The organism is Pseudarthrobacter oxydans (assembly GCF_013314975.1).
Taxonomy (GTDB): domain Bacteria; phylum Actinomycetota; class Actinomycetes; order Actinomycetales; family Micrococcaceae; genus Arthrobacter; species Arthrobacter oxydans.
The window spans coordinates 1-55,720 of record NZ_JABTYH010000031.1; the positions used below are offsets into that span (position 1 = coordinate 1).

Annotated in this window: 53 protein-coding genes (1 of these 53 cut by a window edge); 21 read left to right on the forward strand and 32 right to left on the reverse strand. The window is 66.6% G+C overall.

Going from position 1 to position 55,720, the window contains the following annotated elements:
• Positions 1-198: 198 nt before the first annotated feature.
• Positions 199-423, forward strand: coding sequence for a hypothetical protein (locus HTS88_RS17255; protein WP_174180513.1), 225 nt, complete (start codon positions 199-201; stop codon positions 421-423).
• A gap of 92 nt (positions 424-515) precedes the next feature.
• Here the strand turns inward: HTS88_RS17255 and HTS88_RS17260 are convergent, their stop codons facing one another.
• The 7 genes from HTS88_RS17260 to HTS88_RS17290 all read right to left on the reverse strand — a co-directional run bounded on the left by HTS88_RS17260 (position 516) and on the right by HTS88_RS17290 (position 5,124).
• Positions 516-764: a hypothetical protein gene (locus HTS88_RS17260; protein ID WP_174180511.1), complete on the reverse strand. Its 249-nt coding sequence runs from the start codon at positions 762-764 to the stop codon at positions 516-518.
• An 83-nt stretch (positions 765-847) separates the two neighbouring features.
• The gene (locus tag HTS88_RS17265; protein ID WP_174180515.1) at positions 848-1,105 is read right to left on the reverse strand and encodes a hypothetical protein; all 258 of its coding nucleotides are present in this window, start codon (positions 1,103-1,105) and stop codon (positions 848-850) included.
• A 123-nt stretch (positions 1,106-1,228) separates the two neighbouring features.
• Positions 1,229-1,540: an AzlD domain-containing protein gene (locus HTS88_RS17270; protein WP_174180517.1), complete on the reverse strand. Its 312-nt coding sequence runs from the start codon at positions 1,538-1,540 to the stop codon at positions 1,229-1,231.
• Complete coding sequence (locus tag HTS88_RS17275) at positions 1,537-2,295, reverse strand: AzlC family ABC transporter permease (RefSeq protein ID WP_174180519.1); 759 nt, start codon at positions 2,293-2,295, stop codon at positions 1,537-1,539. The genes HTS88_RS17270 and HTS88_RS17275 overlap by 4 nt, the downstream gene beginning before the upstream one ends.
• Positions 2,292-2,753, reverse strand: coding sequence for a DoxX family protein (locus HTS88_RS17280; protein ID WP_174180521.1), 462 nt, complete (start codon positions 2,751-2,753; stop codon positions 2,292-2,294). Before HTS88_RS17280 ends, HTS88_RS17275 begins: the two co-directional genes overlap by 4 nt.
• Positions 2,754-2,793: 40 nt before the next feature.
• Positions 2,794-4,218: a CoA transferase gene (locus HTS88_RS17285; protein WP_174180523.1), complete on the reverse strand. Its 1,425-nt coding sequence runs from the start codon at positions 4,216-4,218 to the stop codon at positions 2,794-2,796.
• Between the two features lie 6 nt (positions 4,219-4,224).
• Positions 4,225-5,124: a glycerophosphodiester phosphodiesterase gene (locus tag HTS88_RS17290; RefSeq protein ID WP_174180525.1), complete on the reverse strand. Its 900-nt coding sequence runs from the start codon at positions 5,122-5,124 to the stop codon at positions 4,225-4,227.
• A 49-nt stretch (positions 5,125-5,173) separates the two neighbouring features.
• Between HTS88_RS17290 and HTS88_RS17295 the strand changes: the two genes are divergently transcribed.
• Positions 5,174-6,532: a DUF445 domain-containing protein gene (locus HTS88_RS17295; protein ID WP_174180527.1), complete on the forward strand. Its 1,359-nt coding sequence runs from the start codon at positions 5,174-5,176 to the stop codon at positions 6,530-6,532.
• Here the strand turns inward: HTS88_RS17295 and HTS88_RS17300 are convergent.
• On the reverse strand, positions 6,529-7,278 hold the full coding sequence (locus tag HTS88_RS17300; RefSeq protein ID WP_174180529.1) for a LamB/YcsF family protein: 750 nt from the start codon (positions 7,276-7,278) through the stop codon (positions 6,529-6,531). The two genes, HTS88_RS17295 and HTS88_RS17300, sit on opposite strands and share 4 nt — an antisense overlap.
• On the reverse strand, positions 7,262-8,074 hold the full coding sequence (locus HTS88_RS17305) for a hypothetical protein (protein ID WP_174180531.1): 813 nt from the start codon (positions 8,072-8,074) through the stop codon (positions 7,262-7,264). Before HTS88_RS17305 ends, HTS88_RS17300 begins: the two co-directional genes overlap by 17 nt.
• Positions 8,075-8,237: 163 nt before the next feature.
• Here HTS88_RS17305 and HTS88_RS17310 point away from each other — a divergent pair, with 163 nt between their 5' ends.
• Positions 8,238-9,572 carry an MFS transporter gene (locus HTS88_RS17310; protein ID WP_174180533.1) on the forward strand — a complete coding sequence of 445 codons (1,335 nt, stop codon included), beginning with the start codon at positions 8,238-8,240 and terminating at the stop codon, positions 9,570-9,572.
• A 21-nt stretch (positions 9,573-9,593) separates the two neighbouring features.
• On the opposite strand, the gene HTS88_RS17315 is transcribed toward HTS88_RS17310, so the two are convergent.
• The 3 genes from HTS88_RS17315 to HTS88_RS17325 form a co-directional block, all read right to left on the reverse strand.
• Positions 9,594-11,936, reverse strand: a complete 2,343-nt coding sequence (locus HTS88_RS17315) for a glycoside hydrolase family 65 protein (RefSeq protein WP_174180535.1) — start codon at positions 11,934-11,936, stop codon at positions 9,594-9,596.
• Between the two features lie 131 nt (positions 11,937-12,067).
• Positions 12,068-12,820, reverse strand: a complete 753-nt coding sequence (locus tag HTS88_RS17320) for an HAD family hydrolase (protein WP_174180537.1) — start codon at positions 12,818-12,820, stop codon at positions 12,068-12,070.
• A gap of 395 nt (positions 12,821-13,215) precedes the next feature.
• Complete coding sequence (locus tag HTS88_RS17325; protein WP_174180539.1) at positions 13,216-13,860, reverse strand: alpha/beta hydrolase; 645 nt, start codon at positions 13,858-13,860, stop codon at positions 13,216-13,218.
• A 269-nt stretch (positions 13,861-14,129) separates the two neighbouring features.
• On the opposite strand from HTS88_RS17325, the gene HTS88_RS17330 reads away from it, so the two are divergent.
• The 5 genes from HTS88_RS17330 (at position 14,130) to HTS88_RS17350 (ending at position 18,891) form a co-directional block, all read left to right on the forward strand.
• A complete protein-coding gene (locus HTS88_RS17330; RefSeq protein WP_066273382.1) occupies positions 14,130-14,387 on the forward strand; it encodes a DUF6458 family protein in 258 nt (85 codons plus the stop codon).
• Positions 14,388-14,677: 290 nt separating this feature from the next.
• A complete protein-coding gene (locus HTS88_RS17335) occupies positions 14,678-15,484 on the forward strand; it encodes a DeoR/GlpR family DNA-binding transcription regulator (protein ID WP_174180541.1) in 807 nt (268 codons plus the stop codon).
• Positions 15,481-16,488 carry a 1-phosphofructokinase family hexose kinase gene (locus HTS88_RS17340; protein ID WP_174180543.1) on the forward strand — a complete coding sequence of 336 codons (1,008 nt, stop codon included), beginning with the start codon at positions 15,481-15,483 and terminating at the stop codon, positions 16,486-16,488. The genes HTS88_RS17335 and HTS88_RS17340 overlap by 4 nt, the downstream gene beginning before the upstream one ends.
• A gap of 2 nt (positions 16,489-16,490) precedes the next feature.
• Positions 16,491-18,551, forward strand: a complete 2,061-nt coding sequence (locus HTS88_RS17345; protein ID WP_174180545.1) for a fructose-specific PTS transporter subunit EIIC — start codon at positions 16,491-16,493, stop codon at positions 18,549-18,551.
• A 61-nt stretch (positions 18,552-18,612) separates the two neighbouring features.
• Complete coding sequence (locus HTS88_RS17350; RefSeq protein WP_056333115.1) at positions 18,613-18,891, forward strand: HPr family phosphocarrier protein; 279 nt, start codon at positions 18,613-18,615, stop codon at positions 18,889-18,891.
• A 154-nt stretch (positions 18,892-19,045) separates the two neighbouring features.
• Here the strand turns inward: HTS88_RS17350 and HTS88_RS17355 are convergent, their stop codons facing one another.
• Together HTS88_RS17355 and ku are read right to left on the reverse strand one after the other, a co-directional pair.
• A complete protein-coding gene (locus tag HTS88_RS17355) occupies positions 19,046-19,918 on the reverse strand; it encodes a class I SAM-dependent methyltransferase (protein WP_174180547.1) in 873 nt (290 codons plus the stop codon).
• A gap of 232 nt (positions 19,919-20,150) precedes the next feature.
• Complete coding sequence (gene ku, locus HTS88_RS17360; RefSeq protein ID WP_174180549.1) at positions 20,151-21,278, reverse strand: non-homologous end joining protein Ku; 1,128 nt, start codon at positions 21,276-21,278, stop codon at positions 20,151-20,153.
• 40 nt (positions 21,279-21,318) lie between these two features.
• On the opposite strand from ku, the gene HTS88_RS17365 reads away from it, so the two are divergent.
• On the forward strand, positions 21,319-23,769 hold the full coding sequence (locus HTS88_RS17365; protein ID WP_174180551.1) for an ATP-dependent DNA ligase: 2,451 nt from the start codon (positions 21,319-21,321) through the stop codon (positions 23,767-23,769).
• A 118-nt stretch (positions 23,770-23,887) separates the two neighbouring features.
• Here the strand turns inward: HTS88_RS17365 and HTS88_RS17370 are convergent, their stop codons facing one another.
• The gene (locus tag HTS88_RS17370; RefSeq protein ID WP_174180553.1) at positions 23,888-24,148 is read right to left on the reverse strand and encodes a hypothetical protein; all 261 of its coding nucleotides are present in this window, start codon (positions 24,146-24,148) and stop codon (positions 23,888-23,890) included.
• 523 nt (positions 24,149-24,671) lie between these two features.
• On the opposite strand from HTS88_RS17370, the gene HTS88_RS17375 reads away from it, so the two are divergent.
• Both HTS88_RS17375 and HTS88_RS17380 read left to right on the forward strand, forming a co-directional pair.
• Positions 24,672-26,288 (forward strand): MFS transporter, encoded by a 1,617-nt coding sequence (locus tag HTS88_RS17375; protein WP_174180555.1) that lies wholly within the window; start codon positions 24,672-24,674, stop codon positions 26,286-26,288.
• A 233-nt stretch (positions 26,289-26,521) separates the two neighbouring features.
• Positions 26,522-27,631 carry an FUSC family protein gene (locus HTS88_RS17380; RefSeq protein ID WP_174180557.1) on the forward strand — a complete coding sequence of 370 codons (1,110 nt, stop codon included), beginning with the start codon at positions 26,522-26,524 and terminating at the stop codon, positions 27,629-27,631.
• Here the strand turns inward: HTS88_RS17380 and HTS88_RS17385 are convergent.
• The 5 genes from HTS88_RS17385 to HTS88_RS17405 are packed head-to-tail and all read right to left on the reverse strand — an operon-like array spanning position 27,581 to position 33,889.
• A complete protein-coding gene (locus tag HTS88_RS17385) occupies positions 27,581-28,384 on the reverse strand; it encodes an SDR family NAD(P)-dependent oxidoreductase (protein ID WP_174180559.1) in 804 nt (267 codons plus the stop codon). The genes HTS88_RS17380 and HTS88_RS17385 overlap by 51 nt on opposite strands.
• Before the next feature lie 9 nt (positions 28,385-28,393).
• Positions 28,394-30,259 carry an IucA/IucC family protein gene (locus HTS88_RS17390; RefSeq protein ID WP_174180561.1) on the reverse strand — a complete coding sequence of 622 codons (1,866 nt, stop codon included), beginning with the start codon at positions 30,257-30,259 and terminating at the stop codon, positions 28,394-28,396.
• Positions 30,256-30,849, reverse strand: coding sequence for a GNAT family N-acetyltransferase (locus HTS88_RS17395; RefSeq protein WP_174180563.1), 594 nt, complete (start codon positions 30,847-30,849; stop codon positions 30,256-30,258). Before HTS88_RS17395 ends, HTS88_RS17390 begins: the two co-directional genes overlap by 4 nt.
• Entirely contained in the window at positions 30,846-32,291 is a 1,446-nt protein-coding gene (locus HTS88_RS17400; RefSeq protein ID WP_174180565.1) for a lysine N(6)-hydroxylase/L-ornithine N(5)-oxygenase family protein, read from the reverse strand. The genes HTS88_RS17395 and HTS88_RS17400 overlap by 4 nt, the downstream gene beginning before the upstream one ends.
• The gene (locus HTS88_RS17405) at positions 32,288-33,889 is read right to left on the reverse strand and encodes a pyridoxal phosphate-dependent decarboxylase family protein (protein ID WP_174180618.1); all 1,602 of its coding nucleotides are present in this window, start codon (positions 33,887-33,889) and stop codon (positions 32,288-32,290) included. Before HTS88_RS17405 ends, HTS88_RS17400 begins: the two co-directional genes overlap by 4 nt.
• A 281-nt stretch (positions 33,890-34,170) precedes the next feature.
• Here HTS88_RS17405 and HTS88_RS17410 point away from each other — a divergent pair, with 281 nt between their 5' ends.
• On the forward strand, positions 34,171-34,515 hold the full coding sequence (locus HTS88_RS17410) for a hypothetical protein (protein WP_174180566.1): 345 nt from the start codon (positions 34,171-34,173) through the stop codon (positions 34,513-34,515).
• A gap of 194 nt (positions 34,516-34,709) precedes the next feature.
• Positions 34,710-35,021, forward strand: coding sequence for a hypothetical protein (locus HTS88_RS17415; RefSeq protein WP_174180568.1), 312 nt, complete (start codon positions 34,710-34,712; stop codon positions 35,019-35,021).
• Between the two features lie 88 nt (positions 35,022-35,109).
• Here HTS88_RS17415 and HTS88_RS17420 read toward each other — a convergent pair whose 3' ends face one another.
• The 7 genes from HTS88_RS17420 to HTS88_RS17450 all read right to left on the reverse strand — a co-directional run bounded on the left by HTS88_RS17420 (position 35,110) and on the right by HTS88_RS17450 (position 42,212).
• Complete coding sequence (locus tag HTS88_RS17420) at positions 35,110-35,439, reverse strand: GNAT family N-acetyltransferase (protein WP_174180570.1); 330 nt, start codon at positions 35,437-35,439, stop codon at positions 35,110-35,112.
• Between the two features lie 20 nt (positions 35,440-35,459).
• Positions 35,460-36,791: an acyltransferase family protein gene (locus HTS88_RS17425; RefSeq protein ID WP_251425915.1), complete on the reverse strand. Its 1,332-nt coding sequence runs from the start codon at positions 36,789-36,791 to the stop codon at positions 35,460-35,462.
• A 92-nt stretch (positions 36,792-36,883) separates the two neighbouring features.
• Positions 36,884-37,288 (reverse strand): DUF1304 domain-containing protein, encoded by a 405-nt coding sequence (locus tag HTS88_RS17430; protein ID WP_174180572.1) that lies wholly within the window; start codon positions 37,286-37,288, stop codon positions 36,884-36,886.
• Between the two features lie 99 nt (positions 37,289-37,387).
• A complete protein-coding gene (locus HTS88_RS17435) occupies positions 37,388-38,239 on the reverse strand; it encodes a class II fructose-bisphosphate aldolase (protein ID WP_174180574.1) in 852 nt (283 codons plus the stop codon).
• Entirely contained in the window at positions 38,239-39,657 is a 1,419-nt protein-coding gene (locus HTS88_RS17440; RefSeq protein ID WP_174180576.1) for a GntP family transporter, read from the reverse strand. The genes HTS88_RS17435 and HTS88_RS17440 overlap by 1 nt, the downstream gene beginning before the upstream one ends.
• Positions 39,658-39,792: 135 nt before the next feature.
• Entirely contained in the window at positions 39,793-40,692 is a 900-nt protein-coding gene (locus HTS88_RS17445) for an NAD(P)-dependent oxidoreductase (RefSeq protein WP_174180578.1), read from the reverse strand.
• Between the two features lie 44 nt (positions 40,693-40,736).
• On the reverse strand, positions 40,737-42,212 hold the full coding sequence (locus HTS88_RS17450; RefSeq protein WP_174180580.1) for a four-carbon acid sugar kinase family protein: 1,476 nt from the start codon (positions 42,210-42,212) through the stop codon (positions 40,737-40,739).
• Positions 42,213-42,383: 171 nt separating this feature from the next.
• Between HTS88_RS17450 and HTS88_RS17455 the strand changes: the two genes are divergently transcribed.
• Entirely contained in the window at positions 42,384-43,088 is a 705-nt protein-coding gene (locus HTS88_RS17455; RefSeq protein ID WP_174180582.1) for a FadR/GntR family transcriptional regulator, read from the forward strand.
• 26 nt (positions 43,089-43,114) lie between these two features.
• On the opposite strand, the gene HTS88_RS17460 is transcribed toward HTS88_RS17455, so the two are convergent.
• From HTS88_RS17460 to HTS88_RS17470, 3 genes are read right to left on the reverse strand one after another with little or no spacing between them, the layout of a single operon-like run.
• Positions 43,115-44,131, reverse strand: a complete 1,017-nt coding sequence (locus tag HTS88_RS17460; RefSeq protein WP_343045005.1) for a LacI family DNA-binding transcriptional regulator — start codon at positions 44,129-44,131, stop codon at positions 43,115-43,117.
• 16 nt (positions 44,132-44,147) lie between these two features.
• The gene (locus HTS88_RS17465; RefSeq protein ID WP_174180586.1) at positions 44,148-45,725 is read right to left on the reverse strand and encodes a glycoside hydrolase family 43 protein; all 1,578 of its coding nucleotides are present in this window, start codon (positions 45,723-45,725) and stop codon (positions 44,148-44,150) included.
• Positions 45,722-46,621: a DUF6807 family protein gene (locus HTS88_RS17470; protein ID WP_174180588.1), complete on the reverse strand. Its 900-nt coding sequence runs from the start codon at positions 46,619-46,621 to the stop codon at positions 45,722-45,724. The genes HTS88_RS17465 and HTS88_RS17470 overlap by 4 nt, the downstream gene beginning before the upstream one ends.
• 303 nt (positions 46,622-46,924) lie before the next feature.
• Here HTS88_RS17470 and HTS88_RS17475 point away from each other — a divergent pair, with 303 nt between their 5' ends.
• The 6 genes from HTS88_RS17475 to HTS88_RS17500 all read left to right on the forward strand — a co-directional run bounded on the left by HTS88_RS17475 (position 46,925) and on the right by HTS88_RS17500 (position 53,959).
• Positions 46,925-48,235 (forward strand): ABC transporter substrate-binding protein, encoded by a 1,311-nt coding sequence (locus HTS88_RS17475; RefSeq protein ID WP_174180590.1) that lies wholly within the window; start codon positions 46,925-46,927, stop codon positions 48,233-48,235.
• A 46-nt stretch (positions 48,236-48,281) separates the two neighbouring features.
• Positions 48,282-49,232, forward strand: coding sequence for a carbohydrate ABC transporter permease (locus HTS88_RS17480; protein WP_174180593.1), 951 nt, complete (start codon positions 48,282-48,284; stop codon positions 49,230-49,232).
• A 9-nt stretch (positions 49,233-49,241) separates the two neighbouring features.
• On the forward strand, positions 49,242-50,141 hold the full coding sequence (locus tag HTS88_RS17485) for a carbohydrate ABC transporter permease (RefSeq protein ID WP_174180595.1): 900 nt from the start codon (positions 49,242-49,244) through the stop codon (positions 50,139-50,141).
• 110 nt (positions 50,142-50,251) lie between these two features.
• A complete protein-coding gene (locus HTS88_RS17490) occupies positions 50,252-52,270 on the forward strand; it encodes a pectinesterase family protein (RefSeq protein ID WP_174180597.1) in 2,019 nt (672 codons plus the stop codon).
• 36 nt (positions 52,271-52,306) lie between these two features.
• Positions 52,307-53,608: a pectate lyase family protein gene (locus HTS88_RS17495; RefSeq protein WP_174180599.1), complete on the forward strand. Its 1,302-nt coding sequence runs from the start codon at positions 52,307-52,309 to the stop codon at positions 53,606-53,608.
• 141 nt (positions 53,609-53,749) lie between these two features.
• Positions 53,750-53,959 (forward strand): dodecin, encoded by a 210-nt coding sequence (locus HTS88_RS17500; RefSeq protein WP_066273346.1) that lies wholly within the window; start codon positions 53,750-53,752, stop codon positions 53,957-53,959.
• Between the two features lie 82 nt (positions 53,960-54,041).
• Here HTS88_RS17500 and HTS88_RS17505 read toward each other — a convergent pair whose 3' ends face one another.
• Together HTS88_RS17505 and HTS88_RS17510 are read right to left on the reverse strand one after the other, a co-directional pair.
• Positions 54,042-54,257 carry a hypothetical protein gene (locus HTS88_RS17505; RefSeq protein ID WP_174180602.1) on the reverse strand — a complete coding sequence of 72 codons (216 nt, stop codon included), beginning with the start codon at positions 54,255-54,257 and terminating at the stop codon, positions 54,042-54,044.
• A 127-nt stretch (positions 54,258-54,384) separates the two neighbouring features.
• Positions 54,385-55,278, reverse strand: coding sequence for a helix-turn-helix domain-containing protein (locus tag HTS88_RS17510; protein ID WP_174180604.1), 894 nt, complete (start codon positions 55,276-55,278; stop codon positions 54,385-54,387).
• A gap of 198 nt (positions 55,279-55,476) precedes the next feature.
• Here HTS88_RS17510 and HTS88_RS17515 point away from each other — a divergent pair, with 198 nt between their 5' ends.
• A protein-coding gene (locus HTS88_RS17515) for an aldo/keto reductase (RefSeq protein ID WP_174180606.1) crosses the window boundary here: on the forward strand, positions 55,477-55,720 show its start. 578 nt of this gene lie beyond the right edge of the window; the window shows 244 of its 822 coding nt (coding positions 1-244); its start codon is at positions 55,477-55,479; its stop codon lies beyond the right edge, outside the window.

The following is a 55,720-nucleotide window of genomic DNA, read 5'->3' on the forward strand; positions in this document are numbered from 1 at the left end:
AACCGCGCCGCACGGGGCGCAGCCACGGCTCCGGAATGCGGGCGCGCGCGTTTTGCCTGGCGCGCGGACGGCACCATTGTGGGCGCCCTGCGGGTGCAATACACTTCAGGAGGGGTTACGCAGCCAGCCTCCCGACTTTGGGATGGAGTGACCCATGAAGCAATCCCGGCAGTTCCGGCGCATTCTGGCAGCGGCACAATGAAGAGTTCACAACTGAACCGTTACCTCAACGATCCCCGCGGCCCCGAGGAAGTCCTTCCCTCGCTGACCGCGGAAGAACTCGCAAACCTGCTGGACGCCCTGTACCAGAACCTGGACACGCCTGAACCCGAATTCGGGGCAGAGGCATGGTACGAGATGGCCGTCGAAGAGAGCTGCCGGCGGGCCGGTTCTCCCGGTGGCGCAGCCCACGGCGTGGCCTAGCCAACAGGCTCCAACTCCCGCCACCCGTTCCAGCAGGCTCCAACTCTTGCCACCCGCCCCAGCGGATGTGCCCGGCGCCCTGTCGTCCCAACCTAGCGGGACGGGACCTGCCCGCCGTCGCCGCCGCCGTCGGACTCCTTGTGCCCGGGCTGCCCTGGCTGGTCGTCGCGTTCATTGGGCACGTGGTCTTTGGCCTCGTTGAGGTGCTGCTGCAGTTTTTCCTCGGCATCCCGGCGGCGGCGGGCTGTATCCCGCATCTCCCGGGTGGATTCCGACCCCCTGGGGTCAAGATAGCCTGGCCGCGGCTTCCCCTGCTGCTCCGGACGTGACTGATCGTTCATCTCGGTTCCTCCTTCGTGGCCGCCGCAGTGGATTTGCGGCCCTGGTGCCAGTCCACCACAGATCGGTTCCGGGATGCCCTTTGCTACCTGCTGCCGGCCTCTCCCCTGCTGCGAAGTTCCTGGCGCACCAGGGCATGCAGTGCGGGAATGTGGGATGCCGGATCCAGGTCCAGCGACGTCCGCAGGCTCCGGGAGAGCAGTTCGAGGTCCTCCTCCGGAACGTCAGCAAGGCGGGCAAACCGGGTGAAGAAGCGCTTGGCTGGGAGTCCCGCCCGCCGTCCCGGATTCTTGCGGCGCAGACGTCCGGATCTTTCCCCGGCTGCATGCAGTTGATTTTCCATGGTCACCATTCATGCGAAATTCCACGGCCGACTGCATAGCCGCTTTTATAGTACAACCGGAAAAGAGCAATTAATGTGAGTTGCATCACATGAGGCAGCTGTGTTCCCGTCCCTGCTGGGCGCTCAGTTCCAGCCCAGCATCCTCAACAGCGCAGCCGTTCCAGCACCGGCGAGGACCACCACCAGGAACGGCGCGCGCAGCGCCAGGGCCACGGCGGCAGCCACCAGCGCGCCCAGCCTGGCGTCGACAGCGAGCGACTGTCCTGTGGCAAAGGTGTTCACCACAGTCAGGGAGGCGAGCAGCCCGATGGTCATGGTGCCCGCCACCCGCGACATGCGCGGGTCTTCAAGCAGCCGGGCCGGAACGAAGTAGCCCACCAGCTTCCACGCGTAGGCGAGTGCACAGGCAATCAGCAGCCAGATCCAGAGACTCATCCGGTGGCCCCCGGACCGGCGTCCCCGGCGCGGTGCGTGCCATGGTGGCGCTCCCGGAAGGGGTCCACGTCAGGCTCCAGGCCTTCGTCGCTCCGGCCGTGGCTGAACCAGCCGATCACCGCTGCCACCACGGCCGCCACCAGGATTGGCACGCCGGCGGGAACGAACGGCACGGCGATGACGGTGGCCACGGCACATACAGCGGCAATGGCCACCGGCTCGCGTCCCTTGAGCCGCGGCCAGAGCAGCCCAAGGAACGCGGCCACGGCTGCGCCGTCCAGCCCCCACTGCTTGGGGTCGCCCAGGCCGCTCCCGGCGAGTGCGCCGATGGCGGTGAACAGGTTCCACAGCACGTAGATGCCGATGCCGGCCGCCCAGAACCCTCGGCGCTGCTCTGCAGGGTCCGTCTGGCCGGAACTGGTTGCCGTGGACTCGTCGATGGTGAGCTGTGCTGCCACGTACTTGCGCCATCCGGTGGGGTGCAGCAGGGCGTTGAGCTGCATGCCGTAGATCCCGTTGCGCATGCCCAGCAGGGTGGCGGCGCTCATGGCAGCGATGCCGGACCCGCCGCCGGCCACCACGCCAATGAACGCGAACTGAGAGCCGCCGCTGAACAGGAGCAGGCTCAGTGCCATCGTCTGCCAGACGTTGAGTCCGGACGTCACGGAGAGCGCCCCGAAGGATACGCCGTACAGTCCGGTGGCAATGCTGATGGAGATCCCCATCCGCACCGCCGGGGAGGCCAGCAGGGTCACGGACGTGCTCCTGCGGCAGGCCGGCGCAGGCTCCACGCCCACGCTATGAGCGGCGCCTGCAGCGGAAGGCGGACGGTGTGCACCTTCCGCTGGGCCCGCGTTCCCCGTGGTCCGTACGCCCGCTGGAGCGCATCGGCGTGTCCGGCCAGGAACGCGGTGAACATCACGGCGGTGCCCGTGGCGGCCACCTTCCGCGTTCCGGGGACAAGGATTCCGACGGCGGCTGCCAGTTCCAGCAGCCCGCTCAGGGCGATCCATTCCTCCCGGGAGAGGAGGGCAAGCGGACGTGCGGGAGCGGCATCCCGGCCGGGGTCATCGTCACGGCAGAGGTAGCCCGGGACCACCTGGCGGTAGAAGGCGGGGTCGCGGAAGTGTTTCATGGCGCTGGCCAGCAGCAGCGCGCTCATGGCTGCAGCGGAGAGGGTCTGGGCGGCCCGGCCGGAGCGGGGAAAAGGCATGACTCCACTCAACCACAGGCGCGGCGGGCTCCTGTAACCCTCAGGCCCAGGCCAGCTCCGAGCTTCCGTAGGGGACGGGAGGGCGGTCATAGTCGAGGGGTTGCCCGTCCACCAGCAGTGGCGGCGCGGCGTAGCGAAGTCCGCCGTACGTGCTGGCCTGTGTCCGGAGTACAGGTGCGGGGGGCGGGCCTGCCGGGCATCCCGTTTCGCCGGACAGGGCAGGCAGGGCGGGGAGTGCGGGGAGGTTCAGGAGTTCCTCGGCGGTGCGGGCCAGGGACAGGCGCGCCCACCCGCCCAGGCCGCCGTGCTGACGGTGCGCGAGCAATGCGATGGCACCGGCAGCCAGGCCGTACCCGGTGGCGTGGTCCAGCGCCTGGACGGGAAGCGCTCCCGGCTGCCAGCCGCCGTCGTTGTTCTCCGCCCCGTAAAGGTCCGCGATCCCGGAGGCCGCCTGGACGATGCTGTCGAACCCGCGCCTCCCGCTCCACGGGCCGTCGCTGCCCCAGCTGTCCAGGGTGGCCAGCACCAGCTCCGGCCGGGCTTCCAGGAGGGCCTGCGGATCCAGGCCGAAGCGGTTGAGGGAGCCCGCGCGGTAGCCCGTGACCACAACGTCGGCGGTCCGCAGGAGGTGGCGCAGGCGGTCCAGGTTCCCGGGGATGGCCAGGTCCGCCTGGGCGCTTCTCTTGCAGAACCCGGTGTCAACGAACTGGCCGGTGAGTTCCGGAAGCTGCGGCGGGTCGATCCGCAGCACGTCCGCACCGAGCGCCCCCAGCAGGCGGGTGGACACGGGACCGGCGATGACGCGGGTCAGGTCCAGCACGCGCACGCCCTGAAGTGGCCGGCGTGGATCTTCAACGGGCCGGAGCACGGGCCGCCCGGTTCGTTTCGCCTTCCCGCCGGGAAGCGTCACGTCAATCCAGGGTCCCGTGCCGGCGGACCGGCCCATGGCGGAAGCAAGCCAGTCGGCCCGGGTCCTGACAGCCGCGGCCACCCCGCCGCGGGACTGGATGGCGGCTTCGGCTTCCAGCGACTCCATGCTGCGGAGTGCAGCAGCCACGCCGTCAGCGGTGGTGGCACCCAGCGCTTCCATCAGCCGCTGTTCGTGATGCGGATAGTTGGCGTGGAGCCGGATCCACCCGTCCAGGGTGCGCCGGAAGCCGGACAGCGGGGCGAACCCCTGGATGGGGTGCCCGGAGACGCGCAGGTGCCCTGAAGAGTCGAAGGCGCCGGCGGTCAGGGCTGAGGTGGTGGCGAACCGGCCCGGCGCGCCCGCCAGGAGGTTGAGGGCCGCCGCAGCAGCACCAACCGAACCCAGTCCGAGGCCTTCGACGTCCAGGGGCCCGGCCCACCAGCGGCGGGGACCGGACCAGGGCGCAGCCAGGAGCCCTGCGGAAGCATCCTGCTGGTGGAAAACCGGCCCAAGGCAGCGGAACAGCGGCGGCACGCCGGCCTGGTCTTCCTCCATCAGCCTCTACCTTCCTTGCGGCGAGGCAACCTGCAGCTGGCTCAGGACCCGGGCCGGCACATTGGTGGTGACCTCCTGGATTCCCAGTCCCGCACACAGCGCAACGTCCTGCTCCGAATCCACCGTCCACACCCGGAAGCGCCGGCCGGAGGCGAGCCAGCGCTGGACAGCAGCCGGGTGCCGGCGGACATACTCGATGCCGGGCCCGGCCAGGCCTACCTCACCGTTGTCCAGGATCCTCTCGCCCTCGGCCTGGGTGGCCCTCATCAGGTTGGCAATGGCGCCGCCGGTGATCATCCCGAATCCCAGCCCGCCGCGGATCGCCCGGATGTCCACGTCGTCCACCAACTGGCAGATGTACTCCGGCGGAACGGAGCTGAGCAGGTGCCGGACCGAGTCCGGGCTGAAACTCATGAAAGTCACCGCCACGTTGTCCACGGAAGAGCTTTTGGGGTCCCACCCCTCGCTGCGGAGCACCTCAAGGACCCGGTCCTCCAGCTTGAGCTGGTAAGGGCTGGGGTGCTTGAGCTCGATGGCCAGTTTCACCGGCCGGCCTGCACCGCGCAGGATGTCCAGGAGTTCGGGCAGCGTCAGGAGCTGCTCTGACCGGGCGCCGTAGGCCTCCGGGATGCGGGCGCCCTTCCATGACGAGACATCCAGGTGCCGCAGTTCCCGGAGGGTGCGCTCGGCAACGGGTCCCGTTCCGTCCGAGGTCCGGTCCAGGTTGGCGTCATGCAGGAGGACAACGTGCTGGTCACGCGTGAGGTGGACGTCGCACTCCACGCCGTCGGCGCCGTCGGCCAGGGCCTGCAGGTAGGCGGCCCGGGTGTGTTCGGCGAACGCGGCGCTGGAGCCGCGGTGGGCAAAGACCAACGGCCGTTGCGGCGCTGACTCATCAGTAGTCATGCAGACACGGTAGCCGACCGGCCCCGTGCTGCGGGACTAGGCTTGGCACATGCAGGTGAACTCTGAGCCAACTACCCGGGAATCACCCGGCGGGCCCACCCCTTCCACCCCACCGGCCTCGAGGGGCCCTGCGGAGGCGCGGGCCGCCGTCGGCCACCAGCTGAGTGCGGGCGACGCCGAAAAGGCGGCAGCGCTGCGGAAAATGAAGCTGGTGGCCCTGGGACTGCTGCTGGTGATGGCCGTGATCTTCGTCTTCGCGTTCGCGCTGCAGAAGGAATATCCGTGGCTCCAGTACGTGCGCGCGGCGGCCGAGGGCGGCATGGTGGGCGCGTTGGCTGACTGGTTCGCCGTCACGGCGCTGTTCAAATACCCCATGGGCATCAAGATCCCGCACACTGCCATCATTCCGCGCCGGAAAGACCAGATCGGCGCCTCTCTGGGCGAGTTCGTGGAGACCAACTTCCTCTCGGAGCAGGTGGTCCAGGACAAGCTCGCCAGCGTGAATATCGCCCGCCGGGCGGGCGAATGGCTTGCCACGCCCGCCGGTTCCGAACGGGTGGCCAAGGAAGGCGCCGCCGTCATCCGCGGCCTTTTCAAGGTGTTGAATGACGACGACGTCCAGGCGGTCATCGAGGGAATGGTCCGTAAGCACCTGCTGACTCCGCCGTGGGGGCCGCCGGTGGGCAAGATGGCCGAACGGATTTTCCGCGACGGGCACCACCACAACCTGGTGGACCTGCTGGTGGACCGCGCCGCCGACTGGGTGGATGACAACCACGCCACGGTCACCCACCTGGTGTCCGACCGCTCCCCCACCTGGGTGCCGCAGTTCGTGGACGGGCTGGTGGGCGACAAGGTCTACGTGGAGATCCTCAAGTTCGTCCGCGCGGTGCAGGCCGACCCGAACCACCAGGTCCGGCAGTCCATCGACAAGTACCTGAACGACCTTGCCCAGGACCTTCAGCATGATCCTGCGATGATCGCCCGCGCCGAGGACATCAAGGCCCAGGTGCTGGGCGACCCCGAGGTGCGCGAACTGGCCTCCCGCACGTGGGGCACCGTCAAGAATGCGCTGCTGGGCGCCGTGGACGATCCCGACAGCGAACTGACCGTGAAGTTCAAGGCGGCCGTGCGGGACTTCGGCTCCCGGCTGGTCAGCGAGCCCGAGCTGGCCGGCAAGGTCAACGCGTGGATCGGAGACGCAGCCGCGTACCTGGTGCGGACCTACCGTTCGGACATTGCCGGGGTCATCACGGACACCGTGGCCCGCTGGGATGCCGAGGAAACATCGCAAAAGATCGAACTCCAGGTGGGCAAGGACCTGCAGTTCATCCGGATCAACGGCACCGTGGTGGGCGCGCTGGCCGGGCTTGCCATCTTTACGGTGGCACACCTGGTTTTCGGCTAGGCGAAGGACTCCAGTTCAAGGCCGGCCGCTTCCAGTCCGGCCCGGACGGCGGCAGCCATCCCCACCGCGCCCGGCGTATCGCCGTGGATGCACAGGGAATCGGGTCTGACCTGGACCACTGTTCCGTCCACGGCCACCACTTCGCCCTTGGCAGCCAGCCGCACGGCCCGCTCAACGATCGCGTCGACGTCGTGCAGCACGGCACCCTCCTCCGAGCGGGGAACCAGCGTGCCGTCCGCCCGGTAGGCGCGGTCCACGAAGGCCTCGATGAACACCGGGTGCCCGGCGTCCTTGGCCTGCTTCAGGAGCTCGGAGCCAGGGAGCCCCAGGATGGGCAGGCCGGGATCGTACGCGTTCACCGCGGCCACCACGGCCGACGCCTGTTCGGCATCGTGGACCAGCCGGTTGTACAGGGCCCCGTGCGGCTTCACATAGTCCACGGAGGCACCCACGGCGTGGGCAACGCCGTCGAGCGCTCCCAGCTGGTACAGGACGTCACCGAAGAGCTCGTCGAAGCTCATGTCCAGCGAGCGGCGGCCGAAACCGGCCAGGTCCCGGTACCCCACGTGGGCGCCGACAGTCACATCGAGTTCGTAGGCGGCCCGGCAGCTGTCCAGCATGGTGACGGGGTCCCCGGCGTGGAAGCCGCATGCCACGTTGGCACTGGTGACCAGCTGGAACATGGCGGCGTCGTCCCCCATCCGCCAGGAGCCGAATGATTCGCCAAGGTCAGCGTTGAGATCCAAGAGTTTTGCCTTCCAGCGTCGGGGTGTCCTGGGCCGCCGCGGCGGCGGTGAGCTCTCCGGGGATGGTGTCCGGCATGGGTCCAAACGCCTCCTTGGCGTTGGACACCACCGCACGGCCCATCATGAGGTTACCGGCTCCGCCCACCACCGCGCCGATGCCGAACGGCAGCGCCCGGCCGAACAACGCGGAGCCCTGCCGTTTGAGGAGGTTCTTGAGGAAGGCCTTCTGGATCCTGTTCCGGATGCTGCCGAAGCCCGGCACGGCCATCGATTTGGACAGGGCATTGCCCCAGGCCTTGTTGGCGCTCATCTCCCTGCCGGCAGCCTGCCCGCTGAGTGTCCCCAGGAGCGCCGTCCCTTCCTCGCCCAGCATGATGGCCATGACCATGGTGCTGGCCTTCTCGGGGTTGGTCAGCCGGATCCCGTGCAGTTCGGCCAGCGAGGTGGAGTAGAGGGCTGTTGCTTCCAGGAACCCGACGGTTGCGGCGGCGGACAGTCCCAGGGACGCCACGGTGCCGACGCCGGGCACGACGGCGGTCGCGCCCACCAGCGCACCGCCGCCGGTGACCGCGCGGAGGTAGTCGCGTTCCAGGATGTCGGCGAGCTGGGCTGCCGTGGCCCGGGGGTGCTTCCTCTGCAGCCGGCGGATGTAGGCCACCACCAGCGGGCGCTGGATTTCCACCGCCTTCAGGAGCATGTTGTGGACGCCTGGTTTGGGCTTCCCGTCTGCGTCGAACACCGCGTTGTGGGCGGTTTCCTGTGCTATCCGTACTGCCGGATTGCTGCGCTTGGCCATGGTCACCTCTGCTTGTCTCGCCGGCACGCCTGTGCCGGAATTCCTCATACTAAGGTTGCTTAACATTAGGCCACCGCGGGAGCGGCCACCCACTTGCCCCATCCCCGTTCGGCGCCCTCCGGCCGGGCTCCTCCGGAGTGCCTCCAAAGCCTAGACTTAGCCTATGCCCACCCCTAAAGCCCTGCGGCCCTTTGCCCACCGCGAGTACAGGGTACTGATCGCAGCGCTGGCCATCTCAATCTTTGGTTCCGGCATGTGGGCCGTGGCCATGGTCTACCAGGTGATCCATCTGGGCGGCGGCCCGCTCGAACTGTCCCTGGTTGCCGCCGCGGGCAGCGTGGGCCTGGTGGCGTTCGTCCTGGCCGGCGGCATCGCCGCGGACCGGATCCCCCAGCGCCGGCTGATCATTGCCGTGGAGGGGGCCAACCTCGCGGTGATAGCGGCCGTCAGCGGACTCGCCATGACGGGCCTGCTCCAGCTGTGGCACGTCGCAGCGGGTTCCTTTGTCCTCGGCGTCGGCGCGGCGTTCTTCTTTCCCGCTTACTCCGCAATCCTGCCGCGCATCCTTCCCGCCCAGGACCTGCTGGCAGCGAACGGAATGGAAGGGTCCATGCGTCCCGTCCTCCAGCAGGCAGCCGGGCCGGCCGTGGCGGGCATCGTGGTGGCTGCCCTCTCGCCGTCGCACGCGGTCACGGCGGTGGCGGTGTGCCACCTCCTGGCGTTCATCGTCCTTAACTTCCTGGGCCAGCATGCACTGGCTGCTCCCGCCAACGGGGCCGTGGACGGTGCAGGCGGGCCGGCCGGCGCCGGTGCCGAGGACGCTGAGGGGCGCAGGCGGTCCTTCTTCCACGACCTGCGCGAGGGGGTCATCTACACGTTGGGCACCCCGTGGCTGTTGTGGACCCTGGTGTGGGCGTGCATCTCGGTCCTGTTCCTGATTGGCCCCATCGAGGTCCTTCTGCCGTTCGTGGTCCGCGACCAGCTGGCGGGCGATTCCCGCATGTTCGGCTTCCTGCTGGCCGTGATGGGGGTCGGCGCCGCGCTGGGCTCGCTGTTGACCGCGTCCTTCCGGCTGCCGCGCCGCTACCTCACGGTGATGATGGTGTCCTGGGGTGCTGGCAGCCTGCCGCTGGCCGCCGTCGGCGTCATGGACAGCTTCTGGGCAATCGCCGCGGCGCTGTTCATCTTCGGTGCCACCGGCAGCGTGGGCATGGTCATCTGGGGCACCCTGCTCCAGCGGCGGGTTCCCCCGCACCTCCTGGGCCGGGTTTCCAGCCTGGATTTCTTCGTCTCGCTGGCCCTGATGCCGGTGTCCATGGCGCTGGCCGGGCCGGCCGCAGAGGTGCTGCCCATCTGGCTGATCTTCCTGGTGGCCGGCGGCGTCTGCCCGGTGATGGCGGTCATCGCCATGGCTGTTGCACGGATGCCCGCCGACGAACTGGCCCACCCCCTGGACCAGGAACCTGCGCTGGAACGCACGACGGCGGCGGGAGACTAGGCTCCCGCCGCCGCCCCGCACTCAGCTGTTGGCGCGCACCACCGGGATGCTCGCCGTCGGATGTCCGCTGGGGAACACCGTGGGCTCCGGCTGCGGCACGGGATCCAGTGCCACCGTGGCGGGTTCCGCGCCCACCGTGAGCTGCCGGCCACGGACGTCCACCACCAGAGGCTCCCCTTCGGGGACGGTCAGCGTGATGGAGCCGGTCTCGAGTTCCACCAGCAGCAGGCGGCCCTGGATCTTGAGGTGGAAGGCCAGCCCGTCCCACTCCGCCGGGAGGCGCGGATCGAAGTACGGGACCGGACCTTGGTCCCGAAGCCCGGCAAACCCGCAGACCAGCGAGCTCCACACCCCGCCGGTGGAGGCAATGTGCACGCCGTCGATGGTGTTGCCGTGGGTGTCGTCAAGGTCGATGAACACGGCGTTGGTGAAGTGTTCCAGCGCCTCGCGGGAGTACCCCACCTCGGCGGCCATGATGCCCTGGACGCAGGCGGACAGGGTGGAGTCGCCGGTTGTCAGGGGGTCGTAGAAGTCGAAGGCGCGCTGTTTCTCCTCCACCGTAAAGTCCTGCCACTGCAGGAACATCGCCAGGACGGTATCCGCCTGCTTGAGGACCTGGTGGCGGTAGATCACCAGCGGGTGGAAGTGCAGCAGCAGGGGGTACTTGGACCGGGGCGTGGTCCAGTCCCACGGTTCGAGGTGCATGAAGTCGTTGTCCTGGGAATGCACCTGCATCCGCTCATCGAACGGCAGCTGCATGCGGTTCGCAGCCGCCTCCCACAGCTGCCGCTCCTCGTCGCTGATGCCTGCATGTTCCAGGGCCGCGGCGGCACGCAGATTAAACCGCGCCATCACGTTGGTGTAGAGGTTGTCGTTGACCACGGCGGTGTACTCGTCGGGGCCGGTGACGCCGTGGATGTGGAAGAGCCCGTCCTTGCCGAAGAAGCCCAGGGAGATCCACATGCGCGCTGTTTCAATCAGCAGTTCGGCACCCATCCCGTCGCGGAACCCGGCGTCCTTCGTGGCCCACACGTACCGGTTGGTGGCAAACGCGATCGCGGCCGCAATGTGGAACTGGGCCGTGCCGGCGGCGTAGTAGGCACTGGCCTCAAGACCGTTGATGGTGCGCCACGGGAACAGGGCGCCGTCCACGCTCAGTTCCTTGGCCCGGACCTTGGCTTCGGGAAGCATGCCGTGGCGGAACTCGAGGACCTTCCGGGCGCCGTCGGGGTTGGTGTAGGTGAGGTAGGGCAGGAGGTAGACCTCCTGGTCCCAGAAATAGTGGCCCTCATACCCCGAGCCCGTCACACCCTTCGCAGGAATTCCGGCGACGTCGGCGCGGGCCGTTGCCTGGGCGAGCTGGAACAGGTTCCACCGGATGGCCTGCTGCAGCACGGACTCGCTGGTCACCACGATGTCCGAGGTAGCCCAGTAGTCCCGGTAGTGCGCTTCGCTCTCGGCAAAGATGTCCCCCACCGGGCGCAGGCCCTCCTCGGCAACGGCCGCAGGGTCAACCGACGGGTCCTGGATGGCCCGGCCAGCGGCGTAGCTGACGCTCTTTTCCAGGCGGAACGGCTCGCCGGGGCTGACCGCCAGGACGTAGCGGACGCTGCTGTCGTCCTGGTCCACCAGGGTCTCGAACGGCTGATGGCCCGCGGAGGTCCAGTGGTCCACGGCCACGCCCACCCGCTGCTTCGATTCGGCAGCTTCCCAGGCCAGCCGGAGCGACCCGTCACCGCCGTCAAGGCGCAGGGGCAGCAGGACCCGTCCGGCGTGCCGGCCCGCACGGCGGGGATCGTGGACCGAGTGGTCCTCCACAGGCTGGTCCTGCCGGTTGATCAGGGAGGAGGTCACGTCCACCGAAACCTCGCGGTCAGTGTCCACCTCCAGCGAGATGCCAAGGCTTCCCCTGGACGCGAATCCGACGGCTCGCCGTTCGGTGGTGGTGACGACGGCGCCGGAACGGCACTGCCAGGTGACCCGGCATTCGTAGACGCCGGTGGAAAAGTCAACGGAGCGCCGGTAGTCCAGCACCTCGGACTCGGCAAGGCTGAGGGACTCCCCGTCCAGGACGACGCTGAAGTTGTTGGCGTCCGGGATGTAGAGGATGCGCTGGCCGGTGCGGGCGAAGCCGAAGGCGTTTTCGGCGTGCTTGATGTCCCAAATCTCGTGCAGCCCGTTGATGAAGCTGCCGGGAAGGTCGGAGTCGGCTGCCGCCCAGTGGGCGCCCCGTATTCCCAGGTGCCCGTTTCCCAGGGCAAAGAGGGTTTCCAGGGTCCCCTCATTGCCCTGTTCGTGGCGGGTTTCCACGAGCTGCCAGGGGTTGTTGGGGAATCTTTCGCGGTCCGCGGAGATCAGGGCCATGGTGTTGGGTCCTTCGAAGTGTGGCCGGGCAGCTGGTTTGCTGCCGGCCTGGGGATGATTTTTGGGGGGATGACGGGTACTGAAACAGGCTGCCGGGGCAGCGTGGCTGCCTCGGGGAAGGCTGCGGTTCCTTAGGGAAGCAGTTCCTTGAGGTCGTTGACCACAAGGGTGGCGCCGGCGTCGAGCAGGGTCTGCCGGCCGGCGCCCCGGTCCACGCCGATGACGGAGTGGAAGGATCCGGCCTCCCCGGCCTGGACACCGGAGACGGCGTCCTCCACCACCACGCATTCCTCACTGGGGAGATCCAGCAGGCGTGCGGCGTACTCGTAGGTGGCGGGGTTCGGCTTGCCGGGCAGGCCTTCGCTGGCAGCTACCACGCCGTCCACCACCACAGGGAAGCGGTCCGCGAGCCCGGCCGCCGCCAGGACTGCGGGTGCGTTGCGGGAGGAAGAGACGACGGCGACCTTCAGTCCGCGCTGCAGCACGGCGTCGAGGAAGCGTACGGACCCTTCGAAGGGCTCGACGCCGGTGCTGACGATGTCGTTGAAAATCCGGTTCTTCCGGTTACCCAGGCCCTGCACGGTGGTGTTGGCGGGGTCGTCGTCAGTGGGCCCCTCGGGGAGCACAATCCCACGCGAGGCCAGGAAGTCGCGTACGCCGTCGAACCGCGGTTTGCCGTCGATGTGGTCGAAGTAGTCACTTTCGCTGTAACCGGCCACCTGGGGCTGCGACGCGAGGAAGCCCTCGAATAGTTCCTGCCAGGCGCGCTCATGGACGGTTGCCGTGGGGGTCAGCACCCCGTCCAGGTCGAAGAGGATTGCCGATGCGCCGGCCCAGGCGGAGAGGCCGCCGGCTGCATGGCCTGTTGCCGAGGTGTCACTCATGGGTGGTGGGGTGTCCTTTCCGGACGGCGGGCAGCCTTATCGAGGGGTGCCGTGAAGTTTGGAGGCGACGATGCCCGGATGACCTGGAAGTGCGGCAGGTGCCCGCCCGCGGGGTAACGCGGTGGCTTTGACCCTGCCGATCGATGCAGCTCTACCATCATGGGCATGCCGGCGCCCCCAGACAAGCCGGCGGATCGGCCTGCCGTGCAGGCCAGGTAAAGAACATCAGGCCGTGGCCAGCTGCAGTACATCGTCCGCACCGCGCTGATCTCCTTGTTCGCCCAGTTCAGTGCCGCTATAACGGCCGAAGAAGAGTGTAAGCGCTTACAAATTTAGCTGGCAACTGTTTTTTCTTGCCCCGCCGACGTGACGCACTTCTCAGCGTCCCCACAGCGTCACCGCCGGTTACTGGTGGACCCCTCCGGTCGCAGCACGTAGTGGCGCAGGAAGGAGCTTACGTCCACCATTTCCGTCTTGGACATGGCGTGGCCCATCCCCGGGTATGTCCTGGCGGTGAGCAGCGTGTTCTCCTGGAGCCATTCCCCGGTATAGGCGATGGCGTCCTCATTGATGACCAGGTCCGCCTTGTCCCGCCCCCAGAAAAAGGGCGGCCGGGTATCGAAGGATTCAGTGAGGGACAGCAGCTCGTTCTGCAGCACGAAGCCGGACAGCCCCACCACCGCCTCGTAGTCCTTGGGGTGCAGGCGCAGCAGGGTGCTGGCCATCGCCATGCCCTGGGAATACCCGAGCAGGCTCACGCTGCTGTGCTGGCCCTTGACGCTGTTGATCCAGGCCTGGACGGCGGCGGCAGCCTTGATGACGTCGGCGAAGTCGTTGGCCAGGAAGTAGTCCAGCAGGAACCAGCCGTAGTGGTCTCCGATATCCATGGGGGCCCGCAGCGCCGCGCAGGTGAATTCCGCCGGCAGGTATTCAAACAGGCGCACCATGCGGGACTCGTCCGTACCGTAGCCATGCATCATGACCAGCAGCGGGGTATCCGCCCGCTGGTCTTCCGGTTTGGACCAAACAACTGTTTCCATCGGATCAGCCTAGCGAGGCAGGCGGCGAAGGAGCCCGACGCCGTGCCGGACCAGCGGCGGCCCCGTCCCCCGGCCTTGCCACGTGCGGGGAGCCGAGGCAGCTGCCGTCCCACCATTCACAGGGGCCACAGCACAACAAATGGGTTACACACCGCCCGGAAGCATTGAACACCACTACCCGGCGCTGTAGCGTGACGCTTAACGGTCAGCATGCTTAGCAACCGTCAGCGGGTGATGACCACGCCCGGCCCCCACCTAAGGAGCACGTCATGAGAATCGGATCCTCCATTTTCCTTATCGCCCTCGGCGCCATCCTCGCCTGGGCAGTCGCTCCAGGCCTTATTCCCTTCGTGGACCAGGTCCTCATCGGCTACATCCTCATCGCAGTGGGCGTTATTGGGCTCATTGCCTCCCTGATCCTCGCCTCGCCCGGCCGCAGCCGCCGCGTCAGCGAGACCCGCTCGGTAGTGGATCCCAACACCGGCGAACGCATCACCCGGAACGAAAGCCGCGACGGCGGGCTGTAGCCCCAGGGAAAGTCCCGGCTGGCTGCCTGGCTGGACATCGAGTGAACCCGACAAGCCGGGCCGGACCATTGCGGTCCGGCCCGGCTTTCGCGTCCCCCGGCGAGGGAGTTGCAGGGAGGAGCAGCGCGCGCATTTTGTTTCGTGTGGGTTTCCATTGACAAACCAACATAAGCAAAGATAAAGTCAAGTAACTCAACATCATGTGATGCCAGTCACGCAGACGTGCATACCCCAGGATGTGGGCACAGCAGGATCCACCGCACCAACTGAACTTACGCAACGGAGGGTACGTGTTCGCCGAGGAGCGCCAGCAAAAGATTGCCGAGCTTGTTGCCGGCAGCGGCCGGGTCAGCGTGACCCTCCTGGCCGAGCGCTTCCGCATCACCACCGAAACCGTCCGCCGCGACCTTGCCACCCTCGAAAGCGCCGGCACCGTCCGCCGGGTCCACGGCGGTGCCGTGGCAGCAGACCGCTTCAGCACCACCGAGGAAAGCGTCAACGAGCGCGCCATCCAGCGGCCGGACCAGAAGATCCGCATCGCCGAGGCCGCCCTGGCCCTGATACCGCGGAACGCTGCGGGAAGCGTCCTGATCGACGGCGGAACCACCACCGAAGTCCTGGCGGACATGCTCGCCCGCCGCGCCGCCGTCGAACCTTCCGACGCAACTGAACCGCGGGCGGAACTGGTGGCCATCACCCATGCCGTTCCGATCGCCGGCAAACTGTCCAGCGTCCCCGGGATCGCCCTGGACGTCCTGGGCGGCCGGGTGCGCGGCATCACCCAGGTTGCCGTGGGGCAGTCAACCGTGGAAGCCGCCGGCAGGCTCCGTCCGGACATCGCCTTTATCGGCACCAACGGAATCCACGCAAGCTTTGGCCTGAGCACTCCCGATCCTGAAGAGGCCGCCGTCAAGGCAGCCTTCGTCCGTTCGGCCCGCCGCATCGTGGTGCTGGCCGATTCCTCCAAGCTGGACACGGAAACCCTGGTCCAGTTCGCCTCCCTGAAAGATCTGGATACCTTGATTACAGACAGCGAACCAGGCCCGGAACTCGCAGCCGCCCTGGAAGAAGCCGGCGTTGACGTGGTGATCGCATGATTGTCACCTTCACCGCCAACCCAAGCCTGGACCGCACGGTTGCGCTTCCCGGCCCCCTGGAACGGGGCGAAGTGCAGCGTGCCGTCTCCGTCCGCCAGGAATCGGGAGGCAAGGGCGTCAATGTCTCCCGGGCACTGGTTGCCTCCGGCCTCGAATCCGTGGCGGTTCTTCCCGGTGCGGACAGTGATCCTGTCCTGGCCGGACTCCGCGAAACCGGCGTGCCGTTCGTATCGCTTCCCATCGATGAGCCGCTGCGCACCAACGTGGCCCTCACCGAACCCGGGGGCGTGACCACCAAGATCAATGAACCCGGGCCTGCCCTGGATGCGGACCAGCAGGAAGCCCTCATCAAGCTGCTGCTGGAAAGCTCGCGCGGCGCCAGCTGGGTTGTCCTGGCCGGTTCGCTCCCGCCGGGGTTCCCGGCTGACTTCTACGCCACGGTGGCCCGCCGGATCCGCGCAGCCGGAAACGGCAGCGCCCCGTATATTGCCGTGGACTCCTCCGGCGCCCCGCTGGCCGCGGCAATGTCCGGAGACGGTGCCGGCGCTGACGGTACCGCCACTGGTTCCGGGAAACCGGACCTCCTCAAACCCAACGCCGAAGAACTGGCGGAACTGGCTGCTGCAGCCGGCTTCGCCTCGGCCACCGCTGACGAACTGGAAGCGGATCCGGTGGCTGCCGCGGCAGCCGCTGCCGCCGTCGTGCGTTCCGGTGTGGGTGCTGTGCTGGCAACTCTCGGTTCCAAGGGAGCTGTCCTGGTAACGGCCGACGGCGCGTGGCTGGCCACGCATCCGCCGGTCGCCGCGGTCAGCACGGTAGGCGCGGGCGATTCCGCGCTTGCCGGCTACCTGCTCGCCCACGGCCGGGGCGCCGCCCCGGCCGACTGCCTTCGCCAGGCTGTGGCCCACGGTGCCGCAGCCGCCTCCCTGCCCGGTTCCACGGTTCCGGCAGTACACCAAACCACCCCGGACGCCGTAACCATCACGGCCCTTCGAAAGGATTGACAGTGACCCAGCTCATCACCACGGAACTGGTCGAGCTCGACCAGAACCTGGGCAACACGCCCGAGGCGGTGATCCGGCACCTGGCAAGCAAGGTCGCTGCCGCCGGACGCGCAACAGAAGTTGAAGGCCTCTTCGCCGACGCCTTCGCCCGCGAACAGAAAACCGCCACCGGCATCCCCGGCGGCATCGCCATCCCGCACTGCCGCTCGGCAGCCGTCACGGAACCCACCCTGGCCATGGCCCGCCTGAACCCCAAGGTGGACTTCGGCGCGAAGGACGGCCCGGCGGACCTGATTTTCTTCATCGCGGCCCCTGACGGAGCAGACCAGGCCCACCTGAAGCTCCTCTCCAAGCTCGCCCGGTCCCTGATCAAGAAGGACTTCACCGCAGCCCTGCGCAACGCCTCCTCCCGCGAGGAGATCGTGGAACTGGTGGACGGCGCACTGGCTGACAAGCCGGCCGCCCACGCAGCGGCAGTTCCTGCAGACGCTGCTGCCGTCGGTACCGCCAGTGGCGCTGCCGGGGCTTCCGCGGTGGCAGGCGCCGGCGCTCCGGCAGCCTCCTCCGGCCCCAAGCGCCTGGTGGCTGTCACGGCCTGCCCTACGGGCATCGCCCACACCTACATGGCCGCCGACTCGCTCGTCGCCGCGGCCCAGGAGGCCGGCGTCGACCTGCAGGTGGAAACCCAGGGTTCCTCCGGCGCCAAGCCGCTGGACCCCGCCGTGATCGCCGCTGCCGACGCCGTGATCTTCGCGGTGGACGTGGATGTGCGCGGCAAGGAACGCTTCGCCGGCAAGCCCGTCATCAACGCGCCCGTCAAGCGCGGCATCGACGAACCCGCCAAGATGGTCCAGGAAGCTCTCGCCGCAGCCTCGGACCCCAACGCCCGCCGCGTCCCGCACTACGGAGCTGAGGAACAGGCAGAGCAGGCTGCAGCCGAAAAGGGCGAGCACATCGGCCAGAAGCTCAAGAGGGCCCTGCTCACCGGCGTGAGCTACATGATCCCGTTCGTCGCCGGCGGCGGCCTCCTGATCGCCTTGGGCTTCCTGCTCGGTGGCTACGACATCACCGACGTCGCGGACACCGTGGTGGTGGAGAACAACTTCGGCAACCTGCCCGAAGGCGGACTCGCCATCTACCTCGGTGCCGTGCTGTTCAAGATCGGCGCCCTGTCCATGGGCTTCCTGGTCCCGGCGCTGGCCGGCTATATCGCCTACGCCATTGCCGACAGGCCAGGTATTGCGCCAGGCTTCGTTGCAGGTGCTGTCTCCGGCTTCATGGGTGCAGGCTTCCTGGGCGGCATCGTGGGCGGCCTGCTGGCCGGCTACATGGCCCACCTGATCGGAACCTGGTCCGTCCCCCGCTGGCTGCGCGGCCTGATGCCGGTTGTCATCATCCCGCTGCTCGCATCCATCTTCGCCTCCGGCCTGATGTTCCTGGTCCTCGGCGGACCCATCGCCGGCCTCACCGCAGCACTGAACAGCTGGCTGTCCGGCATGACCGGCGCCTCCGCAGTGGTCCTGGGGATCATCCTGGGCCTCATGATGTGCTTCGACCTCGGCGGTCCCGTGAACAAGGTGGCCTACGCTTTCGCCGTCGCCGGCCTGAGCGCCGGCGCGGCCGACAACCAGGCTCCGTGGCAGATCATGGCAACGGTCATGGCAGCGGGCATGGTTCCGCCGCTGGCGATGGCCCTGGCCACCGTCCTGGACAAGAAGCTCTTCAGCCTGGCTGAGCGCGAAAACGGCAAGGCTGCCTGGCTGCTGGGGGCATCCTTCATCTCCGAAGGTGCCATCCCGTTCGCTGCCGCCGATCCGCTGCGCGTTATTCCTGCCAGCATGCTGGGCGGCGCCCTCACGGGCGCGCTGACCATGGCCTTCGGCGTAACATCGCAGGCACCCCACGGCGGCATCTTCGTATTCTTCGCCATTGGCAACGTGCTGATGTTCGTCCTCTCGATCATTGCCGGTACCATCGTCACTGCCCTGGCCGTGGTGGCACTGAAGCGCTGGGCAGCCCCCAAGACCGCTGATACCGTGGAATCCGTTCCCGCAACGGTCTGACCCTAACCACCAAGCTATCCGGCACTGGACCTACAGCACGCCGCAAGACAAAGGAGCAACAATGCCAGAACGCACCGCAACCGTCGCCAGCCGAGTAGGCCTGCACGCCCGCCCCGCCGCCATCTTTGCCGAGGCCGCGGGAGAATACGACCTGGACATCACCATCGCCCGTGAAGGCGAGCCGGCGGACGAGGCCATGGATGCTGCCAGCATCCTGTCCCTCATGAGCCTGGGCGCCTCGCACGGCGACGTTGTAGTCCTCCGCGCAGAGGGCGCCGGCGCGGACGATGCGCTGAACCACCTGGTCCAGATCCTGGAAACGGACCACGACGCCGAGTAGCGCACAAACCCCAGCGGCCGCCGTCGGGCCTCCCCTTCCCGGGAAACGCCCGACGGCGGCCGCCGGCTTTTAAGCCCCTCCTTGCCCATGTAGGTAGCAGCAAGTGTCGTTATGGCCGTCCATAACGACACTTGCTGCTACCCAGTTGGGGGATCTACTTGGCCTTCTTCGCCGTGAACAGCAGGTACTCCCATTCCATCTGGAAGGGAGAGTCGCCGTGGGCATCACCGAAGGAATCAGCCAGCTCCGTCAGTGCCTGGTCCAGGGCTTTGACCTTGTCCCCGTCCTCCCCGATGTATTTGTAGACGGAGATAGTGGGGCCGTAGTGGGACTTGAAGTAGCGGACAAAGTCGCCGGGCTGGTGGAAGCTCCGCACGGCCAGGGTCTGCTTGCGCGCCGCGGTGTCCGTGATCCTGTCCCCCAGCAGTTCCCGGACGTGGTCCTCGGTGCCCCACAGCGGCGCCGGCTGGGCGCCGGGCGGAGGCGGCGGGGCGAAGGGCTTCATGGTGGCGAACATCCTGCCGATGAATCCTTCCGGGGTCCAGTGCAGCAGTCCAATGGTGCCGCCCGGTTTGCACACCCTCAGGAGTTCGTCAGCGGCCTGCTGGTGGTGGGGAGCAAACATGACGCCCAGGCAGGACATGACGACGTCGAACTCGGCGTCAGCGAAGGGCAGGGCCTCCGCGTCGGCCTCCTGCCAGTCCAGGCTGACTCCGCGGTTGGCAGCCTCGCGGCGGCCGGCCTCGAAAAGCTCAGGGGTGAGGTCGCTGGCCACCACCTTGGCACCCATCATTGCCGCGGGAATGGCCGCGTTGCCCGATCCCGCGGCGACGTCCAGCACGTTGTGGCGGGACGTGATGCCGCAGGCTTCCACCAGGATGGCGCCCAGTTCCAGGAGCATCTCGTCTGCGAGGGCCGGGTAATCGCCGGAGGCCCACATGGCCCGGTGCTTCTGCTTGAGCTCCCGGTCCGCCTTCGCTGCGTCCGTCTGGCCGTTCGCCTTGGCTGTGTCCGTCTGGTCGTTCATTTCCGCGCCCTCTCAGGTGGCAGGTCAGAGTGAGTGACAGCACGCTGTGAGGCCACAGCGGAGGCTGTGATGCGACTCATTGTGGACGCACCGGACGCCGCTGTAAAGGACCCGGAACAAACAGGTCCCCGCTACTTAAACAGGTGCCCGCTACCGGAAAGCAAGCAGGCCCAGTAGTAGTTTCTTAGGCATGGCATCGAACCACGGAGCAGGCTCCGCAGTCCGCGGACCATCACGCCGGCTTGCGCGCCCGCGTGCCGGTAGCCTTGCCGGCGGCGGATTTGGCAGCAGGTTTCGCGGCGGTGGACTTGGCAGCCGCGGACCTGGAGCCCGCGGACTTGCTCGCCGCGCCCTTGGCCTCCGAGGACTTGGCGGCGCCTGCCTTGTCCCCGGCCGATTTCGAGGAACTGGTTTTGCCGGCAGGGGGCTTATCCGCGGACTTGGCTGCGGCGGACTTGGCTGGGGCGGACGTGGACCGCTTGCGCGCCGGTTTCGTTTCTTCCTCCCCCTCCCCGGCGGCGCCGCCGGAATCCCCGCCAGCCTCGTCACCAGCGCTGCCTGCCGCGGAACCGGAACCCCTTTTCCGGTCGAGGCTCCGCTTCAAGGCCTCCATCAGGTCGATGACTTCACCCTTGCTGCCTTCTCCGGCTTCCACCCCAAAGGTTTCCTCCGTGTCCAGCGACTCGCCCTGCTCCAGCTTGGCCTCAATGAGCTGGCGGAGCTGCACCTGGTAGTCGTCCGTGAAGGAAGCGGGATCGAAATCCGCCGCCATGGACTCCACCAGCGCTGCGGACATGTCCCGTTCCTGCGCGCTGATCCGGACATCCGCCTCCAGGGACGGGAAGTTCGCCTCGCGCACCTCGTCCGGCCAGAGGAGGGACTGGAGCACCAGGACATCGTCCTTGATCCGCAGGGCGCCGAGCCGGGTCTTCTCCCGCAGCGCGAACTGGACGATGGCTACCCGGTCCGTGTCCTCCAGCGCCCTGCGAAGCAGCACGTAGGCCTTGGGCGACTTGGAGTCCGGTTCCAGGTAGTAGCTCTTCTCGAACATCATTGGCTCAAGCTGCTCCGACGGAACGAACTGCACCACTTCGATCTCGTGGCTGTTCTCGGCCGGAATCGCCTTGAGCTCCTCTTTGGACAGGACCACGGTCCGGCCGTCCTCTTCAAAGGCCTTCTCGATGTCCGAGTAATCAATGACCTGGCTGCAGACCTCGCACCGGCGCTGGTAGCGGATCCGGCCGCCGTCGGCATTGTGGACCTGGTGCAGACTGATGTCATGATCCTCAGTGGCGCTGTAGACCTTCACGGGCACGTTGACCAGGCCGAACGCGATGGCACCCTTCCAAATGGCTCTCATTCATCAAGTGAACATCACGCAACGCCGCAGGTGAAGCCCCATGCCTGCCGCTAAGGACCGTGTCCGGGTTGCTGGGCGGGAACTGACCCTCACCAACCTGGACAAGGTCATCTATCCGGAGACCGGCACCACCAAGGCGGACGTCCTGGCCTACTACGCCGCCGTGGCCCACGTCCTGATCCCCGCGGCATACAACAGGCCGGCCACCAGGAAACGGTGGGTGAACGGCGTGGGGACAGCGGACAAGCCCGGCGAGGTGTTCTTCCAGAAGAACCTGGAGGACTCGGCCCCGGGGTGGCTCCCGCGGGCCGCCATCACCCACAAGGACCGCACCATCCACTATCCGATGGTCAACGACCCCGCCACGCTCACCTGGTTCGGCCAGATCAACTCGCTGGAAATCCACGTGCCCCAGTGGCAGGTGGACTCCCACGGCAGCCAACTGAACCCCGACAGGCTGGTCCTGGACCTGGATCCCGGGGAAGGCGCAGGGCTGGAGGCCTGCGTGGAAGTGGCCCTCCTGGCCCGCACCATCCTCCAGGACGTGGGCATGGACCCGGTCCCCGTCACCAGCGGCAGCAAGGGCATCCACCTGTACGCCGCCCTGGACCGGTCCCAAACCTCAGAGCAGATCTCCGCCTTCGCCCGCGAGCTCGCGCGGGCCCTTGAAGCCGACCACCCGGACCTGGCCGTCAGCGACATGAAGAAGACCCTGCGCAAGGGCAAGGTGCTGGTGGACTGGAGCCAGAACAACGCGGCCAAAACCACCATCGTCCCCTATTCCCTCCGCGGCCGCCCCACGCCCATGGTGGCTGCGCCCCGGACCTGGGAGGAGATCGGCTCCCCCGGACTCACGCACCTGGACTACAGGGAGGTCATGAGGCGGGTGCAGGACGGCACGGACCCGTTCGCCGTCGTCGTCGATGCCGGCGGCGACCCCCGCCTGGGCAAGTACCGCTCCATGCGCGATCCCGCCAAGACCCCCGAGCCCTTCACGGGTGCGCCCGGCAGCGGCGACACCTTCGTGATCCAGGAACACCATGCCAGCCGCCTGCACTATGACTTCAGGCTGGAGCACGAGGGAGTGCTGGTGTCCTGGGCGCTGCCAAGGGGCGTTCCGGAATCAAGCGGCAAGAACCACCTGGCGGTCCAGACCGAGGACCATCCCCTTGACTACGCCGGCTTTGAAGGGACCATCCCCAAGGGCGAGTACGGTGCCGGCGAGGTCACCATCTGGGACCACGGGACCTATGAGCTGCACAAGTGGATCAACGGCCGGGAAGTCATCGCCACTTTGACCGGTTCGGAGGGAGGCGGCCTGGGCGGAACCAGGAAGTTCGCGCTCATCCACACCGGCCGCGGCCAGGGGAAAGACTCAGAGGGACAGTGGCTCATCCACCTGATGGATCCGGAACGCCACGGCGGCAGGCGGAAAGAGGCGGTTCCGGGGCAGGCAGTTCCGGGCCCCTCCGTTCCAGGGCCGGAAAAGGAGGACGGCGGGACGCCGACCGGGGCGGCGGGCCCGGCACCCGATCCCGGGGAGTACCGGCCCATGATGGCCACCTCTGGCGACGTTGCCGCCCTGCAGGGCAGCGACTGGCAGTTCGAACTCAAGTGGGACGGGGTGCGCGCCATCCTGGTGGCCGACGAAAAAGCGGTCAGGATCTTCAGCCGCAACGGAAACGACGTCACCCGGAGCTACCCGGAACTGGCCGACAGGCAGTGCTGGCCGGACCAGCCGTTCGTGGCGGATGGCGAGATCATCGCCGTCGGGCCGTCCGGCAGGCCTGACTTCGGCCTGCTCCAGGGACGGATGAAGCTCACCCGGCACGCCGACGTCGCAAGGGCGCGGACCGCCATCCCCGTCCAGCTGATGCTTTTCGACCTGCTGAACGACGGCGGCACGGACCTCCGGCGGCTGCCGCTCGCCACGCGCCGGCAACGGCTGGAGGAATTCTTCACCCCGTCCGGCTGCCCCGTGGGCCTCTCACCGGTTCTGGAGGAACAGGTGGAACACATCCTGGAGAGCGCCCGGGAACTGGGCCTGGAAGGGGTGATGGCCAAGCGGACGGACAGCCGCTACGTGAGCGGGCAGCGGACCCGCACCTGGACCAAGCTGAAAGTGGAGCAGACGCAGGAGGTGGTGGTGGGCGGCTGGCGCCCCGGCAAAGGCGGTCGGCAGGACACCGTGGGCTCCCTGCTGGTGGGCATCCCGGACGGCAGGAAGCTGCAGTATGCGGGACGGGTGGGCAGCGGGTTCAGCTCCCGGGAACTGGCGGAGCTCCGGCAGACTGTTGAACGCCTGGCAAGGAAAACCTCCCCGTTCCAGGACGTCCCGCGCGAGGATGCCGCGGATGCGCACTGGATCTCCCCCGAACTGGTTGGCGAGGTGACGTACAGCGAGTGGACGGGCACGGGACGGCTCCGGCACCCCGTGTGGCGGGGCTGGCGGCTGGACAAAGAGCCGTCGGAGGTAGCGCGCGAAGACTGAGCCGCAGGCGGGCGAGCTGGCCGCGGACCTTCAGGGAACGACCGGAACAGCAAAAAAGGGCTGGGAACACCTGTCCGGCGTTCCCAGCCCTTGTGTGCATCCCAGGGGATGGGTTTCCTCAGGACGAGTGGGGCATCTGCGGCCGGCTGGTGCGGTGGATGGCCGTCACTGCGGCTCCCTGCCCCATGCGGCCGTGGCTTGCATCCCGCTCCTTCGGGTGCCGCCGCTTTCCGTTGCCGTCCGGCCAGGTGCGCTGCCCGGGTCCCGCCATCGGGGCAAGCGGTGCTTCCGCGCCCGGCATGTCAGGGGTGTCCATTGCCTCGGCGAGGTGGCTCGCCACCTCCGGATTGATGTGCTTTTTCATGTTGTCGTCAGCCATTTGTTCTTCCTTTCCGCGGTGAAATGAAGTGCTACCAAGAGTGGCCGCTCAGGGCCGTGTACGACTGAAGGAGAGGCGGGCCGGGCGCGGGCCGCAGGCGTCCGCCTAGATGAAAGAGAGTGTTCCCATGGCACAACCTTAGGGAGGCGCGGCGCGCCTGTGAACCCCCCTTTTCGCCCCGGCGGGAAAGGGCCGACGACGACGTCCCGCCGGTTGCGCGGAACGGCAGGAAACGCCGTGGCCGCCGTCACAATGGGCCCCGAAAGCGGCGCTAATCGCGGCACTGTGGCGCATACCACTTAAATACTTGGGCAGCGGGTGCGCCTGTGGCGGGCTTCGCCAGTGATGGCAAGGGAATCGGCGGGGAGGGGAACCTCCGCTGAAGCGTACCGAGGACCCCGAAAAGGGCCGATCCTACGGCATCAGAAGGCCGTCCGCCACGGCATTCGCGTAAAATTGAAGGCCTGCCCAGAGCGGGGCAGCTACAAGTCGCAAGCAAATGACCTCCACAGGAGTTGCCCAAATGCCCACAGACCGAAGCGTGAACCACTCTTCCGCAGGCCTTAATCCCGCCTCCGGAACCAACCCAGCTGCACCCCCCGGAGCGACGTCTCCGGCGGCTTCCAGGAATCCCCGGAAACCAAAAATACTCGCACGGCGCCGGCTCAAGGAGTCGGACGTCAACGTGGTTGACCAGCCCATGCTGAAGAAGGCCCTCGGCGGAACCATCGTGGGCAACACCATGGAGTGGTACGACGTCGGCGTGTTCGGCTACCTCATCACCACGATGGGTCCTGTCTTCCTGCCGGAATCCGATCCCACCACCCAGACCCTGTTCCTGCTGGGTACCTTTGCCGCCACATTCATCGCCCGCCCCCTGGGCGGCGTGATCTTCGGCTGGCTGGGTGACAAGATGGGCCGGCAAAAGGTCCTTGCCGCCACACTGATGCTGATGGCCGCAAGCACGTTCGCCATCGGCCTCCTGCCCGGATATGCGCAGATCGGGCTGTGGGCCGCCGGGCTCCTGGTGCTGCTGAAGATCATCCAGGGCTTCTCCACCGGCGGTGAGTATGCCGGCGCCACGACCTTCGTCAGCGAGTACTCCCCCGACAAGCGCCGCGGCTTCTTTGCCAGCTTCCTGGACCTGGGCAGCTACATGGGCTTCGCCATCGGCGCCGCCCTGGTCTCGGTCCTGCAGCTGACGCTCGGCCAGGCAGCCATGGAGGAATGGGGCTGGCGGATTCCCTTCCTGATCGCCGGCCCGCTGGGACTGATCGCCGTCTACTTCCGGAGCAAGATCGAGGAATCCCCGCAGTTCCAGGCCACCCTGGATGCCCAGGAGGACCTTGCCAAGAATGCTGCCGCCTCTGACCAGGCAACGGCCAAGGGCCCGGTGGGAATCGTCAAGGCCTACTGGCGCTCCATCATTGTTGCCATGGTCCTGGTGGCGGCGGCCAACACGGCCGGCTACGCGCTCACGTCCTACATGCCCACATACCTCACTGAGTCCAAGGGCTACGATCCGGTGCACGGCACCCTGCTGACCATCCCCGTGCTGGTGGTCATGAGCCTCTGCATTCCGCTGACCGGGAAGTTGTCGGACCGGATCGGCCGCAGGCCCGTCCTGTGGATCGGGGCAGTCAGCACGGTGGTTTTGGCCATTCCGGCCTTCATGCTGATCGGCATCGGTGAGATCTGGTCAACCCTGGCCGGCCTGGCGCTGATTGCGTTCCCCGTGACCTTCTACGTTGCCAATCTGGCCTCGGCCCTCCCGGCGCAGTTCCCCACCTCCAGCCGGTATGGGGCCATGGGCATCGCGTACAACTTCTCGGTGGCGATCTTCGGCGGCACCACGCCGTTCATCGTCGCAGCCCTCATCGGCGCCACGGGCAACGACATGATGCCCGCGTACTACCTGATGGCAACCTCGCTGGTGGGCGCCGTGGCCATCTACTTCCTGAAGGAGTCGGCCCAGCGTCCGCTGCCCGGATCCATGCCCAGCGTGGATACCCAGGCTGAGGCCCGCGAACTTGTTGCCACGCAGGACGAGAACCCGCTGCTCAACCTGGACGAACTCCCGTTCGACGAACAGGACATCACCGATTCACGGGATACCGGGAAGGTTGCTGCCGGCGTCTAGCCTGTCCTGCCGCAGCACCGCCTGCGGCGCAACCTTTCCGGGGCACGTCATGCAGCCCCGCTCAGAAGGCCCGTCCCGCGTGTTTCCTTGGGGGAAGCACGCTGGGCGGGCCTTTGGCGTCCCAGTCACAATGACGCCCCATGTCCCCTGGCCCCCGGCGGAAATGACCGGCCGTGCCGCCCGGTGGTAACTTCCTGATGGCCGGTCGGGAAATCAGCAGGAGGTTGGGTGCCATGGAACGCGTCCTCCTTCAGGTGCGCGCGCTCCACCGGCTGGAGCCGGCCAACAACGACCATCTCGCCGCCGCCCGCGTGGCCCTCAGCGTGGCCGTTCCGTCGCTCCTGCTTCTGGCAGCGGGCCGCACCGACCTGATCATTTACGCCGTGTTTGGTGCCCTGACCGGCATGTACGGCCGGTCCGAACCGCACCAGCTGCGGCTCAGGCACCAGTCCCAGGCCGCCGTCGTCCTGCTCACCGGCGTGGCTGTGGGTGTGTTCCTGTCCGTAAACCATCTCCACTCTTGGTGGCTGGTGGGCGTAGAGGCAGCCCTGGCCGGCGTCGGATCGGTCCTTGCTGACCGCGTACGGCTCAAGCCCAACGGACCGTTTTTCGGGATCCTTGCACTGGGCGCCTGCGCCTCGGTACCCACGGTGGTGCCCTGGCAGATGACCATCCTGATCGCCGCAGGCTCCGCCGCGTTCTCCATGCTGGTGGGGTTCGGCGGCTGGTTCCGCCGGAGGTCCTGGCAGCGCGGCGCCGTCCGGGCTGCTCCCGGCGTGACCCCCGCCGGGCACCGGGAGGTGCTGGTGCACGCCGCCCGCTACATCCTGGCTGTAGGTGCCGCCGGCACGGCAGGCGTCCTGACGGGCGGCGGGCATCCGCACTGGGCCATGGCGGCAGCCGCCGTGCCGCTCGCGGGAGCCGACCTCCCCAGCAGCGTCCGGCGCGGCGTCCACCGCATTGTGGGAACGTTCCTGGGGCTGGCAGTGACCGCCGTCGTGATTCTTCCCGTTCCTTGGTCCCTGGCGGGCCTGTTTCCGGGCGGGCAGGCCGTGGTGCTGGCCCTCCTGGTGGTCCTCTTCCAGTTCACCACCGAGCTCTTCATGACCCGCCACTACGGTCTTGCCATGGTTTCCTTTACGCCCGTGATCCTGCTGATGACACAGCTTGCCCATCCCATTGATCCCGCGGTCCTGATCCTGGAGCGCGGGGCGGAGACCCTGGCAGGGGCCCTGGTGGGGATCGCCGTGGTGGTGGCCGTCCGGCCGGCAGCGACCCGCACGCCGGCTGCCCTACTGGGGCGTGCGGGCGCCCTTCGGCTTCCGCGCAGGCCCCGCCACTAGCCGTGCCGGCGCTATCCGCGCCACGGCCGCCACTACTTTGTACCGCCTGGACGGGATGGAAACTGCTTTGCCCCGCGCGTTGTCCGCCAGGCCGTCACGGACCACCCGCCCGGCATGCAGCCACGCCCACGACGGCGCGACAGACTTGTCCATCCCCATCCGGTCGTGGAACTCCGTGTGGGTGAAGCCGGGGCAGACCGCGGTGACCTTGATACCCTGCCTGGCGTAGGCGAGGTTCGCCCACCGGCTGAAACTCACCAGCCAGGCCTTGGCAGCGGAGTACGTCCCCCGGGGGAGGAAGGCCGCAATGCTGGCCACGTTGATGATCCGGCCGGAACGGCGCTCCAGCATCCCCTTCAAGGCTGCATGGGTCAGCTCCATGGCCGTTTCCCCATGCAGCTTCAGGTGCTTTTTCTCCTCCGAGATGGGGTTGTCCTCGAAGTTGTGCAACAGCCCGATCCCGGCGTTGTTCACCAGGATCTCCACCGGACGCTGCGGATCGGACAGGCGTCCGACGACGGCTGCCACGCCGTCGTCGGACGCAAGGTCTGCTGGGAGTACCTCAGCCGTGACCCCGTAACGCCGCTCCAGCTCCGCCGCGGATTCCTCGAGGCGGGCGCGGTTCCGTGCCACCAGCACCACGTCGTGGCCCTGCGAGGCGAGCTGCCGGGCGAACTCGGCTCCCAGCCCGGCACTGGCTCCGGTGATGAGGGCGGTGGTCCTGGCGGCTGCATCGGAAGTCTTTGGGGTCATGGGGCAAGCCTAGCCAGATCCCTCCTCCGTGGCCTGCGCTGCGCGGAACCTGGCAAGGGGGTTGGCCAGCCGGCCGGCCATCTGGAGTCCCCCGGAGGGGTCGGTGAGGTCCAGCATCTGCTGGTTGTTGCGCAGTTGGAGCCGGTTCAGGCAGGACAGCTCGAAGTCCGCCGCGAAAAGGTCATGGCGGGCGAACTGGGCTGCGAGCTCGGGATGCTGGGCCTGGTAGTCCTTGATGGCCTCCGCGGCCGTCCGCCAGAAGCCCTCCTGGGCCAGGATGCCCTCCTCTTCAAACAGGGCGGCCAAGAAGCGGAAGATGCAGTCGAAGATGTCCGTGAAGATGGCCAGGACCTTCTCGCCGTCAGGGATGTCCGCCTTGATGCGCGAGACGTCCCCGGGGAGGTCCACCCTCTCCCCCATCACCACGATCTCCTCGGCAATGTCCTTCATGATTGCCCTGACGGGGACGCCGTCCTCCAGCACCAGGATCACGTTCTCGCCGTGCGGCATGAAGGCCAGTTCGTACCGGTAGAGGCAGTGGACCAGCGGGACGAGGTAGGCCTCGAAGTAGCGCCGCAGCCACGCCTCGGGGCGGAGGCCGGAACGCTCCACCAGGGCTGCCACCATGGGCGTGCCGGCGGAATCGGTGTGCAGGAGCGAGGCCATGGTGGCCAGTTGCTGCCCGTCCGCCAGCAGCGGCAGCGGGCTTTCGCGCCAGAGTGCGGAGAGCATCTTGCGGTAGGGGGACCCGGGCGCGGACCCTGCCTCGTAGTACCCGTTGTGGTAGCCGATCGCTGCCACCTCCGCGATCATGGTGAAGCCACGCCGCTGCAGCGCGCCGTCCGCCTCGATCAGGTTCCGCAGCCAGCCGTTGATGGCGGGCGTGGCTTTCATGTACTGCGGCGACAGGCCCCGCATGAAGCCCATGTTGAGCACGGACATGGCGGTCTTGACGTAGGTCCGCTCCGGCGCAGTGACATTGAAGAACGTGCGGATGGACTGCTGTGCCTGGTAGCTGTCCGACCCGGTTCCCACATGCACAATGCGCTGCCGGGCAATCTCCGCGGCGAAGGTGACAGCCAGTTTGTTCTCCCACTGCCATGGGTGGACCGGCATCAGGAAGTAGAGGTCCGGGTCCAGGCCCAGCGCGTGGAGCCGGGCGTGGAAGGTGCCCAGGAGGGGGCCCAGTTCGGCGTCCAGGTGGGCCCGGTAGTCCAGCCCTTCGGCGGCGGTGAAGACGGCGCTGCTCCGGTGCACGGCGATCCATTCCAGCAGGACCGGGGCGCCGGTTTCCGGGGCGAAGGCGTGGTAGTCGCTGATGCCGAAGCCCAGGCGCCCGTTGTTGGCGACGAAGCACGGGTGGCCTTCCGTCATGCTGCGCTCGATGGCCTGGAAGTCAGCCGCCGGGTTCCGTCCGCCGGTGATGCCGGCCGCCAGCCCGGCCGACGACGGCTGGCCGGCCCATTGCTTGTACGCATGGCTTGCCAGCGTGCTGCTGATCTCCTCCAGGTAGACGGGCAGCATCTGGATGTTGATGCCAAGGGTTTCATGGAACGCCGTGACGAACTCCAGCACGTCCAGCGGCGCCTCGGTGCCGTCCCGGAAATACCTGATGGAATCAGCGTCGATGGACCAGTGCTCCAGTTCCAGGAGCCGGGCGTCGAAGTGGTACTGGTGCGTGCCGTCGCCGCTGGCCAGACGGTAGCTGCCGCTTCCGTTCACCGGTTCGGGGGCCAGGATCCGTTCGTGCGAGAACTCGGCGAGCGCCTTGCGCAACAGGTGCCGGTTCGCCCTGGCCCAGGCCTCTGCCGTGAGGTGAGGGACGGGGGCGGCGGGCTGGCCGGCGGTGGTGGATTGTTCGAGCTGGATGGTCACAGTGATGCTCCCTGGGGGATAAGCGGGCGGGACGGCATGGCGGGAAGTGTGGTGCGGGCGGGCAGGGTGGTGCGGGCGGCGAGGTAGTCGGACCGGCAGCAGAAGCTCAACAGCGCTTCCTTGTCCGGGAGGGTCACCACACCCGCGGGCTGGAAGCCCAGCCGCTCGTTGAGGGCATGGATTTTTGTGTTCCGCGCATCCGGTTCCACCACGATGCGCTCCACCCCGGGCACGCTGAACAGGCGGCCCAGCACAGCATCCATCACCGCTGCGGTGTAGCCGGGCTCAGGACCTTCCGACGGCGGCGCCACCAGCAGGTGCATGCCCACGTCACCGGGCAGGACAGGATAAACGGCTGCCAGCGGCGAGTAGGCCGGCTGGTATTCCTCCATCAGGAAGGCGGGAGTGCCGCCGTCGAGCCCCAGCAGGGCGTGGTGGTGGCCGCTTGACTGGATCTTTGCGTACTCCCGGGCCACGTCTTCCACGGTGGCGAAGAGCATGCCCCAAAACGTGGCGTAGGGCCGGGTCACCCAGCTGTGCAGGAGTGCGGCATCGGTTGCGGGATCGAGGCAGCGGAACGAGAACCTCATGCCGGCACCCCCGCCCCGATGCCAGCGGCTGCGGTGCCGTAAACTGCGATGCCGGAAACTGCGGTGCTCCCGGGCCGGCTGGGGGGCCGTCCCCCGCCGCGGGCGGCCGGGTCCGCGGGTGCCCCGAACTGCTGGAAGGCGATGCTCTCCTCCACCGGGTATACCTCCCGGCCGGTGATTTCCCGCAGGATGCAGGAGTTGCGGTACGCGCCCATGCCCAGGTCCGGGGTGACGAAGCCGTGGGTGTGCAGTTCGGCGTTCTGGACGAAGATTTCCCCGGGCTGGACGCCGGCGCTGTAGTTCCGGTCCACTGCGAACCTGCCGGCACCGTCCCGGGCGATGCGGTCCCGCACGCCTGCCAGGAATCCCGGCTCCCGGTAGCTGTAGCCCGTGGCGAGCACCACGGCGTCGGTGTCCAGGGTGTAGGAGCTGCCCTGTTCGTCGTGCCTCAGGTGCAGCGTGTGGTTTCCTGCCGCGGGGTTCCACTGGGCGGCGGTCAGGGACGAATGGGTCAGCAGCCGCGTATCCACCATGCCGGAGATGCTCCTGGTGTAGAGAAGGTCGTAGATGGCGTCGATCAGCTCCGAGTTGATGCCCTTGTAGAGGTTCTTCTGGGTCTTGTTCAGGTGGTCGCGCCGGTGCTCCGGCAGGCCGTGGAAGTAGTCGACATATTCCGGGGACGTCATTTCCAGGGTCAGCTTGGTGTACTCCAGGGGAAAGAACCGGCCGGAGCGGGTGACCCAGTCCAACCGGTAGCCGTGGGCGTCCGCCTCCTGCAAAAGGTCATAGTAGATCTCCGCCGCGCTCTGGCCGCTGCCCAGGACGGTGATGCTGCGTTTCCCCTGCAGTTCCGACTTGCGGGCCAGATAGTCGGCGTTGTGGAAAGCCACTCCCCCGCTGCCGGCGGCAGCCTCCGCGATGATGCCTGCGGCGGCCTCCGGTACGTAGGGGGTGGTGCCGGTGCCCAGCACCAGCCGCCGCGCGTACAGCACCTCCGGCCCGTCCGGACCGGACACGGACAGCCGGTACACGCCGTCGTCGTACGCCACATCCAGCACAGCCGTGCCGAAGCGGACGGCGGGCAGCTGCCCGGCCACCCACTGGCAGTACTGGTTGTATTCGGCCCGGAGCGGGTAGAAATTTTCGCGGATGTAGAAGCGGTACAGCCGCCCCGTCTGCTTGAGGAAGTTCAGGAAGGAGTAGGGCGAGGTGGGGTCCGCGAGGGTCACCAAATCCGCCATGAAGGGGACCTGCAGATGGGCCGGTTCCAGCATCATGCCGGGGTGCCACTCAAAGGAGTCCCGCTGTTCCACGAAGATACCGTCCAGGCCTTCCACCGGTGCGGCCAGTGCCGCGAGGCCCAGGTTGAAGGGCCCGACGCCGATCGCCGCGAAGTCGAGGATCCTGCCGTTGGCTGCCTTCCGGTTGTCGGTGGTGCTCATGCGGATGCCCCGGCCTTCAGGAGTCCTGCGCCGGTGGTGCGGAGGAGGCCGATGATTCCGGCGATGTCCTCCAGCATGGCTTCGGCGTTGAGCAGGGTGAATTTCAGGTAGTGGCGGCCGCCCACCTTTGTTCCCGCCACAACCGCTTCTCCGGAGGCGAAGACGGCGGCGCGGATGGCCGGGTTGAGGGCGTCGGCAGCGTCCTCGGACAGCCGCTCCCCGCTGTCCAGGCGTGGCCGGTAGCGGAACACGAGGGTGCTGAGCTGCGGCGGTGCGGCCAGGTCAAAGTCATCGTCTGCGGCGAGCAGCGAGCCCACGCGGGCGGCCAGGTCGATGGCTTCGTCAAACAGGGCGCCAATGGCGTCCGCTCCCATGATCCGCAGGGTGAGCCACAGTTTGAGGGCGTCGAACCGGCGGGTGGTCTGGATGCTTTTGTCCACCTGGTTGGGGATCTCGGCCAGGGCTGCGCTTTCCGGGTTCAGGTAATCCGCGTAGTAGGTGATGTGGCGCAGCATGGCACGGTCCCGGACGAGCAGTGCGCTGGAGCTGACCGGCTGGAAGAAGGTTTTGTGGAAGTCCACCGTGACCGAGTCCGCCAGCCGTGTTCCGTCCAGGAGGCGGCGGTATCGGCCGGATAGCATCAGCCCGCCCCCGTAGGCGGCGTCGATGTGGAACCACGCACCGTAGGCCCGGGCCAGGGCGGCGGTTTCCGCGAGCGGGTCCACCGCGCCGAAGTCCGTGGTTCCCGCGGTGGCCACTACCGCCATGGGAATAAGGCCGGCGCCGCGTGCGTCCGCCATGGCTTCGGCGAGGGCGGCAGGATCCATCCGGTGGTCGGGCGTGCACCGGATGGCGATGACGGCGTCGAACCCCAGGCCCAGCATGGAGGCCGATTTTTGGATGCTGAAGTGGCTGTCCTCCGAGGTGAAGATCCGCAGGGTGTCCAGCAGCGCCGGCAGGCGGAGGCCGGCGCGTGCCGGGTCCTGCCGGAGGCCGGCCACTGCATGGTTGCGCGCGATCAGCAGCGCCTGGAGGTTGGACTGGCTGCCGCCGGAGGTGAAGATGCCGTCCGCGCTGCCGCCAAGGTGCAGCCGTTCGGCCGCCCAGTCGATGAGCCGCCGCTCGATCATGGTGGCGCCGGCACTTTGGTCCCACGTGTCCAGGGAGGAATTCACCGCCGACAGGACAGCCTCCCCCACCAGGGCCGGGATGACCACGGGGCAGTTCAGGTGGGCCGCGTACTTGGGATCGTGGAAGTAGACAGCATCGCGCAGGTACACGTCCTCGAGTTCCTGCAGCGCGGCTGCCGTGTCCGGCAGAGGGGTGTCAAGGTCCACGGCGCCCACCCGCGCCTTCATGCCGGCGGGATCGACGCCGGTGAACGGCCGGGCGGTCCGCTCCAGTTTGGTGGCCACGGCAGTGACGCCCTGCAGGACCTGGGCGACATAGCGCGTCGCATTGCGGGCGTTGAGGAGGTGGTTCGTGGCGCCCAGGGCCAGTTCAACGCGGGAGCCGAAATCGTGGCCAGGGGCCAGGGTGGCCGGCCCTGCCGCCGGGCTGGCTGGCTTATCCAGATCTGTCTCGTCAAGGCGGGGCATCAGCGGCACTGGTCGTCCTTCTCTCGGGAATCACGGAAAATCACAAAGGACAGCCTTACTTAGGCCACCCTTTTAATCAAACTTTTGTGATGTATTTCCCGAAACAGTGTCCATTCCGCCAAATTTGCACCGCAGGAGCCGTCATTGACTGGCGGCGGGCGGTCTGACTGCTGCACAATCCCCCGCGCCGGTCCGGGCGTATGACAAGACGGGCATGACCCGACGGGCCTAGGGTTGGCACTGGGCGGCCGGACCGGGCTGCGCGGCAACCAGGGGGAAACGTGGAACAGGGACCAGCGGGCGCGATCGGATTCAGGGAAGTGGACAGCGGCGGGAACCCCGTCCGCAGCGAAGCCACCGCTGCGGGGGATGAAGACTACGGCAGGGGCCGCAGCCTGGCCGTCAATCCCTTCATTGCTGCCCTGTGGATCCTCACCATCACCCTCATCAGCGGCGGCGCCTGGGTGTTCCTCAACGCGAACTCCATGGTGGGACCCTCCGCGGGAGGCATGCCGGCATCTTTCCTCGTTTTCACCTTTGCCCCCTACGCGATTTTCGCCGGACTCGCGGCGCTGGTCTGCCTGCTGTTCTGGCATGCACTGCAGTGGCAGCGCCGGCGTCGCTAAAAGGCATCCGTAACCGCTGGACCCCGCCAGCCCCGGGGCCGGCAAGCGGCGGAAAGGTGCGCTGGAGCACCGGCGGATTTGCCCGGGCATTAGTAAGCATGCTTAGGTGTTGGGGTAAATGAACCTCCGCAAGCAGTTCGCGGCGGGGCTGCCAACGCCGGCAGTTCCGTGAAGAAGCCCAAGGATGACCCATCATGACCACCGTTGCAGACCACCAGCTTACGGCGCCCGACGTAACCGGCGTACGGGCAGAAACCCTGCTGGACGCCACCCCGCCCGCGGACATGGGGCTGCTTCTGACACTGAGTTCCCGCATGCATTGCCGCGCTCCGATGCAGCGGGTGGATCCGGAAGAACTGCCTGTCCGGCTGCCCGTCCACGTGGATGGAACCACGGTGGGCCCGGTGGGCACCGGCCCGGTGTCCGAGCACGTGGAGACCTACCGGTGCGCGTGTGGTTTCACCATCGACGCACCCGTCCTCAGCGGGCACGCCCTGGCCAGCTGAGGGCTGCCGCAGGACGCCGCGGCAGGATTGCTTGCCCGCACGTCCGGTGCGGGCGCCTGCTTGGCAGGCTGCCCGTGCAGTCCGCGGGTCAGCTGTCCGGCCAGTCAACGAACTGTTCATACCCTTCATGCTTCCGTAAATAGGCTGCGATGAAGGGGCAATGGGGAATGATCCTTTTGCCGGTGGCCACAACATCGTCGAGCGCGAAGTGGGCCAGCACCTTCCCCAGGCCCTGGCCTTCAAAGCCCTCCGTGGTTTCCGTGTGGCTGAAGTCGATGTGGCCGGGCTTGTCCGTGAAGAAGGACTGGACAGCCAGTTTCCCGTCCACCCGCAGCTCATACCGGTGCTCTGCATCATTGCGTGCCAGTGAAACGTCAGGGCTGAACTGGTCTTCGGTGGACGTCATGTTCTCGGTCATGGTTCGACACTGGCACTACTTCACTCCGCTGGCAATGCCTCTTCCCCTGCCGTCATTTCCTGGCCGTTGGGCCGTCCGCGCCGGAACGGGAGCCGCACTCCGCGCAGGAACGCCAGCGCCGCCAGGAAGCACACGGCCGCGGCCCCCAGCAGTCCAAGCGTCAGCCCGTTGACGGCGGCGGCTGCTGCCGGGATAAAGACAACCACTGCCGCGCCCGCCACCTGGAAGGCGGGCCGGCGGCGGAAGCGGGGCGGCGCCGTCGGACGTTCCTCGAGGCGTCCAAACGCCGCAACGGCGGGCACCAGCAGGACAACCAGCGCCAGCAGGACCAAGGGCCGCGACCACCACCACTCCGCGCTTCCGGAGGCAGGCATCGGGACGGGGGTGAGAAGGAGCAGGCCCGACATTCCCGCCAGGAGGGGAAGATGCCACAGATAGACGGTCAGCGAGCGTCCGCCGGCCACGCGGAGCACCGTACGAACCCAGCCGAGGGAACAGAGGGGGGCCAACGCGGGCCGTGCCAGTTCGAGCAGGGCCACCTGCGAAACGCCCAGGAGGAAAAGGGTGAGGTTGGGCGGATTGAGGTTCACCAGCATGTTGACCGGGTACAGCCCCAGGGCCGTCAGGAGGCCCAGCAGGAGATGCGCCGTGAGCACCAGCGCCAGCAGCCGTGAGCGGGAAATCCTGGCGAAGCGGCCGTCCGCAGCAAGGAAGCCCAGCTGTTGGACGGCGCACCAGAGAAACACCAGGTTGGCGTAGGCGAGCAGCGGCAGTGTGGCCCGCAGGCAGTCGACAGCCACCACCAGGGCTGTCAGGCTCCCGATGGCCAGCCAGGGACCGCGGGCGTGGAAAGCAGCCAGGACCGGGATGGCCAGCTGCGCGGCGAGGTAGGCGGCAAGGAACCAGAGCGGCATCGCCGCGCCGGCCGCCATCAGCTGCACCACCTGGGGGTGCACCCCAAGCCGTCCGGCCATCCAGAATCCAAGGAACATGGCTGCCAGCAGGACAGCGGCCGGACGCACCAGGCGGAGGAGCCGTGCGTGGAGGAAGTCAGCGGCAGTGCCGCCCTGGCATCTGAGCCGCTGCCAGGACTGCAGGCCGGTGGCCCCGCCGGCCACGAAGAACAGCGGCATGACCATAAAAACCCAGATGACGGGCTCGAACCAGTCCTGGTTCCCCAACGTGTTTTCGGAGGTCACCGTCCCGTCCGCGTGCAGCACAGGGCTGACCATCATGGTATGCCCCATCACCACCAGCGCCAGGCAGCTGAACCGGACAAGGTCCAGGACCTCGTCACGGCCGCCTGCCGGACCGGCGTACGGGTCTGGCCCCTGCTCCTTCGCTCCGCCCACGTTGCATCCCTTTGCGGTACTGCCGGTTACAGCTCCATTGTGCGCCTGCCCGTGGCGCAGGTTAAGGAGCGGTCCGGGAGGGCCGGCCGTGGCTAGACAGCGAGTGCGGCGGCACCCAGCACGACGGCGAGCAGCGGCGTGGCCCCCTGGGTTGCGGCAGCGCGGAGGTACTTCCTGCCGGTCAGGGCCAGGACAAGCGCAGCCAGCAACATGGAACCGCAGCAGCTGAAGACCAGGGTCCAGCCTGCGGTTGCCAGGACCTGGTCCTCCGGTGCCAGCGCCACGAACCCTGCCCCCACGAAAGCTCCCACCGCCAGGAACAAGTTGTAGAAACCCTGGTTATAGGCAAGCGGCCTGGTGGTCTCCGCGTCCGCCTGGGTGGCCACACCGAAGCGCTTCCAGGTGGCAGGCCTGGTCCAGGTGACGGACTCCATGGTGAAGATATAGACGTGGAGCGCACCAGCCAGGAGGGCAAAAAAGAGGGAGGCCAGGATCATGGGATTGATCCTAGCCTCCCCTTCCGGGAGCTTTTGTCCACCGATGCAGACCCCAGGCGGGTCCAACCCTGCACAACTGGACAAGAAATCGAGTGAACGTCAGCGGGTGAGCGTTGCCAGCGTTTGGGCGGCGAAGGTGCGGGCCGAGCTGTTCCAGTGGCCCAGGAGCCCCTGGAGGTTTTCACCGTCGGACCGGTGCCCCGGCAGCTGGTCCTGCAGCGTGGCCAGCACCCCGGTGCGGAGCTCGGTGTTGAAGTTGACCTTGCCAACATTCATGGCGGCTGCCTTCACCAGCTCCTCCGCGGGAATCCCCGAGGCACCATGCAGCACCAGCGGAATATGCGTCCGCACAGCGATGTCCTGCAGGACGTCCCAGCGCAGCTGCGGCTCCCCCTTGTACTTGCCGTGCACGTTCCCCACCGCCACGGCGAGCAGTTCCGCGCCGGTCCGGGACACAAAGTCCTCCACCAGCGCCGAATCCGTCAGGCCGGCCACGGCCACACCGGACTGGTCCGCACCAAAGGCGCGGTCCTCGTCTCCGGCGAGGCCGCCAAGCTCGGCCTCAAGCACAACATCCGGGCCCAGGAGCGACCGGGCACCACGGACCAGCGCGATGTTGTCCTCGTACGGCAGCGCGGAACCGTCGGCGAGGACGGAATCCGCCCCTGCCGCGACGGCGTCGGCCATCACCTGAAGGTCCGTTGCGTGGTCAAGCTGCACGGCCACAGGCACGGATGCGGCATCAGCGAGGCCCCGGAGGGCTCCTATGAGGCGCAGTCCGTTGGGCGTGGCGGCAGTCTTGGGAGCCACCAGCAGGATGGCGCCGCGGCCCGCCTCCTCCGCTGCGGCCACCACTGCCATGGCCGTGGTGAAGTCGTAGCAGGTGAAGGCCGGGACGGCGGAGCCGTGCTGGAGGGCCGAGGTCACCAGGTGGTCGAGTCGGGTGCGCATCAGACGCCCAGGCCTCCCACGAGGACCCACACCAGGAAGGTCAGCGCGAACCCGGCCAGGCCCAGGATGGTGGTGAGCACGGTCCAGGTCTTCAGTCCGTCAGCCACGGACAGCCCCAGGTACCGGGTGACGATCCAGAAACCGGAGTCATTGACGTGGCTGAGTCCGAAGGCGCCGAACCCGATCGCAACCAGGATGAGGGCCGTCTGGATGGGTGAGAACCCGCCGTCGGCAACGGATGCTGCCAGCAGGCCGGAGGTGGTGATGATGGCAACGGTGGCGGAACCCTGGGAAGCGCGCAGGATGGCGGCGAGGATGAACGCCATCACGATGACCGGAAGGCCTGCAGTCTGCAGCCCTTCGGCGAGGGCCTTGCCGATGCCGGAGACAGTGAGGACTTTGCCGAAGACGCCGCCCGCACCGGTGACCAGGATGACGATGGCGGTGGGAGCCAGGGCTGAGTCCATGACTTCGCCGGTGTGCTGGGAGGACCAGCCGCGGCGGATTCCCAGGAAGTAGTACGCCAGGCCCAGGGCGGTGAGCAGGGCGATCAGCGGGGCGCCAACAAAGGCGGCCAGCTGGGCGGGGAAGGAGTCCTTGGGCAGGATGACCGCGCCTACGGTGCCAACCATGATCATCAGGATGGGCAGGACGATGAGCGTGATGATCATGGCCGGGCTGGGGGCCGTCTTCACCTGGTTCCTGACAGCCACGGAAGAGGTTCCCTGCGCGGCTTCCTGTTCAACCTGGGACGTGCCGGTGCCAAAGAGGCGGAACTGCTCGGCGGTGGCGGGAAGCATGGGGAAGTCGCGGCGGTTCAGCCTGCGGGCAACGAAGTAGCCCAGGACGCCCACGGGAATGCAGAGTACGAGGCCCAGGATGGTGGTCCAGCCGATATCCGCGCCGAGGATGCCGGCGCCGCCCACAACGCCGGGGTGCGGCGGGACAACAACGTGGATGGCGAGCATGATGGCGCCCACCGGAAGGCCGATCTTGACGGGGTTGACGCCGGCGGCCTTTGCGAAGCCGTAGATGATGGGGATCAGGATGATGAATCCAACGTCGAAGAAGACGGGGATGGCCAGCAGGAAGGCTGCGGCCGTCAGCGCGGCGATGACCCGGCGGGGGCCGAGCAGCTGCGTGAACTTGCCGGCCAGCGACTGTGCGCCGCCGGAAATTTCGATCATCTTGCCGAGCATGGCGCCGAGGCCGACCAAAATGGCCACGGACCCGAGGGTTCCGCCCATGCCTTCGGTGACCGTTTTGATGACGTCCGGCAGCGGAATGCCCGCCACCAGGGCAACAGCGACGCTGACCACCAGAAGGGCGAGGAAGGCGGGGATTTTGAACTTGATGACGGCCACAAGCAACAGGGCGACGCCCGCCGCTGCTATGGCCAGGAGAGCTAGTGCGCTCATCGTGTGTCTCCTTTGACATCGCCAGTCAAGACTAGCGAGCTGGTTTTTCGAGGGGAATGCTGGGGAACGGCAGGGAGGGTGCGACGACGGCGGAGGGGGGACCGCCGCCGTCGCACGTTTGGGGGGAAGGTGGGGCTACTTTGTGCGCTTGGTGGGTGCGACGACCTTGATGACGGCGGAGTCGTCGGCAGCGGCGAGGCCCTGGGCCTGGCCCAGGAGGTAGAGCTGTTCGGCGGCGGCGGCCACCGGGGCTGCCAGGCCCGCGGCGCGGGTGGCCTTGCCCACGATGCCCATGTCCTTGACGAAGATGTCCAGGCGGGACAGGACCTCGGCGCCTTCCTCGGTGTACGCCTCGAGGATGCGCGGGCCGCGGTTGGAGAGCATGAACGAACCCGCGGCGCCGGCCTCGAGCGCGGCGAGGGTCTTGGCCTGGTCCAGTCCCAGCGCGTCGGCGAGGGCCATGGCTTCTGCGGCCGCGGCGATGTGGACGCCGCAGAGCAGCTGGTTGACGGTCTTGAGGGCCTGTCCGTCGCCGGGCTTGTCACCCACCACGGTCAGGGTGGAGGCCAGCAGTTCCAGCGCGGGGGCCGCTTTTGCGCGGGCTTCCGGGGAAGCGCCGACGACGATCAGCAGGTCGCCTTCGCCGGCGCGCTTGGGGCCGCCGGACAGCGGCGCGTCAACAAGCTCGACGCCGTATTCGGCCAGCTTTTCGACGGTGGCCGGGATGGCTTCGGTGCCGACGGTGCTGCCGAGGATGACGACGGCGCCCGGCTCCAGCACCGAGGCCACGCCGCCCTGGCCGAACAGGACGTCGTTGAGCTGCTCGCCGTTGCGGACGGCCAGGAGGACGGCGTCGGCGCCCTTGGCGGCCTCGCGGGCGGTGGCGAAGGTTGCGATGCCGGCCTCTTCGGCGAGCTTCAGGCGGGGTTCGGCGATGTCGAAGCCGTGGACGGTCAGCTGGGACGCCAGGCGGGTGGCCATGGGCAGGCCCATGGCGCCGAGGCCCAGGACCGTGACGGTGTAGTTGCTGGTCATGGTGTTCTCCATTGAATGTGTGCGGGATCTGTAGCGGGTGGGGACTAGAAGGTGCTGCTGAGCTTGCGGGTCACGTCGGCGAGGGACTGGTCATCGCCCACGTTGCCGGCGAAGACGATGTACGGGATGCCCTTGGCGGGGCCATCCACGGGCTCCCAAAGGGAGACGATGCCCGGCAGCATGGGGCCGCGGACAATGGCGTGGCGGATCTCAAGGCCGTGGGCGGCCACGTCCGAGGAGGTGATGCCGCCCTTGGCGATGACGAACCGGGGCGGGAAGGTCTTCAGTGTCCGGTTGACCACGGCGACGACGGCGGCGGAAACCGTGCGGGCGATCCGCAGGCTTTCGGCGGGGTCGTCTGCCTTGATCAGCAGGCGGCTGGTGTGGACGATGACGTCGCCGCCGCGGAGGGCTTCGGCGACGGTGTCCACGGTCCGGTCCAGGTGCACTTCGGCGTCACTGGGGGCTCCGAGCAGCTTTTCGACGTCGATCTCCACGATCCGGGCGGCGCTGTGCTGGTCGGTGAGTGCCTTGAGCTGGCGCGTGGTGACTCCCACGTGGGATCCGACGACGATCAGGCCCCCCGCCTCGGAGGGGGTGTTGCCTGCGTAGGCCTCGGCGCCGCTGAGTTCGGTGCGGATCTCCTGGCCGATCCGGGCACGCCCGAACGGGGGGCCCACCCGGTAGAGGAGCTTCTTGCCGCGCCGTTCGGCTTCTTCGAGGCCCAGGGACAGGGCGCGAAGGTCGTTTTCGGTGACGATGTCCGCCACGATGGGGGTGGAACCGGTGGCCGGTTCGATGGCGTCGGCGATGGCATTGGCAGTGGCCTGCGGATCGGTGGAGGCGCGGATGATGTTGAGGTCCAGGACGATCACCGAGCCGGCGCCGAAGCGGCCCTGCGACTTCTCTTCAACGTAGTCGGCCATGACGGAGGTGCTGAACCCGAAGGTGGCGTCCTTGGCGAATTCCGTCTCGGACACGGGGGTGAGTGTGCCGGTCTCCGCTCCTGTGCCGCGCATGTAGTGGACTCCGCCGATGGTGACGCGCCCGGCGTCGGGGAAGGCTGGGACCAGGACCACGCCGTCGGTCTTTTCTTCGCTGACGTCCGCAACCGTTGCGGCAATGACGTCCGGCTCCAGGGGGTAGTGGCCGCGGAGGGTGGAATCGCTGCGGCTGACGAACCCGAGGCGCAGTTCCTGGGGGGACCCTGCGGCTGCGAGGGCGTTGCGGACCACTTCCTCATTGCGAGCGGCGGCCTCGGCAGGGTCCAGGCTGCGGGTGTTCGTGAGGACATAGACGGCAGGCTTGGACTGGCTGAAGGCCCAGATGAAGTCCGCTACTTCCCACTGGGTGAGCACGGGCAAATCCGAAACTGACTGGGTTCCGGTGGGGTCGTCGTCGAGCACTACCAAGGCCCGCGGGGTTTCCGCATTGGAGGCGGCCAGGGCGCTGGCCACCAGCTCGGCGGGAATCCGGACCTCGGCCGGGTAGGCGGCCAGAACGTCTGCTTCAAGCGTCACAGTGCACTCCATTGTGTATGAATACGTTGTACGAATCCGGCGCGGCGGATCCCGGTGGAAAGATAACTGTAAGATGTCTGACATCTTGCATTTCGTTTAGTGTGGCACACGACATACAGACGCGCAAGTAGACTTGTCCGACATATGCAGTGAAGGATCAACGGGGGCACAATGGCGAGGCAATCACTGGTGGGACAGGTGGCGGATGAGCTACTGGACCGCATCATCACCGGTGAGTTCCCGCCCGGCGCCACGGTGCCGGGTGAACACGAACTGAGTGCCAGGCACGAGGTCAGCAGGATGACGGTGCGCGAGGCCATGAAAACACTGCAGGCCCAGCGGATCCTCAGTGTTGAACGCGGCCGCGGCACGTTCGTTAACCCCCTGAACCGCTGGGCGTCGCTTGAGGCGGTGTTGCGTGCTGCGTCGGAGGGAAAGAACGAGGCAGAGACCTCAGTCCAGCTCATCGAGCTCCGGCGGATGCTGGAAACAGGTGCCTGCGAATTGGCTGCCGGGCGGATCCGCGATGAGGATATCCAGGCTCTCTACAGCCACGTGGACAGCATGCGCGCCGCCCACGAGGTCAACGATGTTGCCGCCTTTGTGGAAGCGGACCTGGCATTCCACGACCTGATCCTGCATGCCTCCGAGAACGTTTTTGTGTCCGTCCTGTTCGAACCGCTGCACCAGGTGCTGCAGAAGCGCCGCACCCAGACGTCCGCGGTCCGGGAAATCCAGGAGCACGCAATCGGGCACCACCAGAAAATCGCCGAGGCGCTGGAATCCCGTGACCCTGCGCGGTCCCGGGAGGCCATGGATAACCACATGCAGCAGACGCTGGACGACCTCAAGAACCTGGTGCTCGAGGCGAAGTAGGCCGGCTTTCCCCTGGGATCAGGGCGTCACCGCGCCGGCGGGGCGGTGGTTCCGCGGACAACCAGTTCCGTGGCAACTTCCAGGGCCGTGGGGACGGCTGCACCCGGCAGGTCCTGCTGCTCCGTGAGCATACCCACTGCCATGGAGGCCAGCTGGGCCAGGGGCTGGCGGACCGTGGTAAGCGGCGGCGACGTCAACGCCGACTGGGCAATGTCGTCAAACCCCACGATGCTGAGATCCTCCGGTACATGCAGCGAGCGCTGCCCTGCCGCGTTCATCACGCCCAGGGCCTGCAGGTCACTGCCCGTGAAGATCGCCGTGGGCGGCTCTGGCAGGTCCAGCAATTCCCCGCCCAGCCGCATGCCGGATTCGATACTGAAATCGCCGTCCTTGACCAGATCGGGCAGGACGGGCAGCCCGGCCTCGTGCAGCGCAGCGGCATAGGCGGCGTACCGGGCACGTCCATGGCCGGGGCTGTGCTTCCGGCCGGTGATGATACCGATCCGGCGGTGGCCCTGGCCCAGCAGGTGGCTGACGGCGGCAAGGGCGCCGGAGAACGACGCCGGGCTCACACTGGGAATCGGCAGCCCTTCGGTTCCTTCCGGGTCGATTGCGACGGCGGGGATTTTCAGGGTCCGTAACGTGGTCACCAGGCGTGAGCCCTTCCGCGGAGCCAGCAGCAGCACTCCGTCCAGCCGGTTCACGGAAGGTTCGCGCAGCTTTCGCCAACGTTCAACGGTGGCATGTTCTGCGCGCGCATAGGCCACGGCATAACCCAGCCGGTCCGCGGCCGCCTCAACTCCTGACATGGTTTCCAGGACCCATGGTGAATCGAAGTTGTTGACCACCAGCTGCAGGAAGCCAGGCTGGCTGGCAGCAGCCGCCCGTTTGGAATAATCAAGCTCTTCGAGCGCCTGCTGGACCTTGGCGCGGGTGGCGTCGGACACGTGGATCCGGCCGTTGAGCACTTTGGACACCGTGGGCACGGATACACCCGCCACGGCCGCAACGTCAGCTATCTTGGGACGCGGAGTGGCGGTCACGGGGCGGTCCTTGGGGTCATGTGGTTGCGGCGGCGAGGAGCGGTTCGGTGGGGCGGCGCGCGGGCGCAACATCCACGCGCACGGGTCCCACGATAACACTGCCTCCTTCCTCCGAACCCAGCGGTGACGTGGCAAAGAGCCCCAGCTCAGCTCCGATCCATTGCCCCTTGACCACCTCGAAGTTCCAGCCCTGCACCTCCCAGGGCTTCCCCGGCCCGGAACGCCACGCAAAGGTGGACCGGGGGGTTCCGTCGGTACGGATCTGCAGTTCTATGCGCGGCCCCGGCAGCGCCATTTTCCGGCCCAGCCGCTGCTCGTGAGGGACATCCCCGCCGGTCCCGTCGCCCAGGACATATCCATCTTCTGTCCTGACGATGCCCAGCCACGCGTACTGCCGGCCTAATACCACCACGCCTGCCCGCGTCCCCACCGGCACATCCTGCAGCTCCACCGACGTGGTGAAGGTTGACGGGGTACCGGGCAGGACCTGTCCCAGCACATTGGGGAGCTCACGAAGGTTGACCGGATCATTGGCCTGAGGTTTGAGGACCAGGTGTCCTCCCCCGCACTGGTACGCCCAGTCATCCCGGGGATTCGCCTGCCAGTGCCACTGCGGTCCCAGCCGGTGCGAGGAGAAGTCGTCACTGGCCGGCAGGACCGCTTGGTCTGTGAAGGTACCCGCCGGGTAGGGGTGGGTGGGCACCGGCGTTCCCGGTCCCCCGCCGTCGGACTGGTGCCCCATCCAGGGCCAGCCGTCCGCGGCCCAGCCCATCGGCTGCAGGTGGACCACCCGGCCATAGGGGCCGCGGTCTTGGAAGTGCAGGAACCAGTCCTCGCCGCGCGGGCTTGTAACCCAGGCGCCCTGGTGCGGACCATTGACCTGGGTGTTCCCCTGGTCCAGGACGCGCCGCTCCTCATATGGCCCGAACGGGGACCTGGACCGGAACACCGACTGCCAGCCTGTAGCCACCCCGCCGGCGGGCGCGAAGATCCAGTACCAGCCCTCCCTTTTGTAGAACTTCGGACCCTCCAGGGTTGTGTAACCCGGAAGGTCCGCTCCGTCGATTACGTGGGTTCCGCGGTCCAGGAGCCTGGTTGCATCCAGGCTCATCCGGTGGACCGTAAGCCGGTTCTTCACTCCGATCCTGCTCTTGGCCCAGCCGTGCACAAGGTAAGCCTGGCCGTCGTCGTCCCACAAAGGGCAGGGGTCGATGAGGCCGCGGCCGGGATACAGGAGGTGGGGAGCGGTCCACGGCCCCTCTGCCTTTTCGGCACTCAGCACAAAGATGCCGTGGTCAGGGTCGGGATAGAAAATCCAGAAACGCCCGTCATGGTGCCGCAGCGAAGGAGCCCACACGCCGCTGCCGTGGCGTACCAGCGAGTAGTGGCTGCGCTGGGGCAGCGCACACAGCGCGTGGCCGGCGTGCTCCCAGTCCACCAGGTTCCGGGAGCGAAGGATAGGCAGTCCGGGGACGCGGTTGAAGCTTGAGGCAATGAGGTAATAGACGCCGTCCACCTGGATAGCGTCAGGGTCCGGCCAGTCGGCATTGAGGATGGGGTTCTGATAGACGGGGGCGGGAAGGCGGGTGGTCATGATGTCCTGTCGGGTGAATTGCGGCTGGCGAAAGGGTGCTGCTGGAGAAGCTCGAGGGCCTGGGCGGGCGTGGTAACTGCACCGTCATGGACGACTGCGTGCAGGGCCAGCCTCAGCGGATTGTTGTGGTCCACCACGGCCGGTTGGGTCCATGAAACTGCCGGGCCTGCGCCAAGGTAGTCTCCGGCCCTGATGAACCAGGGAAGCAGCTGGTCCGGTTCCTGGGCGAGGAGCACAGACACCGGCGCCTCGTCGATCACCATGCTGACCGAGAGCCAGGGTGACCCCGAGCCGTGGGCGGCATCGGCGCCGCGTCCAGCCTCGGAAAGAACCACCGGCCGGCCGGTGACGTCGGGAAAGCGCCAGAATATGCCGCCGTATCCGGCGCCTTTCCTGCCTTTGACTGCCGACGACGACACCTCCAGCCGCTGTATGCCCTCCGCCGGGACTATCACCGAGAACACCGAAAGGGACCAGCAGGCAGGTTCGGGGTGGTGAAGGTATTCGATACGACGCTGCTCCGCCGCGAGTTGCCCGCCGGAGTTGGAGAACCAGGACACACCCCCAAATTCGGCATCCGGCGCTGACTGCCAGCCGTGCGGGCGCTGGACCCCGTGGTTGTCCAGGAGCACAGGCCCATTGGCGGGCGTGTAGGTGGACCCGCCCCAGAAGTTCGTTCCGTTGACGTCGGCGAATGCAATGGACAGGCCCAGGTGGTGAGGATGGTCGGCCGGCAGTGCTTGCGTGGTCACGGTCCCGGCGAGCGACCGGACCGGGTGGAAATAGGGGCGGGGCGCAAGAGCGGCGGACTGCCGCAGATCCGTGTTGTGGACAGCGAGGGGATTCCTCCCGCTGGAAACGCGCCCCCCGGCAGCAGGGGTGGTGTGAGTAGCCAAACAAAACCTCCGGTGATGACGCTTCCGCGACGTGGGGATCAGCTTAGCCAGAACAGAAATAGTTAGGCAATATCTACGGAAACTTTCTTTTAGATAAGCAACTCAGCATGAAAATATGTGTTGACAGTCACAAGCTGCGTTTGCTAGAAATCGTTTACTGAGATTTTCAGTTCTGTGCCCTGCTGCTTCGTTAACGCACCGACGAGCGGCTCCATGAGGGTTTAGCATTCAGAAACTTTCTGTTGAAATTTCAAAAATCCGCCGCACCGGACCGTGGTGCGCAACCACGAGAGGCGTCATTCAATGAAGAAGACAGTCAGTACCCCCATATCCCGCAGGCTGGTTCTGGGCGCAGCCGTCACCGCCGCGGGGCTGGCCCTGAGCGGCTGCGGCGGCGGTGGGTCAGCCCCTGCCGCCGGCGGCGGAAACGTGGAGCTGAACTTCGTCTATTGGGGCGACGCCACCAGGGCCAAGATGACCGACGCGGCAATCAAGATCTTCGAGGAAAAGAACCCTGGCATCACCGTCAAGAGCGAATACCAGGACAGCGGCCCGTACGCCGACAAGCTGGCTACCCGCTTCGCCGGGGGCAATCCTCCGGACGTGCTGAACATGGCAAACCGGAGCCTGCTCGAATATGCGCAGCGCGGCACCCTCGCAGACCTCAGGTCCTTGCAGGAACTGGACCTCGCGGACATCCCGGACACCATCCAAAGTCGGGGTGAGGTGGATGGCAAGCTCTACGGCCTGGCCACGGGCGTGACCACTATCGGCATGGTGGTCAACAAGGCAATTACGGACCAAGCCGGCGTCATCATCCCGGACGACAAGACCTGGAGCTGGGAGGACTACGCCAAGTTCGCCACCGAGGTCACGCAGAAGACCGGGGGCAAGGTATACGGGGCCGGTTACGACGTTGCCACCGAAACCGGTCCCATCCTGTTCGCCAGGCAGCGCGGCGAGGACTTCTACACCAAGGACAACAAGCTCGGAGTCAGCGAGGAGACCATCCGGGAGTGGTTCCAGTACAGCGTCGACCTGCGTGCAGCCGGAGGCTATCCCCCTGCAGGCTTCTTCGAGCAGATCGGCGGCTCAGCCGCCCAGTCCTACCTGGCAAAGGGCACCGTAGCCTCACAGATCATTCCGATCAATAACTACAAGGCCTACAACGAGGCCGCCGGCGGCAACGTGGTCCTGCTCCGGATGCCCGGTGAGACCACAGAAGAGCGGCGCGGCTACTCAGCTGATCCCAGCATGCTCTGGTCCATTGCAGCCAAGTCGAAACATCCCAGGGAAGCTGCAAAACTGCTGAACTTCCTGATCAACGATGCGGACGGAGCCGCGGAAACGCTCACGCAGCGCGGGGTGCCGATTAATCCGGAAGTTGCGGACGCCATCAAGCCAAAACTCGGCAAGGACGACATTGCCTTCGTGGACATGGTGGCCGCCATCCAGGAAGACGACCTGGCCCCTGCGTATGTGTACCCCAAGGGGGCAAGCGTGGTGGCGGACACCCTCAAGCAACTGGCAACGGAAGTCGAGTTTGGCCGCGTCACGCCCGCCGATGCGGCCAGGACCTTCCTCGAGAAGAGCAATGCCGCCATCAACAAGTAGCCGGCCTGCGTCCAGTTACCCCCACACCCAGATAGGAGCCTGACGCATGTCAGTGCTGACCAAGCAAGCCCCCGGCGCGGCTGCCACCCTGGCCGCGCCGGGCGGGAAACCAGGCGGGACCCGCCCCAAGCGCAAAAACCAGCGTTCGGGTTACCTGTTCCTGCTGCCGTGGTTCGTCGGAATGCTGTTCACCATCATCCCGTTCTTCGCCTCCCTCTACCTGGCGTTTACGGACTACAACCTCTTTACCGAACCGAACTTCGTGGGCCTGACGAACTTCCAGGCGTTGTTTGAGGATCCACGCCTCCTGCAGTCCCTGAAGGTCACGTTTATCTACACCTTTGTCTCGGTCCCGATCTCGCTTGCCGTGGCACTGCTGATCGCCATCGTTCTGAACCGCGGCCTTCAGGGCCTGGCAATCTACCGGTCCGTGTACTACCTTCCCTCCCTGCTGGGCGGCAGCGTCGCGATCGTGATGCTGTGGCGCTACATCTTCGGCAACGACGGCATTGTCAACGGCGCCCTGGGACAGTTGGGAATCCAGGGTCCCGCCTGGGTGACGGACCCGGAGTTCGCTTTGAGCACGCTGATCGTCCTCAATGTGTGGACCTTCGGCTCGCCCATGGTGATCTTCCTTGCGGGCCTGCGGCAGGTGCCCACCATGTATTACGAGGCGGCGTCCATCGACGGCGCTTCCCGGTGGCGGCAGTTCCGCAGCATCACCCTGCCGCTGATCAGCCCCATTATCTTCTTCAACCTCATCATGCAGCTGATCGGGTCCTTCCAGACGTTCACCCAGGGCTATGTGATGAGCGGCGGCACCGGCGGGCCTGCTGATTCCACGCTGTTCTACAACCTGTACCTCTACCAGAAGGGCTTCACCGAGTTCGAGATGGGTTATGCCTCCGCCATGGCGTGGCTGCTGCTGATGATCATTGCGATTTTCACCGCCATCAACTTCATCGCATCCAAGTTCTGGGTCTTCTACGACAATTAAGGCACCGCTATGGCTCTCCTCGATCTGCCCCTGAAGAACAAGCAAAAGAAGGAAGCTCCGCCCGCTGAGGACGCCCTAACGGGCACACCGGGCACCCGCTTCTCACGGCACCTGGTCCTCTGCCTGGTGGGCCTGGTGATGCTGTATCCGCTGCTCTGGCTGGTGTCCAGCTCGTTCAAGCCCAGCAACGACATTTTCCGGCAGTTGGGGCTGTGGCCCGAAAACTGGGACTTCAGCAACTATGCCCAGGGCTGGACCGCCCTCAACCAGCCCTTCCACGTGTACCTCATCAACTCCCTGATCGTGGTGGTGTTCTCCATCGTGGGGAACATCTTCTCCTGTGCCCTGGCTGCCTATGCCTTCGCACGGATGGAGTTCACGGGCCGGAAGCTGTTCTTTGCCCTGATGCTGGGAACACTGATGCTCCCCGGCCATGTGCTCTTGGTGCCGCAGTACATCATCTTCTCGCAGCTGGGCTGGCTGGACACCTACCTGCCGCTGATCGTTCCCAACTTCATGGCCACCAACGCGTTCTTCATCTTCCTGATGGTCCAGTTCATGAAGGCGCTGCCCAAGGAGCTGGACGATGCGGCCCAGATCGACGGCTGCGGCCCCTTCCGCACATTCCTGCGGGTCATCATGCCCCTCTGTGTCCCGGCAATGGCCACCACCGCCATCTTCACGTTCATCTCCACCTGGAATGAGTTTTTCGGTCCCCTGCTCTACATCCAGAACCAGGACCTCTACACCGTTCCCCTGGCGCTGCGGGCCTTCATGGATTCAGAAGGCCAAAGCATGTGGGGCCCCATGTTCGCCATGTCCGTCGTGTCCATTGCACCCATCATCGGCTTCTTCATCGCTGGCCAGAAATACCTCATCAACGGCATCGCCACAACAGGGCTGAAATAGCCCAGCCCTCAACAGGGCCCGCACTCTCCGTCACGCATCACCAACTCAACCCAACCCAGAATGCCCGTGCCCGGCTGGAGGCTGCCCGGCACGCAACAAAGGAGTTTTGCATGAGTTTGCGACGTCTACTTGGCGCGGCCACCGCCGTCGTCATGCTGGGAAGCCTGGCGGCAGTCCCGGCCGCAACCGCCGCCCCCACCGGGACCACCGGGCAGGCCGCTGCCGCGCCTGCCTCCTTGGCACCGACAGCGGACAGCACCCCGGAATCGATCTGGAAGCAAACGCCTGACGGCTTCGCATCCCTCCCGGGGTACGGTCTGGCCGGAACCACCGGCGGCCAGGCGGGCAGGATTGTCACCGCGTCCACCCTCGAGGAACTTAGGGACTATGCGGCAGCCACGGAACCGCTCGTGATCTTTATCCGGGGCAGCCTGGCCGCCACGGACTATGTCAAAATCCCCGTCGCCGCCAACAAGAGCTTCATTGGCACGGGAGCGGGTGCCGAGGTGGTGAACGCAGGCTTCAAGCTCATCAACACCTCCAATGTCATTTTCCGGAACTTCACCATCCGGGACTCCTACATTCCTGGCGACTGGGACGGAAAGCGCCCGGATAACGACCGCGACGGCATCCAACTGGATACCACGCACCACGTCTGGGTGGACCACATGAAGATCCAGCGCATGGGCGACGGCCTGATAGACACCCGCAAGGACTCAGACCTCGTTACCTACTCCTGGAATGTCTTTGCGGACAACAACAAGGCCCTGGGCGTGGGCTGGACCTCCAACGCCGTGACCAGAATCACCATCCACCACAACTGGATCCGCAACACCACCCAGCGAAACTTCAGCCTGGACAACACCGCAGCCGCACACGTCTACAACAACTACCTGCAGGACGTGGGGCAGTACGGCATGATGGGCCGCAACGCCGCCAAGGTGGTGCTGGAGGGCAACACCTTCACAGCCGTGCAGGACCCTATTGTCGCCAAAGACCCCGGCACCGAGGTGGTTAGCCGGGACAACATTTTCACCGGCACCCGCGGCCGCAGGGATAACGTGGGCGCCGCGTTTGACCCCGTGCAGAACTACGCCTACCAGAAAGACGAGGCCGCCCGCGTTCCGGACATCGTTGCCGCCGGGGCCGGTCCCAGGGAGAACAGCGCGCCCAACAACGCCACCGGGATCACCGTGGCCCTCGACGGAACGGGCGACTTCGGCAGCCTGCAGGCTGCAATCGGTTCCATCCCCAGCGGCAGCACCATGCCCCGAACCATCACCGTCAAGCCCGGTACCTACCGCGAATCGGTAAACGTCTGGGCGGACCGCCCGAACCTCACCATCCAGGGCGCAACAGCCAACCCGTCCGACGTCGTCATCAGCTATGACCTGCCGGCCAACGGCGTAAAGTTCTACGGCGGAACCTGGGGAGCGGGTGGAAGTGCCACCCTCAACGTCCTGGCCGAGGGAACCACCGTACGGAACCTCACCGTGGAGAACGCTTACGACGAAGCAGCGAACGGCGGCAGCCAGGCTCTCGCCGTCCGGTCCGTGGGAGACAGGGTGACCTTCGACGGCACCCGCTTCCTGGGCAACCAGGACACGTACCTGGCGGACACCACCGGCCGCGACGCCACCGCCCGTACCTACCTCAAGAACTGCTACATCGAAGGCGACGTGGACTTCCTCTACGGCCGCGGCACCGCCGTCTTCGACGGCTGCGCCATCCACTCCCTCGACCGCGGCAGTGCAACCAACAACGGCTACGTCGTGGCTCCAAGCACCAAGAACTCCAACCCCTACGGTTTCCTGATCGTCAACAGCACGCTGACCTCCGACGCCGCTCCCGGCACGGTCAGCCTTGGCCGCCCCTGGTTCGCCAGCAGCGACCCGGACGCACACCCCATGGCCGTCATCCGCGATTCGGTCCTGGACGACCACATCGCTGTCCAGGGCTGGGCGGACATGAGCGGCCGTGCATGGACCGAAGGCCGGTTTGCCGAGTACCGGAACAGCGGACCCGGCGCCTATACCAACGAGTTCCACCCCCAGCTCACGCCGGACGAGGCGGCGAAGTTCACCAAGGAAACCTTCCTCGGTGACTGGACCCCCGCGGGGCGTGGTTGAGATGGGCGGCAAACAACACTCCAAGGAGAAACTGGAATGATTTCCACACCCCTGGCTGTCGTGATGGCCACTGGTCTTGCCCTGACGGCGTCAGTTCCCGCACCAACGCAGCATGATCCTAAAGCGGTCCCGGTATCCACTGACCTGGGGAGGCAGGTTCTTGCCGCAGGTGACGGATGGGCGTCTGCTAACGGCGGAACAACCGGCGGTGCCACTGCAGCGCCGGAAGACGTGCACGAGGTTGCAACGAGGGATGAATTCGCCGCTGCAGTGGCCGGAAACGATCCCAAGATTGTGTACGTAAAAAAGCACATCGACGCAAATACCGCTCCAGACGGGACCCCGATCGCCTGCGAAGACTACGCGGAGGACGGCTACTCCCTGGACGCATACCTGGCAGCATTCGACCCTGCACACTGGGCGGGGCAGGCATCCGGCCCACTCGAGGATGCGCGCAAGGCGTCCAGCGCAAACCAGCGGGAGCAAATCCGGATCAACGTCGGCGCCAACACCACCATCGTTGGCGTGGGCGACGTCCAGCTCACGGGCTTTACGTTGAACATTGATCGTGTGGACAACGTGATTGTCCGTAATCTCCGCATCTCCGACGCCTACGACTGCTTCCCAGGTTGGAACGGGGACACCTGGAAAACAGAGTGGGACAACGTGGTGGTATCGGGATCCACCCACGTATGGCTGGACCACCTGTCGCTGGATGACGGCGGGACAGTCGACGCCGAACAGCCCGACCATTTCGGTGAGCCTTTCCTGCGGCATGACGGCCTCCTGGACGTGGTCCGCCAGTCAGACCTGGTGACGATCTCGTGGAGCAGGATGCTGGGGCATGACAAATCCCTGCTGTGGGGCAATGGCGACGGTGCCACGGCGGATCGTGGCCGGCTTCGCGTCACCCTCCACCACAATGACTTGGTGGATCTTGAGCAGCGAGCTCCCCGTGTCCGGTTTGGGCAGGCGCACGTTTATAACAACGTGTACAGGGTCAGCAACCCTGACCATTACCAATACTCGTGGGGCGTCGGTGTGGAGTCCAGCATCATCGCGAGGAACAACACCTTTGAGCTGGCGCCGGGCATTTCTCCCGCGCAGATAGTCCAAAACTTTGGTGGCACCGGAATCGATGAAGAGGGCACCTGGGTCAACGGGCGGCGGGTCAATGTCCTGGACGCCTACAATTCAGCTAATCCGGGCGCATCCCTGGCTCCGGGAGTATCGGGCCTGCCCGGCCCCCATCTGCCCATTGAACCTGCGCCGGCCGCACAGAAACGGGTCGAACGGGATGCAGGCGCAGGCACGCTGAACATTTCCATCGTGCGTTGAGGCGTTGCCCAGCTGATGAACGGCCCAACGGCACATCCGTATAGGCCGGGCGGATAAAGTCTGGCCAATGCTCCGGGAGTCCTACTACTCTTCAAGAACGGCCCGCAACCGGGAGCCCCAAGGCGATCACTAGGAGCGAAGTTGTCCAACCACACGTACAGCATTTCTGAAATTGTCGGCACGTCGGACCAGGGTGTGGACGAGGCCGTCCGCAATGGCATCGCGAAGGCCTCACAGACCCTCCGCAACCTGGACTGGTTCGAGGTGAAGGAAATCCGGGGCCACCTTGAAGAGGGCAAGATCGCTGACTGGCAGGTCACCATGAAGATCGGCTTCCGCCTCGAAGAATAACGGCCCGAACCCAAACTGGCCCGCACCTAACGTCGAAAAACCCCGATTCGGGGACGTCGGGTGCGGGCCAGTTTGGGTTCAACTAGTTCGCCGAGACGGTACCGGCTGAGCGCCGGCGCCAGACTGTTGGAACGCCGTCGAACGCTGGGAACACGTGGCCTTCGAAGAAGGACAGGACGGTGTGCGGATCATGGTCCGGACTCCAGAGACCGGACGCCGGGCAGTGCGAGCCTGTGGCCGTGGAAGGGGCGCCGGCCGTGGCGCTCCTGCGTTCCTTGAGCAGTGCGATGCGTTTCATCGTTGAGACCATCCTTAGGTGGAGAAAGCGTGTAGCTCCAGCCTAGGAAGCGCGCAGTTCTTCCCCAATGGGCTCGTGGCCAGAATCACCCGCTTCAACTGGCCAAAAGCACAATGTTCCCGGGTCTCTACTCCCGGTTCTCGGCAACCGCCGGAGCGGCGTCGCGGACTGCTGCCTCCGGTCCAGCGGCCCCCAGGCTCCCCAGCAACGCAAGGGCATCGGCCGACGGCGAGCCCGCCTTGGCGGAATACACCCGGAGCGTCTGGTCGGGATCGTCCGGGAGGACCAGGTTCTCAAAGTTCAGTTCCAGGTCCCCGACGGCGGTATGATGCAGCCGAACGCTCCCCGCCGACCTCGTGGCCACCCGGTGTCCTGCCCACCACTGCCGGAAGTGCTCGCTGTGTACCGCCAGTTCGCCCACCAGCTGGTTGGCCTGGGCGTCGTTGGGATGCCGGCCGACGTCCACCCGCAAGGCGCCTGCCGCCTCTGCCGCAACAGTTTTCCAGTCCCGGAAAAGCTCCCGGGCCCCGGGATCAAGAATGAGCCAGCGGGTCAGGTTCCGTTCCGCCGCTGGAAGAGCGGGAAAGTCCGTGAACAGCAGGAAGGCCATCCGGTTTCCGGCAAGGACATCACTGCGCCGCCCGAGCACCATGGCCGGCACGTCCCCCACCGCTTCCAGGAGCTGGCGGAGCGCGGGGCGGACACCCTGGGCGGCCGCGACGCTGGACCGGGCGGACCCGGCGCAGTTCTCCAGCAGGTCCAGCATGTGCGCGTGCTCGCCGGTATCCAGCCTGAGGGCGCGCGACACTGCATCCAGGACAGTGCGTGAAGGGTGGATGTTCCGCCCCTGCTCAAGGCGGACGTAGTAGTCCGTGCTGACTCCGGCCAGGCGGGCGACTTCCTCGCGGCGCAAGCCGGGAACCCTGCGGGCGCCGGATGCCGGCCCCGCACCAGCATCCTCGGGGCTCAGGCGGGACCGCATGGCTTTGAGGAATTTTCCGAACTCGGCGCTTTGACCCATGCAGACCATTGTGCCCGGCACGGTGGTTCTGTTCTACAACGAAGGTAGGACTGGCAGTCCTAGGAAAAACAGAATCAGGCAGTCCTGCTGACTTACCGGCCAAAAGTGCATAGGCTCAGGAGGGAGCCAGCGGAAACCGCTTTCTTCCTGTCGAGTCCGCGGCACCCCTCTACCGCACCAGCGCATCAAGGAGCCCCCATGTCAGAGCTGACACTGAACAACGACGTCACTATCCCCCAGCTTGGCCTCGGCGTTTTCCAGGTCCCGCCCGAAGACACGCAGCGGATTGTGGAGGACGCCTTCGAGGCCGGCTACCGCCACATCGACACCGCCGCCGGGTACCGCAACGAGGCCGGAGTGGGCGCGGCGATTGCAGCCACGGGGATTCCGCGCGAGGACATCTTCGTCACCACCAAGCTCCGGAACGGCGAACAGGGCCGGG

What these genes read in the sequence shown, in the direction of transcription:
- HTS88_RS17365 (WP_174180551.1), top strand. Translation starts at nt 21,319, where the DNA reads ATGCCTGCCGCTAAGGACCGTGTCCGGGTTGCTGGGCGGGAACTGACC.
- HTS88_RS17350 (WP_056333115.1), top strand. Translation starts at nt 18,613, where the DNA reads ATGCCAGAACGCACCGCAACCGTCGCCAGCCGAGTAGGCCTGCACGCC.
- HTS88_RS17485 (WP_174180595.1), top strand. Translation starts at nt 49,242, where the DNA reads ATGGCTCTCCTCGATCTGCCCCTGAAGAACAAGCAAAAGAAGGAAGCT.
- HTS88_RS17415 (WP_174180568.1), top strand. Translation starts at nt 34,710, where the DNA reads ATGACCACCGTTGCAGACCACCAGCTTACGGCGCCCGACGTAACCGGC.
- HTS88_RS17320 (WP_174180537.1), bottom strand. Translation starts at nt 12,820, where the DNA reads ATGAGTGACACCTCGGCAACAGGCCATGCAGCCGGCGGCCTCTCCGCC.
- HTS88_RS17420 (WP_174180570.1), bottom strand. Translation starts at nt 35,439, where the DNA reads ATGACCGAGAACATGACGTCCACCGAAGACCAGTTCAGCCCTGACGTT.
- HTS88_RS17265 (WP_174180515.1), bottom strand. Translation starts at nt 1,105, where the DNA reads ATGGAAAATCAACTGCATGCAGCCGGGGAAAGATCCGGACGTCTGCGC.
- HTS88_RS17290 (WP_174180525.1), bottom strand. Translation starts at nt 5,124, where the DNA reads ATGACTACTGATGAGTCAGCGCCGCAACGGCCGTTGGTCTTTGCCCAC.
- HTS88_RS17315 (WP_174180535.1), bottom strand. Translation starts at nt 11,936, where the DNA reads ATGGCCCTGATCTCCGCGGACCGCGAAAGATTCCCCAACAACCCCTGG.
- HTS88_RS17465 (WP_174180586.1), bottom strand. Translation starts at nt 45,725, where the DNA reads ATGACCACCCGCCTTCCCGCCCCCGTCTATCAGAACCCCATCCTCAAT.
- HTS88_RS17255 (WP_174180513.1), top strand. Translation starts at nt 199, where the DNA reads ATGAAGAGTTCACAACTGAACCGTTACCTCAACGATCCCCGCGGCCCC.
- HTS88_RS17270 (WP_174180517.1), bottom strand. Translation starts at nt 1,540, where the DNA reads ATGAGTCTCTGGATCTGGCTGCTGATTGCCTGTGCACTCGCCTACGCG.
- HTS88_RS17380 (WP_174180557.1), top strand. Translation starts at nt 26,522, where the DNA reads ATGGAACGCGTCCTCCTTCAGGTGCGCGCGCTCCACCGGCTGGAGCCG.
- HTS88_RS17280 (WP_174180521.1), bottom strand. Translation starts at nt 2,753, where the DNA reads ATGCCTTTTCCCCGCTCCGGCCGGGCCGCCCAGACCCTCTCCGCTGCA.
- HTS88_RS17330 (WP_066273382.1), top strand. Translation starts at nt 14,130, where the DNA reads ATGAGAATCGGATCCTCCATTTTCCTTATCGCCCTCGGCGCCATCCTC.
- HTS88_RS17395 (WP_174180563.1), bottom strand. Translation starts at nt 30,849, where the DNA reads ATGAGGTTCTCGTTCCGCTGCCTCGATCCCGCAACCGATGCCGCACTC.
- HTS88_RS17430 (WP_174180572.1), bottom strand. Translation starts at nt 37,288, where the DNA reads ATGATCCTGGCCTCCCTCTTTTTTGCCCTCCTGGCTGGTGCGCTCCAC.
- HTS88_RS17440 (WP_174180576.1), bottom strand. Translation starts at nt 39,657, where the DNA reads ATGAGCGCACTAGCTCTCCTGGCCATAGCAGCGGCGGGCGTCGCCCTG.
- HTS88_RS17355 (WP_174180547.1), bottom strand. Translation starts at nt 19,918, where the DNA reads ATGAACGACCAGACGGACACAGCCAAGGCGAACGGCCAGACGGACGCA.
- HTS88_RS17295 (WP_174180527.1), top strand. Translation starts at nt 5,174, where the DNA reads ATGCAGGTGAACTCTGAGCCAACTACCCGGGAATCACCCGGCGGGCCC.
- HTS88_RS17385 (WP_174180559.1), bottom strand. Translation starts at nt 28,384, where the DNA reads ATGACCCCAAAGACTTCCGATGCAGCCGCCAGGACCACCGCCCTCATC.
- HTS88_RS17285 (WP_174180523.1), bottom strand. Translation starts at nt 4,218, where the DNA reads ATGGAGGAAGACCAGGCCGGCGTGCCGCCGCTGTTCCGCTGCCTTGGG.
- HTS88_RS17375 (WP_174180555.1), top strand. Translation starts at nt 24,672, where the DNA reads ATGCCCACAGACCGAAGCGTGAACCACTCTTCCGCAGGCCTTAATCCC.
- HTS88_RS17510 (WP_174180604.1), bottom strand. Translation starts at nt 55,278, where the DNA reads ATGGGTCAAAGCGCCGAGTTCGGAAAATTCCTCAAAGCCATGCGGTCC.
- HTS88_RS17480 (WP_174180593.1), top strand. Translation starts at nt 48,282, where the DNA reads ATGTCAGTGCTGACCAAGCAAGCCCCCGGCGCGGCTGCCACCCTGGCC.
- ku (WP_174180549.1), bottom strand. Translation starts at nt 21,278, where the DNA reads ATGAGAGCCATTTGGAAGGGTGCCATCGCGTTCGGCCTGGTCAACGTG.
- HTS88_RS17370 (WP_174180553.1), bottom strand. Translation starts at nt 24,148, where the DNA reads ATGGCTGACGACAACATGAAAAAGCACATCAATCCGGAGGTGGCGAGC.
- HTS88_RS17400 (WP_174180565.1), bottom strand. Translation starts at nt 32,291, where the DNA reads ATGAGCACCACCGACAACCGGAAGGCAGCCAACGGCAGGATCCTCGAC.
- HTS88_RS17445 (WP_174180578.1), bottom strand. Translation starts at nt 40,692, where the DNA reads ATGACCAGCAACTACACCGTCACGGTCCTGGGCCTCGGCGCCATGGGC.
- HTS88_RS17495 (WP_174180599.1), top strand. Translation starts at nt 52,307, where the DNA reads ATGATTTCCACACCCCTGGCTGTCGTGATGGCCACTGGTCTTGCCCTG.
- HTS88_RS17435 (WP_174180574.1), bottom strand. Translation starts at nt 38,239, where the DNA reads ATGCGCACCCGACTCGACCACCTGGTGACCTCGGCCCTCCAGCACGGC.
- HTS88_RS17305 (WP_174180531.1), bottom strand. Translation starts at nt 8,074, where the DNA reads ATGGCCAAGCGCAGCAATCCGGCAGTACGGATAGCACAGGAAACCGCC.
- HTS88_RS17405 (WP_174180618.1), bottom strand. Translation starts at nt 33,889, where the DNA reads ATGCCCCGCCTTGACGAGACAGATCTGGATAAGCCAGCCAGCCCGGCG.
- HTS88_RS17455 (WP_174180582.1), top strand. Translation starts at nt 42,384, where the DNA reads ATGGCGAGGCAATCACTGGTGGGACAGGTGGCGGATGAGCTACTGGAC.
- HTS88_RS17325 (WP_174180539.1), bottom strand. Translation starts at nt 13,860, where the DNA reads ATGGAAACAGTTGTTTGGTCCAAACCGGAAGACCAGCGGGCGGATACC.
- HTS88_RS17505 (WP_174180602.1), bottom strand. Translation starts at nt 54,257, where the DNA reads ATGAAACGCATCGCACTGCTCAAGGAACGCAGGAGCGCCACGGCCGGC.
- HTS88_RS17310 (WP_174180533.1), top strand. Translation starts at nt 8,238, where the DNA reads ATGCCCACCCCTAAAGCCCTGCGGCCCTTTGCCCACCGCGAGTACAGG.
- HTS88_RS17475 (WP_174180590.1), top strand. Translation starts at nt 46,925, where the DNA reads ATGAAGAAGACAGTCAGTACCCCCATATCCCGCAGGCTGGTTCTGGGC.
- HTS88_RS17340 (WP_174180543.1), top strand. Translation starts at nt 15,481, where the DNA reads ATGATTGTCACCTTCACCGCCAACCCAAGCCTGGACCGCACGGTTGCG.
- HTS88_RS17260 (WP_174180511.1), bottom strand. Translation starts at nt 764, where the DNA reads ATGAACGATCAGTCACGTCCGGAGCAGCAGGGGAAGCCGCGGCCAGGC.
- HTS88_RS17490 (WP_174180597.1), top strand. Translation starts at nt 50,252, where the DNA reads ATGAGTTTGCGACGTCTACTTGGCGCGGCCACCGCCGTCGTCATGCTG.